We start from the raw sequence: 56854 nt of genomic DNA on the forward strand, positions 1-56854 counted from the left end.
TATGCCGGAATCTCTCCCACAGAAACCACCGAAGAGCCATATAAAAATAGGGCAGAGTCGCTTGCGCAAGTCCGCCCCTAAAACCGTGAAGGTTTTGCTATCTGTAGGCTATTCTACCAACCCGAGCGATTCTGTCAACCTGCGAAGGAACTCGAGCGCGGAGCGAGCTGCGGCGTCGGGCCCCTTGTCGGGCAGCGCCTCGGTTTCGCCGTCGGCCCTGGCGAACATCTCGGCGAGCTCGGATGCGGCGCGCGAGCGCGAGGAGCCCTCGGGTACCAAGCCGGAGTGCGCCACGAGCACGGTCGCGACCTCCTGCATGGCCGTATTCCCCATCCACTTCCTCCTGGTCGCCTTGGGAATCCCCACGGCGGCGACCCTTCGGGAGACGCCGCTGGACGCCGAGCCCCGGGCGGCGCCCCTCTCGGCGAAGCAGTTGATCAGGCACGAGCCGTGCGCGGCGCAGTTGCGGACGGACTTCACGCGCTTGAGGTCGTAGTGGGAGGCCTCGAGGCGCCTGTCGCCCCATCGCCTGGCGCAGAAGCGCACGAAGTCGATGAGGGTGCCGAACGAGGTGAGCTCAAGGAAGGCCCAGGCAGGCATGTCGCCGGAGTACTTCGCGTAGAGGCTCGAGCTGTAGGGGCTGCGGCCGCTCATCTTGAGCTCGCGCAGGCGGTACTCCCTGTTTGCAGTGGTAAGCGATGCCATGTAGTCGGCCACGATGGCGTAGCCGTCCTCTCCACGGTCCTCCATCTCGCGAAGCAGTGTCACCTTCTGGAAATGCTCGATGTCGAGCGTCATGCCGAGCAGGGCGTGGCGCAGCTCCTGGTCGAGCGCCGCGAGCAGGCGCAGCTGGCCGAAGTCGAGGTCTACGTAGCGGCCGTCGCGCGGGCCTCCCTCGTATTTCGAGAAGAGTTTGCGGTAGGATGCGAGCTTGAAGAAGTTGCACTTGTCGCGCAGGTAGTCCGCGGCCTCTTCCTCGGAACACAGTTCGAAGGCTACGCCCTTCTGCTTGAGGTGCTCTATCTGCTGCTCGATCGTGAGGATCGGCTTCCTATCGTGGGGTTCGGCCATGCTCGGTCTCCTGTCATTGATTTGAGAATCCTATTCTACCAGCATGTTTGCCCTGAATCCTGAAGGCCCGTTCGCCAACTCATAAGCAAGCCACCTGAGACTACTCACTTTGTTCACGAATGGCGAAGACCTGCGACCTGGGGTTTTGCAAATGGCGCGCAAGCCACCCGCGTTAATTCACTTGCGGTTGAAGCTGGCGGCTTGCACGCTAAAGGTCGGTTGAGTTTCAAAACGGGCGTTTTCGGCGAAATCGAGCCTCCAAAGGCGGTCCGCCGCGCCCTTTGGGACAAAAACAAAAACTCAAAACACTGAGTTTGAAAAAAGTTTTTGGAGTTGTCCCAACTTTTGTCCCCGAAGCCGACGAAACAAGACATGGTGTTATTTGGCGGCATTCGGTTCGAGACGACACCGAAAACTGGGTGCAACTAGAATGACGGGACGACAAATACAGAGCCATCGAGTGGGAATAGAAAATACCTTAGTTATGGGGGTATAAATTGGATTTCCTTTAGGATGCACCCCCATAACTATATGAATTGACCTGCTGACTCCAATGAAGATTGGTGGGTAACTGCCAGGGGTGGCGGCCCAGCGAGTGTTGTTTTGCGAGCTATGCGCATTGAAAGCGACCTTTCGTGGTATAAACTACTTGCCGGAAGCCGCGGCTTTCAGAGTACGGCTTACGTGTACGTTTAACCTCCGTGGGCGACGGGGTGCCGCAAGGCGTAGAATATCGCCCACCTGTAGGGGCCTGCAGCGATGCGGGCCCCGCTTCGTATGAAGGGGGCGTAACCGATGAAGATCGTATCCATCTCCCAGGACTTCTTCGACCTCGTCGAGGGCGACCGCGAGCTCATGCTTAAGCACAATCTCCCCTGCATCGTGGTGGTGAGGCTGCGTTTCCGCGGGAAGCGCAGGGACTTCGCCGTGCCGCTGCGTTCCAACATCGCCCCCAACGTGCCCAAAGACCAGTACTTTGCGTTGCCACCCCGCCCCACGACGCGCCCCGGCTGCCGCCACGGCATCCACTACATCAAGATGTTCCCCATAACCAAGTCCTACCAGCGTCGCTTCAGGACCGAGGGCTCGGCCTACTACGAGACGCTCCAGCGCATCATCGACGGCAACACCAAGCGCATTGTCTCCGAGTGCCAGGCGTACCTCGACCGCTACGAGCGCGAAGGAAGGCCCCGCTTCGCCGTCGACATCGACCGCATCGTGGGCCTGCTGGAGGGCGAGAAGTAGGGCACCTCGGCTCAATCCCGAGCCATGCGGAACCGCTTCACATTTTTGAACGCCGCGCGCCCCAAATACCCGAGAAACAGGCCATGAGGTGCGGCGGCGCACTCGTGCCTGCGCGCAGCCATCTCCATCAGCGTCTACGGTGCGCTACAACATCGCGGGCAAACCGCCTGACAAGCCGAGCTTTCTGATCGTTCCGTCTATGAGCTACGTTGCCGTGCGGGGCAAGGGCGATCCCAATGCCGAAGGCGGCGCGTAGCAGAACGCGTTGCCGATGCCCTATGGCGTCGCCTATACCATCAAGATGTCGAAAAACGGCCCGCGAGAGATCGAAGGCTATTTCGACTTCGTCGTGCCTCCGCTCGAGGGCTTCTGGTGGCAAGACCACACCGATGGCGGGATCGATTACGCGCGGAAGGACGACTTCAACCTCATCTCATGCATCCGCCTGCCCGATTTCGTCACTCGCGAGGACTTCGACTGGGCCGTCTCGGAAGCCGCTGCCAAGAAGAAGCTGGACTTCTCGTCGGTCGAGCTGCTGAGGGTCGACGAGGGTCTTTGCATTCAGCGCATGCATACCGGGCCTTACAACGACGAACCGGCGACCATAGACGCCATGCGCACATTTGCAGCGGAACGGGGCTACGCCCCCGACTTCTCCGAAGCCTGTCTGCATCACGAGATTTACCTCTCCGACCCGCGCAAGTGCGCGCCGGAGAAGCTCAAGACCGTGATCCGTCATCCCATAAAGTTGATTTAGCGAAGCGAGTGACGCCGATCGCTTCGGCTTTTGGGCGCTCGCCGTGGCGTGGGCGGCAGCGGGACGTGCCCTGCGACCGGTGGCGGAGGCCGAGGCGCGGGAGCGCGCGTTCGTTTGCACCGCCTCGCACGACCTCGTCACCCCGCTCATGGCGGTGACCGCGAACTACGACGTGCTTGAAGCGGAGGCATCCGATCAGACCGGCCTTGCGTCCTGGGTCGCCAACATCCGTGCAGCGGCGGACGAGATGGCGACTCGCATTGCTGACATGCTCATGCACATGGGCGGCGACTAGCCAGGGCGAGCCCTGCAACGGGCATTATTATCCGGGAAGCGTTTGATTGCGAGACACGCCGGTGTGAGGGCCTGAGTCGTCAGGCCCCGCACAGGGGGACCGCGATGGTGGCCACCGCGCCGCCCGAGGGGCTGTTGGCGAGCGAGACGGAACCCCCATGGGCGCTCGCGGCCTCGGAGGCGGCGTGGAGGCCAGATGCACTCCAATGTCAGGGAGATGAAGACCGTGGCGAGGACGCTCAGGAAGGAGCGGGAGGGCATCCTGAACTGGTGGAAGAGGGGCTCCACAAACTCGTTCCTGGAAGGGCTGAACCCCGTCGTCCAGTCGGTCCGCAGCGCTGCAAGGGGCTTCAGGAGCATCGCCTATTTCAGGACGATAATCTTCCTCCGGCTGGGCCGCCTGGACTTCACGGCCCAGAAGAAGCTGACATGCGCTACCCACTAGAAACGTCGAAGAGCCCATTTTTGGCCTTCGGTGGCAAATACGAGCGCTTGCCATAAAAATGAGCGACGTCTCTACCTGCAGCTTGCCAAAATCGACCTCCGATGGCAATGGTAAAAGTGTCATCGGAGGCCTGTTTTGGCGTTGGTTTTTGCCACTGGAGGTCGATTTTGGTTTTTAGGCGCCATCGGAGGCCGTTTTTGGCGCGGAGCCGGGCTTCTGCCTGTGTACGTGCGCGGGCACTGCGGGCTTTATCGCCTCCAGGAGCGGGCGATTTCCTGGTAGCGGCGCGCAGCGAGGCTGCCACGTTGCCAGATCAGGCGAAAGTCGTGCTCGACAAAGAAGTCGCTTGGGGTGATGTCGCGCAGCTCGCCCTGATCGAGCTCGCGCTCAACCGCTGCGCGGTACAAAAACGTAATGCCAGTCCCCGCCCGGACGCACAGCTTGATGGCGGGGATGCTGGCGACCTCGAACGTGCCTGCGAAGTCGTCAAGATCGAGGTCGCGCGCGGCGAGGTGCTTCTCTAGGATCTCGCGCGTGCCCGACCCCGCTTCGCGTAGGATGAGCCTGCGGTCGAGTAGGCTGGCCATGGATACCGGCTTATAGGACGCGTCGAACTCATCTGCGCTCCCAACAGCTACATAGCGCTCGCGCGATACCGGGGCGGAGTCGAAGAGGGCCCTGTTAAAGGATCCTTCTACCAAGGCGAAATCAATAGTACCGGCCTCCAGGCCTTCCACAAGCTCCTGCGTGTTGCCAACGCTCATCTGCACCATCTCGTCGGGATGTTTTGCCATATGGCGGGCGAGTACGCGGGGAATCCAATAGTCGCAGATGGTGCGCGTGCAGCCAAAACGCAGGGGAGCCTTGGCGGGCTGCTCCAGCGTTAGGGCTTTCGCTTGCGCCTTGAGCCTCGTCTCATCGTTCTCCATTGTTTCGAGCGCTCGAAACAGCATCGCCCCCGCTTGCGTGAGCTCGCCGCGCCGGCCGCCCTTGTGGAAGAGGGCGCACCCGTAATGCGCCTCGAGCTGCCGGATATGCTGCGATACGGCGGGCTGGGGGATATGGAGCTCCGCTGCCGCCTGCGTGAAGCTGCCCAGCCTGCAGACCGTCAAGAACGTATGGGTGCGGTAATCCAGCACGTTGACTCCTATGCTCAAGAATCATCTATAACATCGTCCATATATAACAAATACTTATAGAGTGATAACCAATAGGGTGAAAAGAATTATAAGCCAAGGTAGTACTATCGCTATGCATTCAATCTTGGCTGTTTGCCGAGAGAGATTTGGGTTTATGTCGTAGGCGGCGGAGCGGTTCCGCGCATGCAGGGACGGCGCGTATAGAGAGGAAGAAGATATGGCGGAAAGAACGTGGGACAAGGTTCAAGATAGCTGGAGGGGCGTGGCGCTATGCCTGCTTATCGCTCTGCCGGCATGGTTTTTGGGCAAGCGCTTCGACGTGATCGGCGGGCCGGTCTTCGCCATCCTCATCGGTATGGTGCTGGCGCTGTTTATTAAGGACGACGCGGCGTTGCCGTTTGCGCCCGGTATCAAGTTCACCTCTAAGAAGATCTTGCAGTACGCGGTTATCCTGTTGGGCTTTGGCCTCAACCTTTCCCAGATCGCGCGCGTGGGCGCCCGTTCGCTGCCCATTATCGTGGCGACTATCACCACGTCGCTGGTGATTTCTTTCGCCCTGCATCGCGCCCTCAAGATCCCCACCAAGATTTCCACTCTGGTGGGCGTGGGGTCGTCAATCTGCGGCGGCTCGGCAATCGCGGCGACCGCTCCGGTTATCGATGCGGACGATGAGGAGATCGCGCAGGCCATCAGCGTCATCTTCTTGTTCAACATCATCGCCGCGCTTATTTTCCCGGCTCTTGGCGGCATGCTTGGCCTTTCAAACGAGGGCTTTGGCCTGTTTGCCGGCACCGCCGTCAACGACACCTCGTCCGTAACCGCCGCCGCTGCCGCGTGGGACGGCATACACCCTGGCGCCAATACGTTGGACGAGGCGACCATTGTGAAGCTCACCCGCACGCTCGCCATCATCCCCATCACGCTGGCGCTGGCATTTTGGCAGGTTCACAAGGCCAAGCGCGCCGCCGCGAACGGCGAGGGCGGCGAAGCTGCGGGCACGTTCGATATCAAGAAGATCTTCCCCTTCTTTATCCTCTTCTTTGTGCTTGCCAGCGTGATCACCACGGTCTTCGCGCTACCTGCGGGCGTGACCGCGCCCATAAAGGAGCTCTCCAAGTTCTTCATTGTTATGGCTATGGCGGCGATTGGTTTCAACACCAATATAGTCAAGCTGGTTAAGACGGGCGGCAAACCCATCTTTATGGGTCTGTGCTGCTGGATCGGCATCGCTCTGGTGAGCCTGGGCATGCAGCATCTGCTTGGCATTTGGTAGGCTATTGTCTTTAAAAGGAAAAAAAGCATCGCGCGTTCTGCGCCTCGAAATCTCAGAAGGGGTTTCGAGGCGTTTTTTAGGGCGGCGGATTAGCATTCTGAGTGCAACGGCATGGGGCCTGCTCACGAGCGTGGCGCACTCCCGGGGGCTACGATGTTGGCTGTCTAGGTCAACGTCGGAGCGAGGGGACATGCGCCGCTACAGGCATCTTAGCGCCGAGGAGCGCGACAGGATAGCGGAGATGCACGCGAGGCATGAGGGGGGTCTCGGCTATCGCCGCTGCGATAGGCAGGAACAAGTCCACGGTGAGCAGGGAGATCGCCAGGAACGGCCGGAACGGGCGCTACGGGGCCATCGCCGCCCAGTCGCGCTCCGACGCCCGCCGCAAGGCCTGCAGGCCCCGCAAGAGGCTCTCCGACCCGGCCCTCGCGGCCGAGGTGCGCAGGCGCATCGTCGACGACCGCCGGTCGCCCGAGCAGATAGACGGCAGGTCCCGCCTCGAGCGCGGCGGGCGCTGCGTCGTGAGCTTCTCCACCATCTACCGTGCCGTGAACGCCGGCGAGCCCGCCTATTCCGAAGGGGGCATACGGGCGGTATCCGCCCGCTATGATTCTCGTAGTTCATCTTGACCACGGGTTCATTTTAAGTAAGCAGTGCAGCTATGAGCTGAGGATAAAGCGCCACAGTGTGCCCCGCGCTCTCGACTTCTCGGTAGAAACGTGAGCCTTTGGTCAATGCATCTCAAGATTGAGCGATGGTTCCGCTTTTGATTTGGTGGCATGACGGAGTGCGACGGCATGGCATTGTCGCATCGCTGTGCTGTCGCAGCGCCAGACGTCTTCGTGGCCGCCGTTCAGCCCTCGTCGAGCTCCTTCAGCCGGAAGAGGCAGCGGTCCAGAAACCCGCTCCTGGCTTGCGCGGCAAGGAGTCCGTCGCAGAAGCGGTCGCCACGAACGCACCACGTGATGCATGCACGTATCAGGTCAATGTCCCCATGGTCGATGTCGCAGCTGTCTATGCCTTCCGAGGTGTCGATGCCATGGCGTTCAAGCGTCTCGAAGTAGCTGGTGTCCGCGAACCCGTCCAGTTCATAGAAATCGTCGACGAAATCCTCGAGTCCGAGCGTCCCGCCCCCAAGCTCGACATTCATGTTTCTGTCCTCCAGCTTGCCAGCGTGCTTGGTTAGTCTTTCGAACATGTTCGCTCCTTAGCTCAAAAGTCCGTTGTCGCCCAGGTAGTCCACGAAGGCATCGATGATCTGAGCCGTGCGAGTCGCGATGTCTATTTCGGTGAAGTCTCCCATGACTTGTGTCAGGCGCTTGAGTTCCGCGATCTTTGTTCCGGCTTTGCGCTTGCCATTGCCGTCGGTGTATCCCTCATAGTACTTGCGTTTATCGCAGAATCTGTAGTCGGCCGCGCGGATGTTTACACGCTTCTCGAGCAGCGCCTTGTTACCCAGCGCCTCCAGGTTGGATTGGTCGACGAGCGGGTCTACCTCGTTGCGCTTCTTGGCATAGATGTGCTCAATTTCGAGCGTAGTGTCTAGGTCCATGAGTGGTTGATCTGGGTCTGCGTACGCCCACCAAGTGAGCATGGACTTCGTTACAGGCCTGCCGTTGGTGAACACGTAGGTTCGGAATCGCTCAGCAATATTTGCGCGATTGAAGTGGTGGTTGGGAAACTCCACCGGGCGGTGCTCCACGATGTTGATCATCTCGGGATACACTGGCGAACGCAGCGCATTTACGCCGGGACGCTCAATGGCGTAGGCGAGAACGAATGCCGTGATCTTGTTTAGAAAGCCGTAGAGTGCCTCGTCATCGAGGACACTTTTGCTGTCGCGGTTGGCAAGGAACCAGACGCTTAGCAGATAGGTCCACATGCCGTTGGGGGCGTAGTTCAGCACGAAGAGCCTGCGGAGCACGCGCTCGCTGAACCCTTCCTGCGCGTCGACGCGTTTCCAGAAGCCGAGCAGCGCCTCGAGATCGTCGAGCGTGGCGTCCTCCTTGAGCATGGCGTAGCCATCGGCACCGAAGAAGTCGCGCAACGATGCGGTGGTCGTGTCGCGGATGCCTTTCTTCGCGCGGCGGTAGTACATATAGCGCGTAAATAGCTCATCGGTTGGTGTACCGCGCATGGGCCGGAAGATAGCGTTCGCTCCCTCCTCGAGCGCCTTCCAGCGACGGATGAACTCGTCCTTGCGCCCCGTGTCGGAATAATGCTTGTAGAACTGGCTTTTGAAGATGTCGGCATCCGAGAGAGGCAGCCCTCGGTCGTTTAGAGTCGAGAAGATGCGTAGCGCGGTGTCCTGCGACTCCGCTTCAATGGGTAACAGTATCACATTGTTGATGACGCGTGTGGCCATGTAGACGGTGTAGGTGGGCCACTCGCTCACCAGTTGTTCAATTTTCCTCTGGAAGAAAGCGAAGTTGCGGGCATAAGCGCTCTTCCAGCCATCGCCTACGTTGCCCTCTCGTAAAATCTCGAGGAATTCATTCTTGTCGTTGTCCGATGCAACCTCGGAGTCGATCTTGAGGCGCTCCATGTCGGGCTCGTCGAACTCGTCGGTTTTCCATACACAACGGGCGATTGCCTCGCGCATCTTCACAGACTGCTTATCCTTCATGTTGGTGAACTTGTCGTAGAACGCGCGGAGCAGCAGCATGATGGTGGTGAGGCGCTGCTGGCCGTCAATGATCTCAAGTTGGCCAGAGAGGTTCTTAAAGGTGACGATGGGCCCTAGAAAGTATTCGTCGTTTTCGCTGTCGAAACGCTCGTAGTCATCGCCTGGAAAAGCGAACGAGAACAGGTCATCCCACAGCGTTGCGCATTCATCCTCGCCCCAGGCGTAGGGCCTCTGGTAGTCGGGGATGAGGAAGTCTGATCGCTTATCGGTGAGAAGATCGCGAATCGATCGCTGGTCGATGTTGAGCTTGGACATGAGCTGTACCTTCCGCGCAGGAACAATCAAGATGACACGGATTATATCGCCGAAGTCGTCATTCGCTCCATTGCTGAGAGTTATTGAATCTAGCAACCTCTGGCCAACCCTTACGGTTTCATGTCGTGATCCATATCGGCGCTGATCAATGCCCGTGATGCTTCTGCTTGCACCTTCTTTGGAGGGCACGAACGAGAGATGCGGTCTACAGACGACTGAATAGCTCCATTCGTTTTGGTTACAAGAAAACATGCTGCGCGCCTGCGGCATGAAGGAGAGGGAATCCTATGAAAATCGTTGTATTGAGCGGCAGCCCGCGCAAGGGCGCCAATACCGACACCATGGTTGAGGCGTTTGCCGAGACCGCGCGTGAGGGCGACAATGCGGTCGAGGTCGTCCGCGTTGCCAGCAAGAAGATCGCCGGCTGCTTGGGATGCCAATACTGCTTCGCCCATGAGGGCGTCTGCGTGCAGAAGGATGACATGGCCAACGTGATCGAGTCGCTGAAAGACACCGACATGGTTGTCTTCGCTTCGCCTATCTACTGGTTTGATATCACTGCACAGGAGAAGGCTGTCATCGACCGCCTGTACGCCTTCGGTGCTACGGGCTTCCCGTTCACCAAGACGGCCCTTTTGCTCGATAGCCACAGCGAGGGCGTCTATGATGCGGCTATCGCTATGTACAAGTCAGCCTGCGCGTACTGCAAGTGGGAGGACCAGGGCATTGTCACCATTAGCGGCATGACCGAGCGCGACAGCATGGCCTCCTCGCCCAAGCTGGAAAAGGTGCGAGAGCTCGCTCGCAAGCTCGCCTAAGGGCTCGAAGAGCGCATGGCAATCAACACTAGTGGAAATGCTTGCTGTCCTTACCAAGAGGAATGCTGATTGCCATGCGTTGAAGTCCTTGCGGACAATCTTGGCGCGCTAGGAGGCCTTCTCGCTCAGGAACTCCTTGAACGCGGGGATGTCGAAGCCGACGAGGCCACGTCCACGTTCCCCGATAACGCCGTCCTCGAGGAGGCGGCGTTTGTATTGACTTGCATAGTTGCTGGCGACGCCCATACGCTTGGCAATTTCTGAGACCCTGCTGGGGCCAGAATCGGGCAGAAGACTGTGAGTGAAAATCGGGAGTAGCGCTCCCGATTTTGACCAATTAACGTTTGTACGAGATAATAGACTCCATAACGGGAGGCGATTGTATGTACATCGAGCGCGAAATTGAACAGACGATAGATTCGATGCTGGGACAGGGAAAAGTTGTCTTGGTGACCGGAGCGCGCCAAGTTGGGAAGACGACGGTTCTCAAGCAACATCTAGGCGACCGATTCGACTATGTTTCGATGGAGAACCCGCGGGATTATCTTCTTGCAAAAGAGGACGCCGCCCTGTTTTTCGAGTCTCATGATCTGCCGATCATCATTGATGAGATTCAGCGAGTGCCTGAGCTTTTTTCTCCGGTGAAGTGGGTTGTCGATCAATCAGAGGAGAAGGGACGAATCGTCCTCACGGGATCCCAGACATATCACCTTATGAAAGGGGTGAGCGAATCCTTGGCGGGGAGGATTAGAATTCTGGAGATGCCCTCTTTAAGCTTGCGCGAACTCGTTGGTGGTCCCCAGGGCCCTCGTCCGTATATCCCCAAAAAGGTTTCCTTGGCCTCTAAGATGTCTTCGGGAAATATTTGGAACATCATCCATAGGGGTTCGATGCCCGAACTGCAAGACCCAACTATCGATTGGGACTCCTATTATTCCGACTACGTTGCCGCATATCTCGAACGCGATGTTCGCGATCTTGTAAACGTAAAGGATGAGGCGAAGTTCTACAGCTTTATGGTCGCGTGCGCAGCGAGAACGGGGCAACTGTTAAATGCCACCGATATTGGAAACACCGTTGACGTCGACCGTAAGACGGTGAAGGCTTGGCTCTCGGTTTTGCAGGCGTCGAACATCGTTCGGATTGTCGAGCCCTTTTGGCCTAATGTCGATAAGCGTCTGACCAAGACCCCTAAGATATTCTTTATGGATACAGGTCTTGTTTGTCATCTAACGAGGTGGATAACGCCGGAGCAATTGCGCAATGGGGCCGCGGCGGGGCATATATTTGAGACGTTCGTTGTCTCGGAAATTTTGAAGAGCTTTATGAACACGGGGAAGAGCCTTCGCGACGTATGGTTCTATCGAGACCAAAAGAAGCGCGAAATTGATTTGCTCATCCAAGAGGGCCATATTCTCCATCCCGTCGAGGTGAAGATGTCGGCCACGGTGGGCAAAGATGCGGTGAAGAATTTTTCCTGTCTCGAGGGCCTGACCGGCTATGAAATTGGGTTTGGACACGTTGTCTGCCAAACCCCGGATCCATACCTTATTACCAAGGATGTCCAAGCGATTCCTGTGTGGGGCATATGATATACGTTGCAACGAGCGGGGCACGGAGCGCGATGTTGCTGCGTTCCGGGCCCCACCGTTTTAAGAGCTTATGGCGGTTCTGCCGTTGTTTTAGTCAAACAGGCTCGGCATGTCGTTTTCCTTCATGAGGGCACCGGCAGAAGGCAGGCTCTGCGCAGTGAACTTTTCGGCCGAGACACCGGCACCAAGAATCTCTTCGGTCGTGCCGATGGTGGTGACCGAGCGGCCCTTCTTGGCCGTGAAAGCCTGGACGCCCTGCGTGTTGGTGGTCGTCTTGGTCTTAAGCAGCGACGTGTTGAAGTTCATCAAACGATAGTCGCTCGAGACCAGCGCGATGTCGCGGTCTTCCTTGAGTACCTGCGCATACAGCAGCTTGCTGCCGCCGTAGATGGCGTTTTTGAGGCGCTTTCGGTTAGTCTTGGTGACGTATCCGGCAAGTGCGACGCGCACCACGCGGCCGTTTTCAAAGACGAACAGCGCGTCGGCCTTGTAGTCCTCGGGGTCGATGACCCAGATGACACTCTCGTCGGGTTCCATCTCAAGATCGGTCGGCAGGTACGAGCCCAGCTGGGCCGACTTGGTGTCCTCAAACGCCGCAACCTTGCACTTGTACACCTGGCTCTTGTTGGTAAAGACCAGTAGCTCGTGCGTATTGGAGGACGGGAACTCGATAAAGGGTTTGTCGCCGTCCTTGTACTTGAGTGTGGTCGCCTTCTTGAGCACGCGGTCCGTCATCTTCTTAAGGTAGCCATCGCGCGAGAGCATGATAGTGACCGGGTACTCCTCGACCTCGGGCTCCAAGCTTACTTCGATAACCTCATGGGGCTCGATCCTGCCCGTGCGGCGCGGCATCACGTACTTCTTGTTGACCGCGGCCAGCTCGTCGCTGATGACCTTCTTGATGTTCTCCTCGCTGGAGAGGATCTCCTCGAGCTCGGTAATCTCGCCCTCGAGTTTTGCGATGTCCTTGGTGCGGTTGAGGATGTACTCCTCGTTGATGTTGCGGAGCTTAAGCTCGGCAACAAACTCGGCCTGGGTCTCGTCGATGTCGAAACCCTTCATAAGGTTGGGCACGACCTCGGCCTCAAGCTTGGTGCCGCGAATGATGGCGATGGCCTTGTCGATGTCGAGCAGGATCGCCTCGAGGCCGTGCAGCAGGTGCAGGCGCTCGGACTTTTTGCCCAGGTCAAAGTTAATGCGGCGACGCGTGGACTGAATACGCCATTTGACCCACTCGTGCAGAATCTGGCGCACGCCCATAACGCGGGGATAGCCGTCGACGAGCACGTTGAAGTTGCACGAGAACGAATCCTGCAGCGTGGTCGAGCGATAAAGCTTCGCCATGAGCTTGTCGGGGTCGACACCGCGCTTAAGGTCGATTGCGATGCGCAGGCCCGAAAGGTCGGTCTCGTCGCGGATGTCGGCGATCTCTTTGACTTTGCCCTCTTTGGAGAGCTTGACGATGCGCTCGATGATGACATCGGTCTTGGTGGTGTAGGGGATCTCGTAGACCTCGATGATGCGCTCTTCGGGAATCCAGCGCCAGCGGGAGCGAATCTGGAAGCTGCCAAGGCCGGTCTCGACGATCTTCTCCATCTCCTCGCGGCGGTAGATGATCTCGCCGCCGGTCGAGAAGTCGGGCATGGGCATGTACTCGAGCAGGTCGCAGTCGGGATCCTGCAGGTAGTGCATCGTGGCAGTGCAGACCTCGTTGAGGTTGAAGCCGCAGATGTCGGACGCCATGGCGACGCCGATGCCCTTGTTGGCCGAGACGAGGATATTGGGGAACGTGGTGGGCAGCAGGCGCGGCTCCTTCATGGCACCGTCGTAGCTGTCAACGAAGTCGACCGGGTCCTTGTCGATGTCCTTGAAGATTTCGGCACTGATGGGGGAGAGCTTGGCCTCGGTATAACGCGAGGCGGCGTAGCTCAGGTCGCCCGAATAGTACTTGCCAAAGTTGCCCTTTGACTCCACGAAGGGGGCAAGAAGCGCTTCGTTGCCGGTGGCCAGGCGCACCATCGTCTCGTAGATCGCGGCGTCGCCGTGCGGGTTGAGCTTCATGGTCTGGCCCACGATGTTGGCGCTCTTCTGGCGCTCGCCCTTGAGCAGACCCATCTTGTACATGGTGTAGAGCAGCTTGCGGTGCGAGGGCTTAAAGCCGTCGATTTCGGGGAATGCACGCGAGACGTTGACGCTCATGGCGTAGGGCATGTAGTTGACCTCGAGCGTCTGCGTGATCGGCTGGTCGGTGACCTCGGAGTGCAGGCCGATGACGTTCTCGGCGTTGACCTGCTTTTTCTTTGGCTGGTTCTTCGTCTTCTTCTTTGCCACGATTTCCTCTTGAACTTCTTATGGGCCGTCGTTATTGATTTGCTGCTACTGCAGATCTAGCTGGTCCAGGTATTCCTTGCCGTGCTCGGAGATATGGCGCTTACGGCCCGCCTCGTCGTTGCCCAGCAACAGGTTGAACATGGTTTCCATCTTGGTGACGTCCTCGGACTCCACCTTGATCAGGCGGCGCGTTTCGGGGTTCATGGTGGTGAGCCACATCATGTCCGGATCGTTTTCACCAAGACCCTTGGAGCGGTTGATGGAACACTTCTGGTCGCCAATCTCTTTGAGGATGCCGTTTTTCTCGAGTTCGGTGTAGGCAAAGTAGGTTTTCTCTTTGCAGTTGATCTCGTAGAGCGGCGACTCGGCGATATACACGTACCCCTCGTCGATAAGCGTGGGCACCAGGCGGTAGAGCATGGTGAGCACGAGTGTGCGGATGTGATAACCGTCGACGTCGGCATCCGTACAGATGATGACCTTGTTCCAGTTGAGGTTGTCCAAGTCGAAGGCACCAAGGTTCTTGATGCGCTTGTCCTTGATCTCCACGCCGCAGCCCAGCACGCGCATGAGGTCCATGATGATGTCGGACTTAAAGATGCGCGGATAATCCTCCTTCAGGCAGTTGAGGATCTTGCCTCGGACGGGCATAACGCCCTGGAACTCGGCATCGCGCGACGTGCGGATGGCGCCTGCTGCCGAGTCGCCCTCTACGATGTAGATCTCGCGACGGTTCTTGTCCTTGGAACGGCAGTCGATGAACTTCTGCACGCGGTTGGCCATGTCGGTCTTCTGCTGCAGATTGGTCTTAATGCTCTGACGCGTCTTCTCGGCGTTCTCGCGCGAGCGCTTGTTGATGAGTACCTGCTCCATGATCTTGTTGGCGGCGTCTTTGTTCTCGATCAAGTAGGTCGAGAGGCGCTCCTTAAAGAATGCCGTCATGGCCTGCTGGATAAAGCGGTTATTGATGGCCTTCTTGGTCTGGTTTTCGTAGGACGTCTGAGTGGAGAAGCAGTTGGTCACCAGTACCAGACAGTCCTGAACGTCTTGCCACTTAATGCCGCTCTCGTTTTTGTTGTACTTGCCTTGGCCCTTAATGTAGGCATCGATGGCGCTGGTCAGAGCACTGCGCGCGGCCTTCTCGGGCGAGCCGCCGTTCTCGAGCCATGATGAGTTGTGGTAGTACTCCTGCATCATGAAAGTGCGCGAGAAGCACATGCAAGCAGTGATTTTTACGTTGTAATCGGGCAGGTCCTCGCGATCGCGACCGCGACGATCGGCCTCAATAAAGAAGGGCTCGGTAAGGTAGTCGGTACCGACCTTCTCAAGCACGTAGTCCTCGATGCCCTTGGGATAGCAAAAATCCTCTTCGGAAAACTCGCCATCGTCACCCTCAATACGCAGGCGGAAGGTCACGTTGGCGTTGACCACGGCCTGGCGGCGCATGGTCTCGCGATACCAGTCGTGGGGAATGCTGATCGAGGTAAAGACCTCAAGATCGGGGCGCCACTTGATAGTGGTGCCGGTGCGGTTCTCGTCGCTGGGCTCAATCTCGAGTGCCTTCTTCTTGGCGCCGACAACCTTGCCCTTCTTAAAGTGCAGGGAGTACTTGTTGCCGTCGCGCCAGACGGTGACGTCCATGTACTCGGAGGCGTACTGGGTCGCGCACGAGCCCAGGCCGTTGGTGCCGAGCGAGAAGTCGTAGTCGCCGCCCTGGTTGTTGTTGTACTTGCCGCCGGCGTAGAGCTCGCAAAAGACGAGCTCCCAGTTAAAGCGCTTCTCGGAGGGGTTCCAGTCGAGCGGGCAGCCACGGCCGTTGTCCTCTACCTGAATAGAGCCATCGCGAAAAGCGGTGAGGGTGATGAGCTTGCCGTAGCCCTGGCGCGCCTCGTCAACGGCGTTGGACAGGATCTCGAAGGCGGCATGCGCACAACCGTCGAGTCCGTCCGAGCCAAAGATGACGGCGGGGCGCAGGCGTACGCGCTCCTCGTCCTTGAGCTGGCGGATACTGTCGTTACCATAGTTTGCGGTGTTTTTTGCCATACTCGCTCTCTCGGTGCTCCTTTGCTGCGTTTAAGTCATATAGATAGTCAAAGTAGCATAGCCCAGCCCACAGACGATTCCACCCAACACGAAATCCATCGAACAATCGTTCGTGGTATATTGATTGATGTTACTTTATTGGGAGAAATAGCTGAATGAAATCAAGAGTTATTTGATTTCATTTAGTAGGATAAGACATATATTAAACGAAAACGAATCAAGAGAGCTTTTATTTAATAGAACGGTGAAGATATGAAGATTATCGAACGTCCTCAATATATGGAAGCGCTTCTTGGCGCTAAGGGAACGCCGGACATCAAGGTTATTGCCGGCATTCGTAGGTGCGGCAAATCTGTTCTACTGGAAGCTCTTGCTGATCGCTTTCGTGAGGCCGACCCCGATGCCAATATTATCCGCATCAATTTCAATCTCCTCGAATTCGAGGAACTAACGGATTATCGAGCATTGCATCGCTACGTTGAGGAAGGCTATTGCGAGGGCCTCGATAACATTGTGATGATCGATGAGGTGCAAACCTGCGTTGGGTTCGAAAAAGCGGTCAATAGCCTTCATGCATCGGGAAAATACGATATCTACGTTACTGGCTCCAACGCTTTCTTGCTTTCGAGTGATTTGGCGACGCTTTTTCGCGGGCGGACATATGAGGTTGAAGTATTTCCGTTTTCCTTGCTTGAGTTTTCGACATATCACGAAATTCATAACCCGGACGAAGCGCTTGACCGATATTTGAGAGAGGGCGGAATGCCTGGCTCATATTTGTATCCTAGCGAGCGAGCTCGCTATCGATATATTGCGAACGTGCTAGATGTCTTGGTTTTGCGTGATGTGGAAGAAAAGCATGGGGTTCGTAACAAGGTGCAGCTAGAACGTGCATGCGATTTCCTAATGGACAATATCGGTAACATATCTTCTGTTAGCGGGATTGTGGCTGCGCTGGATGCTGCCGGAACACGCGTTTCCGTGGCAACGCTCGCCCAGTACCTCGGATATTTATGCCAGGCCTTTGCGTTCTATCGAGTGCGCCGCTATGACGTAGGCGGTAAAAAGTACCTCACTTCGGGTGATAAATACTATTTATCGGATCATGCAATCAGATACGCAAAACTGGGCACTAAAAAGCTCGACTTCGGGCACGTATATGAAAATATGGTCGCCATAGAGCTCCTAAGACGCGGTTGGGAAATCTATGTCGGGGTGCTTTATAAGAAGGAAATCGACTTCGTGGCAATTCGTCGCGATGAGCGAGTGTATATCCAAGTTAGCGATGACATTTCGCGTCAGGAGACTTTTGAACGCGAAGTGGCACCCCTGCTTGCGATACGTGATGCGTATCCCAAAATGGTCATTGCGCGAACAAAGCACGAGGCTGTTGATTATGAGGGGATTAAGGTGGTCGACATCGCCCGATGGCTGATGGGGGAGGGGCCGGATGTCGAATAGCGGACAGTGATAGTTTACGCTCGCGTTTACTCGGACAAAACCGAGTCGGTTTTGTCCGAGTAAGTTTGAATAGCGAATCGAAATTGTTATGTCCACATGGCGATGGCGGACATGGTTTCCATAATGACAGATATAGTTGACATCTTGTGAAGGATGCAATATATTTCTGTCATGTTGCAACGGATATCTGTCCACATTTACGAAAGGAACTCCATGCCGGGCAAAAAGAACCTACGCATGAAGGCGGCACGCGCGGCGGCTGGCCTTTCGCAAGCTGACTTAGCCCAAGCCGTGGGCGTTGCGCGCCAAACCATCGGCCTTATCGAGGCGGGCGGCTACAACCCCACGCTCAATTTGTGCGTGGCAATCTGTAAGGCGCTGCGCGTTACGTTGAACGACTTGTTTTGGGAAGACGAAACCGACGCCGACCCTAATACTCTTTAGGAGTTCACTATGAAATATGAAGATCTGAAAATCGTGCAAAAGTGGCGTGAATATGCCGGCCCAAAGGATGAACGCCTGGAGGCTGAGAACGCGAAGATCTACAAGATTGGTTTCGTGCTGCTTTCGTTTGGCATGTTGATGATCTTTTTCTACCAGGTTATAGCTCGACAGGTTGCGTGGGTTCACAGCGACGCCAGTGAAATGCCGCATGGCTTTGCAACGCCATTCGAGGCAGCCATGTATTTTTGGCTCGTTCTCGTGATGTTGATTTGCGCAGGGCTGCAAACGCGGAAGGGCTATGTCGATACCAATCGTTTTGGGCAAACCGAGCATCTTCCTGTTGGATATTTCCTGCTTGTCAGCGGTCTTAGCGGCGCCGCGTTCGCGCTTGTTATTGCCGCAATGCGCTGTGTCGCTGAGGCGCAGATCGTACCGCTCGAAAGCGTCTTTTGGTTGGCGAACCTGGACACGGGCGTGTTCTGCGGTGCGACGATTTTCGCGGCCACGTTTGCTGTCCTGTGCGCAACGTTTTTCACGGCGAAAAGACGCCGTGCCAAGCTCGAGGCAGAACTCGACACCTCAGACGACATTTAATGCGTAATGGGCCGGCTCTGGGTATCCAGAACCGGCCCATTTTGATGTTCGATGAGCCGAGTCGGCGTCTCTCACAATAGTAACTAGGAGCTAGCGAGGCCTATCCGAATTGACCTTATGAGCGGCGTCGGTTTCGAGCGCCGTGCGGCGGGCGCTGTAGGCGACGAGGCCGGCGCCTGCCGCGGCGAGTGCTGCAGCGGCTGCCGTAAGGGGAGCGTTGACATCGCCCGTGCCCGCAAGCGCGCCCACTTTTCCGGAGCGCTTGTTATTGCCGTGGTCCTTGCCACTGCCGGAGCTGCTTCCGCCGGAGCCGCCGCCCTCGTCAGTACCGCCGCCACTCGAGCCACCATCGCCGTCTGCTGTCATCGGGGCGTCGTGAAGCCCTGTCGTATTCGCGCTGTCGCATACGCCGACCTGAACTTCTGAGCGCTCGCATGCCGCGTCGGGCACATGAAGCTCGTGCAGTACGGCGCCCAGCGTCGAGTTTGCGCCCGGTCGAATTTCCTCGAACGTTACGGGATCGAGTGCCACCAGGTCACGCGCCTTCGCATACAGCGTGACGCGTTTGCCCACCTCGTCGCCCCAGCTCTCCGGGATGGCAAAGCTCATGCGGAATTGTGCCGTGCAGCCCGGTGCCAGCACGGCGTTTCCATTGTCGGCAACCAGCGGGTGCGTTGCAAAACGTGTGCCCAGCGTCTCGAGCGCGTACTTCACGTGTGCCATGTCGTTGGCCGAAGCGTCCTCGGCAAGCTCCGGATCGTAGATCGATGCCGTGCGTGCGTTCGCTCCGAATCCGATGGATGCGCTGGAGAACGGCTGGTTGGAACCCTCTCGGTACAGATCGATCGTTCCGGCGGTCAGCAAGGTGTTGCCGTCGTTTCGCACCGTGACCATGAAGGATTCGCCTGCCGCTCCGGGCACCACCGCGCCCGAGGTAGCGACCGCGCCCGTCGGAGTGGCACACGCCACCAAGGGCACTTCGATGCCGTGCAGCTCTGCCTCGCTCTTCTCCACGCTCACAATGTGCGTGGCGAGCGCGGAGAGCATACCACCCGACGTCAAAAATGTCGTTATCTGATCGACGGGATGGTCCAGTTCGCACATCACGAACGGCTCCGTGAACAGATCGCCTGCCAAGGTGCTGGCGAAGATGCGGAAGTGCTTGCCCATCACTGCTACCGGGTTGCCTTCTTCGTCGTAGGTTTGTCCCACCTTGCCATCGGTATTCTCTACATAGAGCACGCACCTGCCGTTGTTGCTCACGCTAAACGATGCCGGGCCACAGCCTGCGGCGCCCACGGGCTGCGTTGCAAATGCCGATGCGCCTCGCGTCCAAGTAATATGCTGCAGTTGCTCGTTGACGGTTGCCAAAAAGCCCGAATGTTGTGGCCACGGCACCGCACAGGATACCGTGGCGTCTGGTGACATAACGTCCCAGGCAGCAATGGACTGGCCGATCACGGCGTATGATGCGCAGCCGCAACCGTCTGCGGTCTCGTACGCAACGGGCACCACCATTTTGCCGTTGATATTTTCGGGTGCGCCCAGCTCGATGCTCGACGGTGCCTGCGGAAAGCGGAGAACCTGACGGAACGTGAGGCTGTCGCCCGACAGATCCGACCACAGGGTAAAGCACTCGAGCGCGACTTCTGCCTCGGTGCCCAACGCCTTCTCGGCGGTGGCTCCGCGGCGATGGAGATAGGCGCCCGACAGACGTCCGTCGACAAGCGTCTTGCCTACTGTGATACGCGGACATTGCAGGCAATGGTAGCCGTCCTCCTGCAGGCGGCCGCGCGAGATGCTGCGCCACGACGTGTGCGATACCACGCGAACCTCGCTATTGCTTATGCGCAGGCGCACAACGGACAGTATGCCGGATGTGCTAGCCGTGTCGAACCGGGTTGCGTCGCCTTCGGGGCGCTCGCCCGAGACCAGTAACACGTAGGCGTCCGTGTGCCCCGCGCCATCGGTGTATTCAACCATGTCGAAGTCGTAATCGAACGTGTCTCTGCGCTCCACGTCGGCCTCGCCAAAGCCAAGAGGGAAGTCGACCGGCATGGGAGCGGACCATGCGCCGTTTGCCTTCGTGTGCACTACCAGTCGCGAACGGCCATTCTCGCCGTAGCGCACCGAGGCGATACGGAACAGATATTCCGTGCCGGCGATCTCCGCAAACTTCATGCGGGCTTCGCTGAGCACGCCAGTAAACAGCACGTTGTCGCTCGAGGGCTTTATGCCGCCTCTCTCGTCCTCCGACACGCCGGCAGAATTGGCGTTCGAGTCCGCAACGGCGTTCGTCGCCTGGCCGATGTAGGTGTACTCATACATCGGTGCGGCATTTTCGTCATCCCCCATCAGGGCATGGACGAAATGTTCGACCTGTCCTGCGTCGTTGCTCTCTGCATCCGCCTCGAGCTCAATGCGTGTGACCGCTTGCTCCCAATCGCGTACGATCGGTACGACGTTTACGGCGGTGGCTGCAACTTCGGAGCATGCGAGCAGCTCGGCATTGGTGACGATGGTGGCCGACGCGATAAACTGCGCTACGCTGCCCGACTCGGCATTGCCGGTCGCGCCAAAGCAGGCATCCAGCGTATAAGGCGTGTCTCCGCTCAGTGCCAACTCAGAGTGCTGGAGCACATATTGGTCGCCGTTGTTCACCGACATATCCCACGAATCGGCGAGTGTGGGCCACGACCCCGACCAGGCCTTGGTGGTCCACTTGAACATGATGAACTGGAGTATCACGTCGACATCGACGTCTGCACCCACGCGCAGCCGCGGAAGCTGGTGGCCGTCCGCCTTCTCGTACCCAATGAACAGTGTGAGGGATGCGGCACCGCGCACGGCGGACGAAGCGACGCCTGCAACGCCGGCTCCAAAGGTGACGGCAAGCCCGATCTGGATGGTGAATGATCCCGACGTATTGGAATAGTCGAGCGAAATGTTTTTGAAGAACGCCGCACCGCTGCCGTGTGTGTGGGCGCCTACCGCGAGCGCTAGCTTTGCCAACACCCAAGGATTGACGTTTAGGAAAAACGGCACCGGGCCCAAGGTAAACTGCTCGGTCCAATTGAGGTCGGTTTTTACTTGGAAGAGAGCCTTAATATTGCCGTACGCCGGATCGTTGTTGTTGCCCCAAGTTTTGCCAACCCAGTCGTAGGCGAGCGATCCGTACACCTGTGTTGCGATATCCATCGTGAATAGCAGCGTGTAATGGTGGCGAAGGAGCTTAGTGTTTCTTGGGTCGGTGCCCGAACCGGCACTCATGCTCTTGTACTGATTCCACTTCCCCTCCATCTCGTCGAGGTAGCGGTTTGCCTGCTTGGCGCCCGACTCGCGCGGCGACTTCTTCCAGTATTCCGGATCCGGATTGCCCGAATCGTTCATGTAGCCGACCGGTTTGTATCCGCCGCCAAACAGTACGTACCCGGCAAACGAGAAATCGAAGAGAATCGGAAACGTGGGCATCCAGCAGGTGAACTTGTTGCCGCCGATGCCGGGGAACGCCGCGGGGAAATCAAACGGAGTGATCTCTTGATCCATGGTGGTGGGAATGATGGTGGTCGAGCCCGATTCCGCCTTGGAAGCTGGTGCGGTGGCAACGCCCATGGGGGAGGAGAGCGTGTAGGTTTTGCCCTGATAGTCGAGCACAAAGCGCAGCTTGCATCCTTCTTCCAGAAGGCCCGACGCCGCATCGAGGAACTTGTCTTCGAGCGTGAACGTTGCCAGATTATCCGAACCCGACGCGCTGGCCTTGATCTGACCGATCTGCGTGACGGTTTCGGGCGAACTGCCCGCGGCAGGCGTCACTTTGTTGATGCGCAGCGTTGCCTGTCCACCCTGTGGCAGATGTGCCTGCACGGTAAAGGCGTGCGTATCGGGCTGCTCGTTTGCCGTGTCGTCCTTCGGCAATGCCATGAACGTGGCTTCAGCGTATTGGATGTCCCATTCGTCGAATGTGAGCTGGCGGAAGTACGGCTCGCCGTCGGAAAGCGGACGCGTGGGCGCGGTTATGGCGGTGCCGCCCTGGATACGCGCAAGGGGAATCTCGACATCGCGGTAGCCCGCCATGCTAATGGAGATGCCGCCGTTAAAGTCGTACGCGTCGAGAAGCGTTGCCTCGTCCACGTAGCCTTCCGAAAGCGGCGCGACCTCAAAGATGGCCGTGCCCTCATCGTCGGTCGTGGCGGAGAGCTGCTTGCCCGCGGCATAACGCGACGCGAGCGTGACCTGCGCTCCCTTGACGGGCATATTCTTGTTGGCGACGTCGACCACGACCACACCAAACATGGTGCGCGAGAGAACGAGCACCCTGAAGGGATCTTCTTCATCGGCATAGGCTTCGGCGGGCGCGAACGGCAGTATGAAGGCGTTTGAGGTGCCCGGCACGCGCGGCAACATCATGCTCGCCAGCGAGGACGCTCCGGCAACAAGTAACGAACGGCGATCAAGCATCTTGGGCTCCCATCCCGCAGGTATCGGTGGAAATAATCCAATTTTGCGAGAAGGTGCCCCGTGGCGGTAGTGCCGTTCAAGGGTCAAAATGTCCAATTTAGGCGAGCGAAGTGCCGGGCTCCGGATCGCGTTCGATGCGCTTGGCAGCCCGGTCGCTAACGCAACATATGAGCGACCAGCTCGGCGCGCGTGCCGATGCCAAGCTTTGCATATACGCCGGATAGGCGGTTTTTAACAGTGCCCGGCGACACGCCCATATGGCGTGCGATTTCGGCGTTGGTCCACCCACGGCAGGCGAGCATGGCCATGGTGAACTCCGTGGTCGTTAGATCGTCGGCCACGTCCTCGCCCGAATCGGGGTTGTGGATGCGCCGCCAGCCGTAGCTGAATCGATACGTAATCTCGATGATGCGTGCGAAATCGTCAGGGTATTGCGATTTTAGGCATGCCTCGATGAGTCCTTGCAAAAGGCCATGGTGTTCGCCGATGAGCTCGATAAGGCCGTCGGGACGCGCAATGTCCCAAGCGGCTCCGAAGTGTGCCTTTGCGGCGTCGACGTCTTTGAGGCTCATGTATGCCATGGAAGCTGCCAGGTGCAGGAACAGTTCCGAGATCGGATAGCTTTCCTGTTTCATGATCAGGGCGTTTTCCGCCATGCCCAGACTGCGGCCGTATTCGCCGCGCAGATACAAGGCGTGCGCCATCACGTAGCTGGCGAACAGGCGCAGGCCTTCGGGCAGATGCGCCGCAAGCGGATGAAACTCTTCGGCAGAATACGGGGAAGGCAAGTGCAACAGGACACTCGCGGCCGAGGCGAACAGGATATGCGTGGCGTGAGCGGCGGGCGATTCCTCGTCAGTTGGCGTATCGAGGATGCCCGTAAGGCAACGACGGGCATCGGCGATACGGTTGAGCGACAGACTGGCATATCCGCAGATAAAGCATGCGGAATAGCGCAGCGCGGGATCGGTGGCGTCAAGATAGGGGCGCGCCGTCTTGGCAGCGAGGGTGGCCTGTCCGCGAAAGTACAGCGCTTCTGCCGTGGCAATGGCGCGCGAGTCGGGGCCGGAAATGCCTGCAACCGCAGCGTCAATCTGCCCCGGCACAAAGGCAGTGCACATCAACGGCATGGGAATGCGCGGGTAGCCATCGCAGTCCATCTTCCATCTCCCAACAGCTGGCAACAATGCAGCAATTGTACTCCTGTTGCTCGGGACCGGAATTTGTGGGTATCGCCTACGATTATGCCGAACGTATAAAGGAAGAGTCTATTGGCGATGCTCCCAAGGTGGCTACTGAAGCCTAGCTGACCTCGACATTAGGAAAAACTGCCGCCCCTGCAAAAAGCTCCGTCGCAGCGATGGGAAACGAACCTCTCTGCATATAATGAGGTCATATGACAGCGCGTTTGCATATGCGCGGCGCGTTCCATCGACCCGAAAAGGAGCCCTGCATGGATCCCAACAAGCGTCCCGACGATATGGTGCGTATCACCACTCCCGAACTTGCTCAGGCGTTCATCGGCGAGCAGGTCACCGCAATCCGCGAGCAGATCGGTGACAAGAAGGTTCTGCTGGCCCTTTCCGGCGGCGTTGACAGCTCGGTCGTCGCGGCGCTCCTGATCAAGGCCATCGGCAAGCAGCTCATCTGCGTGCATGTGAACCATGGTCTCATGCGCAAGGGCGAGAGCGAGCAGGTCGTCGACGTGTTCAAGAACCAGATGGACGCCAACCTGGTCTATGTGGACGCTACCGACCGCTTCCTCGATAAGCTCGTCGACGTCGACGAGCCCGAGGCTAAGCGCAAGATCATCGGCGCCGAGTTTATCCGCGTGTTCGAGGAGGAGGCCCGCAAGGTCGGTGACGAGGTCAGTTTCCTCGCCCAGGGCACCATCTACCCCGACATTCTGGAGTCCCAGGACGGCGTGAAGGCTCACCACAACGTGGGCGGTCTACCCGAGGACCTGCAGTTTGAGCTCTGCGAGCCCGTCAAGCTGCCGTACAAGGACGAGGTGCGCGTCGTGGGCCGCGAGCTCGGCCTGCCCGAGAACATGGTTGAGCGTCAGCCGTTCCCCGGTCCTGGCCTGGGCGTCCGCTGCCTTGGCGCCATTACCCGCGATCGTCTTGAGGCGCTGCGCGAAGCCGACGCCATCGTGCGCGAGGAGATCGACAAGGCAGGTCTGACCATCTGGCAGTATTTTGCCGTCGTGCCCGACTTCCGCGCCACCGGCGTGCGTGAGGGTAAACGCGCCTACGACTGGCCCTGCATCATCCGCTGCATCAACACCGTTGACGTCATGACCGCCGAGGTGCCCGAACTCGACTGGGCGCTGCTCAAGCGTATTACCGCCCGCGTGACCGCCGAGGTTCCCGGTATCTGCCGTGTGTGCTACGACCTCACGCCGAAGCCCGTCGGCACGGTCGAGTGGGAGTAAGCTAACTCAGCTGGTAGGCGACGAGAACTAGCAGATGTGACAAAGGGACGGTCCCTTTGTCACATCTTCGATGTTATGTGCGGGATGGTACACCACACGGCGTGCCATCCCGTTCGTTATTATAATGAGCCGGGTGCGCGAGCGGGAAGAATCACGAGCATGGTCGTTCCGCGCTCCGAGCTTTCTTCGACCTCGATGGAGCCGCCGTGAAGCGCGGCGATCTCCCAGACCAGCGCAAGCCCCAGCCCCACACCGCCATATGCTCTGCTGCGCGATCTGTCGACACGAAAGAAGGGCTGAAAGATGCTCGTCTGGTATTGCTTGGGAATGCCCGGCCCTTGGTCACGCACGCGAAGCAGCACGCGGTCGCCTTCGGCACGGGCGCCGATTTGCACGGTTGAGCTGGGCGCACTGTAGCGAATGGCGTTTTCGGCCAAGTTGAACAGCAGCCGATAGATTAGCGTATCGCTGCCGATCGTTTGCGCGTCGCCCTCACTTGTAAGCGTGATGTCTTTTTGCTCGGCAAGGGGCGCCAGGTCCGTGAGTACTTCTTCGATCATCGGCGCCAGGTCAATCGCATCGTTGCAAGGGACACTGCGCAGCTCGCTCATCTCGAGCAGGGTCTTTGTCATGTGCGTCATTCGCTCGGTCTGCTCCTGCAGCAGCCGGAGCAGGCTCGCTGTATCGGCATCGGCGTCGGGGTGCTCAGCGCAAAACGCTCAACCTGGGCTTGCATGAGCGCGAGCGGCGTGCGCAGCTCGTGCGCCGCATTGCCCGTAAACTGTCTTTGTGCGGAAAATCCCTCGTCAAGGCGGGCAATCATGTCGTTAAACGACGCGCTGCAGCGCCTGAGTTCAGAGGGCACGTCCTCGCTGATTTTTGTGTCGGCGAGGTTGTCGGGCCGCACGCTCTCGACTTGCGTCGCAAAGGAGCGCAACGGCCGCAGCGCATGTCCGCTTACAAAGTAGGCCAGCACGCCGCCGAGCAGCGTCACCGCCGCGGTTATGCACCAGCTCGTCGCGCTAAACGATGCTTGGGCGTCGCTCACGACGATGGCCAACTCATCGTCGAGCTCTTTGTTTGTCGGGTCAAATGAGCTGGGTGATGCGGCCTCCACCTCGCTATGCGCCGATACCTTCTCACCAATCGAGTCCATGTAGCGCATGCCGGAGTAGCCAACCAGGCAATTCATAAGTACGCAGGTCGAACATATCAATAAGGCCGTCATCAACGTGATGCGCCACTGCAGCGACAGCCGCTTCATTTGCCGTCCTCCATAACGTAGCCTTCGCCGATTCGGTTGCGGATGGGGTCGTGCCCCAACGCACCGCGCAGCTTTTTGCGCAGCGACGAGATATGCACGCGGGTCGCGTTGCTAAAGCTGTTGACGCTGCTGTCCCATACATGCTCGATAAGCTCTTCCTGGCTCACCGGCCGCCCCTGGTTAAGCATCAGGTATTCCAAGATGCCGGTCTCCTTGCGCGTGAGGGATAGGGTCTCGCCGCCCACGGAGGCGAGGCGCGCCTTGGTGTCAAAGCTCAACAATCCACAGGCTAGAACAACGTCGTTTTGCGTAAAGCGCCTGAGCGTGAGACTGCGTATGCGTGCCGCCAGCTCGTCAAGATGGAACGGCTTGGTGAGGTAGTCGTTGGCGCCCGCATCGAGCCCCGCTACCTTGTCGGAGACCTCGCCACGTGCCGAGAGCACAAGCACCTTGGTCTCACAATCAGTTGTCCTGAGTTGCCTGAGCACGGTCATGCCGTCGACATGGGGGAGATTGAGGTCGAGCACGACAAGATCAAAGGTCTCGACATCGAGCAGATCGAGGGCCTGCTGCCCGTCGTAGCAGCAGTCGACGCTATAGGCCAAGTTGCGCAGGCTGCGCGCGATCGCATCGCACAGCGCCCGCTCGTCCTCGACGACCAAGATGCGCATAACGTTCTCCCTGCATAGTCATCCGCGCTTAACACGGATTTTATAGTCGGTATGGTCCAATGGGTCGCGAAACGAAAGGAGTGGTCAGATTGTTCAAAGCGATTAAGCCTGTGGCGCAGGTGGCTTTGCTGATCGTTGGGGTGGCCATGGTTGGCTTTGGAATTATGCGCGGCGAGGCAGATGCCGTGCTGGCCAAGGCAATCAGGCTGTGCTTGGAGTGTATCGGAATTGGATAAAAGAAAAACACTGCATCACATCTTTTAGCGCGATTTCGTGGATTGATTCAAGCGGCGGCGACGCTTGCGACCAATATTCACCTGCCTAACTTTGCCAAGGGAGGCATCTACCAGGGGGCGGGCAAAGCCGTCTGCGTGTCGGGGCTCAACTGCTACTCGTGTCCGGCGGCCTCGGGTGCGTGCCCCATCGGGTCGTTTCAGTCGGTGGTGGGCTCGTCTAAGTTCAGCTTTTCGTATTTCGTCACCGGAACGCTCACTCTGATCGGCGTGCTGCTGGGACGTTTTGTATGCGGCTTTTTGTGCCCGTTTGGATGGCTACAAGAGCTTTTGCATAAGATTCCCAGCAAAAAGCTCTCCACGAAAAAGCTCAAGCCGCTCACGTACATCAAGTATGCCGTGCTGCTGTTTGCCGTGGTGCTGCTGCCCGTCTTGGTGGTTAACGATGTGGGTATGGGCGACCCGTTCTTTTGCAAGTACATCTGCCCGCAAGGTGTGCTCGAGGGCGCGATTCCGCTGTCCATCATGAACGTGGGAATCCGCTCCGCGCTGGGAAAGCTCTTTTCCTGGAAGCTCGCGATCCTCATTGTGGTTGCGGTGCTGAGCGTGCTGTTCTATCGCCCCTTCTGCAAATGGATTTGCCCCCTCGGCGCATTTTATGCGCTCATGAACAAGGTGTCGTTACTGGGGATCCAGGTTGACCAGGGCAAGTGCGTTTCGTGCGGCAAGTGCGCCAGGGTGTGCCAGATGGACGTGGATGTTACGCGTACACCCGACCATGCCGAGTGCATTCGTTGCGGCAAATGCGTGGGCGCGTGCCCCGTCGATGCCATTAGCTTTCGCTACGGGCTGGGTGTGACGGGCGATAAGCCCGCGCAGCCCACGCAAGCCTGCGAAAACAAATAGGTACCTATATAAGCTTCGATATAAACGGAGGAACCATGAAACTGTCAAAAATTGCGGCTCTGTTGATTCTGCCCGTGCTGGCGCTGACGCTCGCGGCGTGCTCTGCCCCCAAGGGCGACGCGAAGGATGCCACGAGCGGCGATGCGCAGATTGCCGAGCTTGTGGCGCAAAAGCCGTCGAGCGCCGAGGAGGCGGCCGAGCTGTACCAGCAGCTGCTGCAAAAGGAAAACGAGATCTTTGCGAGCGATAATGCCCTATGGGAAAAGGTGTTCCTTGCGGCCAACAAAGACACTCCCATGATTGAGGACGGCAAGAACTACGGCGACTTCTTGCTCGATACCATCGAGGGCGCCAAGGACCAGTTTACGGCTGACGAGCTCAAGACGCTTAAGGCCGGCGCGCAGCAGGTCAAGGAGATCGAGGACAAGCTCATGGCGCTGGAGAAGGAGTTCCCCGGATGTGGCAGCACGCCCGGCGAGGGGAAGAGCGTCGATGCTTCGACCGCAGGCATGACCAACGGCGAGAGCGAGGAGACGAAGTTCCCCAGCTTTAAGGGCAAGGACTTGGACGGGAACGATGTAAACAGTGACGAGCTGTTCTCCAAGAACAAGGTCACCGTCATGAACTTCTGGTTTACCACCTGCAAACCGTGCGTGGGAGAGCTGGGCGATCTGGAGAAGCTCAACAAGGAGCTTGCCGAGAAGGGCGGCCAGGTCGTGGGCGTTAATTCCTTTACGCTCGACGGCAACAAAGACGAGGTGGCCGATGCCAAGGACGTGCTTTCCAAGAAGGGCGTGACGTATAAAAACATATGGTTTAAGTCGGATAGCGAGGCCGGAAAGTTCACCTCCAACCTCTACTCGTTCCCGACCACCTATGTGATCGACCAGAACTGCAACATCGTGGGAGAACCGATCATGGGCGGTATCAACTCCGCTGAGCAGCGCGAGGCGCTCAACAAGCTAATCGAGCAGGCGCTCGCGAAGAGCGAACAGTAAGTCCGTGGGACAGACAACTGAAGGGGAGTCGCTGGAAACAGCGACTCTTTTTTCTGCTTCGGGGTAGCATCATGGGTATACGTCGAAAGGGGGCGGCTATGGTCGGCAGCATGGTCGAGCGGTTGCCGTTTTGGGGACAACTTACATCCGATGAGCAGACGCTCGTGGCAGAGCGCTCGTCGCTGCGATCCTTTGATGCCGGGCAGATAATCGGTAGCAGCGGAAATTCTTGCACTGGCATTGTTTTTATTATCGAAGGTGACATTCGCGTGAGCCTGCTTTCCGAGGAAGGCAAGGAGGTCACGCTGTTTAGGGTTGGCTGCGGAGAGTGCTGTGTCACCACGGCCTCGTGCGTTATCGAGCAGATTTCATTTGACACCATGGTGGTTACAGCACGCAGGTCATCGCTTTTGGTGGTGCCTGCGAGCGTGTGTGCCCAGCTCGCCCGCGATAATGTCTACGTTAAGGCCTTTATGCTCCAGGTTGAGGTGAAGCGCTACTCTCAGGTGGTATGCGTGCTGCAGCAGATGCTCTTTAAGCGCCTCGATCAGCGCGTCGCCAGCTACGTGCTCGAGCATTGCCGAGCTGCGGGCACAGCAGAAGTTGCCGTAACGCAAGACGAGCTTGCACGCGACATCAACTCTGCGCGCGAAGCGGTGACGCGCGCTCTGCGACGTCTTGCGCAGGACGGGCTCATCGAGATTAGGCGCGGACGGATTATCGTGCGTGATGTAGATGGGTTAGCACGGTTGGTCTAGACCTACCGCGCAGCTGCATCTGCCGTCGGCAACATATTTTCCGTTTGGTGACTTGGTCACAGAACGCGACCGCAGTGCCTTGGCATACTTGCCCAAAGCAACCAGCAAAGGAGTGCGCTATGGGATTGTTTGATTTGTTTGCAGGACCGGACATTAATGTGGGCGTCCAGGAATGGAAGGCTTCTAAGGGGGCGGTGCTGCTCGACGTGAGGAGTGCTGACGAGCATGGACAGGGCCACATTCCGGGCAGCGTCAACGTTCCGCTCAATCGTATCAACCAGGTGCTTGAGCTGTATCCAGACAAGGGCACGCAGCTTTTCGTGTATTGCCTGAGCGGTGCGCGAAGCAACCAAGCTGTGAGTTTTCTTAAGCGTTCTGGGTATGGCAGTGTCAAGAATATCGGCGGCATAAGCGGCTACACGGGAAAGGTGGTGCGTTGGCTATGAAGGTGGTTATCGTTGGAGGCGTCGCGGGCGGCGCATCGGCGGCGGCACGTTTGCGCAGACTCGACGAGCAGGCCCAAATTGTCATCTTTGAGCGCACGGGTTTTGTATCGTATGCCAACTGTGGACTTCCGTACTACATTGGCGGCGTGATAGAAGAAGAGAGCGCATTGACGCTGCAGTCTCCCAAGGGCTTTTGGGATCGCTTTCGCATTGCGGTCAAGACGAGTCACGAGGTGTTTGCCATCCATCCCGATTCGCATACGGTCGAGGTTCGCAATATGCTGACGGGCGAGGAATTTGTCGAGACGTATGACAAGCTCATCCTGTCGCCGGGTGCAAAGCCGATCCGCCCTGCGTTGCCGGGCATCGACTCGGATAAAATCTTTAGCCTACGCACCGTTGAGGACACGCTGCGTATTCACAGCTATGTTCGAGAGCGGCGACCGAGCAGTGCCGTCGTGATCGGCGGCGGCTTCATTGGCGTCGAGACGGCGGAGAATCTGTGTGAGCTGGGGCTCCAGGTGACCCTTCTGCAGCGTCCCGTCCAGCTTATGAACAACCTGGATTACGACATGGCGACCCTTTTGCATACCGAGGTGCGTGAGCACGGTATCGATCTGCGCCTCAAGGCCGATGTGACAGGTTTTGAGGAAGTTGATGGCCGCGTTGTCACCCATGTTGCGGGCGATGACCCTATCGGAGCCGATATGGTGCTGCTTGCCATTGGCGTGGCACCTGAGAGCCATCTGGCGCAAGAGGCGGGGCTCGAACTGGGCATCAAGGGGGCTATTGTGGTCAACGACCGCATGGAGACCTCTGCTGCCGACGTGTATGCCGTGGGCGATGCCGTGCAGGTCACGCATCAGGTGACCGGCGAGGACGCGGTCATTTCGCTCGCCGGCCCCGCCAACAAGCAGGGGCGTGTCGTCGCCGATGTCATAGCTGGCATGGACAGCTGCTACCTCGGATCGTTGGGCTCATCGGTTATCAAGGTATTCGACTTGACGGCGGCAAGCACGGGACTATCCGAAAAGGCAGCACACGCGGCGGGAATTGACTGCGATAGCGTGGTCCTGTCGCCCGGTTCGCATGCGGGTTATTATCCGGGTGCAACGCCCATGACCATGAAGGTTGTCTTCGAGAAGCAGGGATTGCGCCTGCTGGGTGCGCAAATCGTGGGCATCGATGGTGTGGACAAGCGTATCGACGTCCTGGCGACTGCCATCCAGGCAGGCATGCGCGGCGATAGGCTTAAGGATTTGGACCTAGCATACGCGCCGCCGTATTCATCGGCGAAGGATCCCGTCAATATGGCGGGCTTTATGATCGAGAACCTCAATCGCGGCATACTGGCGCAGTGGCATTGGGAGGATGAGCCCAACTTGCCACGCGATGGCAGCGTGCAGCTGCTCGATGTTCGTACGGAAGGGGAGTATGAGCGCGGGCATATCGATGGTTTCGTAAACATTCCCGTCGATGATCTGCGCAATCGCCTGGGCGAGCTCGACCGGGCCAAGCCGGTTTACGTGATTTGCCAGAGCGGCATTCGCAGCTACATTGCTTGCCGCATTTTGGCGCAGCATGGCTTTGAGTGCTTTAACTTCTCGGGCGGCTATCGCTTCTTTGCAGCCGTGACTGAGGCTCGCCGCGGCAGCGCTAACGTTATGCCGTGCGGGCTCGAAAAGTAGCGCGCATTGGAATGTGACAAAGTGACAGCCTCTTTGTCGCATCGGGGATGTTATACGCGGGATGGTGCGCCATGCGGCGTGCTGTCCCGTTCGTTTTTTGGCGCGGTTCGTTACATTTCTCACTGGTATCGGCCAAAAATGAGGATAGAGTAGGACAAACGCGCCGAACGTGAACGGCGGGGGAGCGGGCGAGCGCGCCCGCGCGAGAGAGGTTGCCGTCCATGCTGGATCTCAGAGATATTTGCAAAAGGTACGTTACGCAGTCGTTTACGCAGGTAGCGCTCGACAGCGTAAGCCTGTCTTTTCGCGATAACGAGTTTGTAGCCATCCTGGGTCCCTCGGGCTCGGGTAAAACTACGATGCTCAACGTCATCGGCGGACTCGACCATTTCGATTCCGGCGACCTGCTGATCGACGGTATTTCGACCAAGGATTTTTACGATCGCGATTGGGATGCCTACCGCAACAACCGCATCGGCTTTGTGTTCCAAAGCTATAACCTCATTCCGCATCAGACCATTTTGGAAAACGTGGAGCTGGCGCTCACGCTCACGGGTGTGGGGCATGCCGAGCGCCGCCAGCGTGCGCGCGAGGCGTTGGAGAAAGTTGGCCTGGGCGAGCACGTTAACAAACGCCCGAGCCAGCTATCGGGCGGACAGATGCAGCGCGTGGCCATCGCCCGCGCCCTGATCAACGACCCCGAGATCGTGCTGGCAGACGAGCCGACCGGCGCCCTAGACTCAACGACATCCGTGCAGGTCATGGATTTGCTCAAGGACGTGGCGCGCGACCGTCTGGTCATTATGGTCACGCACAATCCCGAGCTGGCGTACAAGTACGCTACGCGCATCGTCAACCTGGCGGACGGCAAGATCACCGACGATTCCGACCCCTTCGATGTTGCCAAGGCCGCGCGCCGCGAGGCCAAGCCTACGCGCAAAACCTCGATGAGGTTTGTGACGGCGCTGGGGCTTTCTGCCCGAAACCTTATGACCAAAAAGGGCCGTACGGCCATGACGGCCTTTGCGGGCTCGATTGGCATTATCGGCATTGCGGCGATCCTGGCACTCTCCAATGGCGTAAACGGCTACATCAAAAAGGTTGAGGAGGACACGCTCTCGAGCTACCCACTCACCATTTCCAAGCAGGATTACGACCTGTCGTCCATGATGGGCGGAGAGGGGGCCACGGATGACGGTTCGTCTGAAAGCGTGGATTCGTCCGACGACAGTGCCGGCGGCGAGGCTAAGGGAACCGATAAGATTCCTGTGGTCACGGCCGTAAAGGATATGTTTGCGAGCGTTAAGTCCAATGACATGACGAGCTTTAAGGCATGGCTCGATGCCGGTGGCGACGGCATCGATAAAGAGGTCAACGCCATTCAGTACGGCTACGGTGTATCGCCGGTTGTCTATCGTGCCGGCAAGGGCGATGAGAAGCCTGTCCGGCTGGTGCCCAACGCCATGACCGAGGCCATGAGCGGAGGCGCGAGCTCGGCGGCAACGGTGAGCATGGATTCCATGGGAACCTCGGTCTTTAACGAGATGATTGACGACCAGAGCCTGCTCGACAGCCAGTACGATGTCGTTGTCGGCCATTGGCCCACGTCCGCCAACGAGGCCGTGATGGTGCTTTCGAGCCGCGGCACGGTGGGCGACTATACGCTCTATAGCATCGGTGCGCTGGATATCGATGAGCTCAATGACCTGGTCAACAGCGCCATGACGGCCGACGGCAAGGTCGAGACGCCCGAGACCGGCACCGACTTTACCTACGACGATGCGCTGTCCACGACATTTAAGGTGTTGTCGCCGGCCGATGCCTATCGCAAAAACGAAGAGACCGGCATGTGGACTGACATGTCTGGCGATGCCGACTTTATGGCGTCCAAGGTTGCTGACGGTATCGACGTGCGCATTGTGGGCGTGGTGCGACCCAACGAGACGGCTAACGCGAGTGCATTGTCCCCGGGCATTGCCTACACGCATGCGCTGACTCGCCAGCTTATGGAGCGCGCTGCCGATTCGCAGATCGTGCAGGAGCAGCTTGCCCGCCCCGAGACGGATGTCTTTACGGGCAAAACCTTTGATGAGCTGCAAGGCGAGGCCAAGCAAGGCGTTGATCTGGGCAGCATGTTCAGCGTGGACGAGGCGGCGCTAAAGAGCGCGTTCTCGTTCGATGCGTCTGCGCTTTCGGGTGCTGCCAGCGGTATGGACCTTTCTGGTATCGACTTGTCCGGTCTGGACATTGACCTTTCGGGCGTTGGGAAGGACGTCGACTTCAGCGACATCATGGCCAAAGCGCCGGCTCCAGATTTCTCGGGTATCTTTGAGGGCCTGGAACTCACGCCTGAGCAAATGCAGCAGGTGGGAACGCTTGTCAACCAGCTGTTTGAGGGCTTTATGCAGTCGGATCAGTTTAAGGCGCTGTCACCCGAAGATCTTAAAGACGCGTCAAAGCTTGCTGCCGCATTCTCGACGTATCTTGAGCATGATGCCGTCGCCCAGCAATACCTGGCTCAGCTCAAGGCCCTCGGCGGCGATGCCCTGGCCGAGCGCCTGCAGCAGGCGATGGCCGACTATGTGCAAAAGCAGCTGGCTCCGTATCTGCAGCAGGCTATGGACCAGTTGACCAAGACAATCAGCGAACAGATCGCGATGACGGTATCGGCCCAGCTCAAGATGGGTGCGGCGGGACTTATGGACCAAATGGCGACGCAGATGTCTTCGAGTTTTGCCAACTTGGCGAGCGCCATGCGCGTGGATGCGGGTGCCTTCGCTCGCGCCATCCACTTCAACATGGACGCCGAGGACCTGAGCTCGCTCATGATGAGCTATGCCAAGGCGTCAAAGCTCACCTACGATAACAATCTGAGCACGTTGGGCTATGCGGACGAGGCGGACCCCATCTCGGTCAAGATTTTCCCGCGTGACTTTGAGGCCAAGGAGCGCGTACTCGATCACATCGATGCGTACAACAAACAGGTCAAAGCTGCTGGCCACGATGAGCAGGCGATCTCGTACACCGACTACATGGGCATCATCATGGGTTCGGTGACCGACATCGTGAACACCATCAGCTTGGTGCTCATCGCATTCGTGAGTATCAGTTTGGTGGTGAGCTCCATCATGATCGGCATCATCACCTACATCAGCGTGCTGGAGCGCAAAAAGGAGATTGGCATCCTGCGCGCGATTGGCGCGTCGAAGCGCAACGTGGCCAACGTGTTCAACGCCGAGACCTTTATCGAAGGCCTCATTGCCGGCGTCTTTGCCGTTGTCGTCGTAGTGGCCGTGAGCTTTCCGGTTAATGCCTGGGCGCTTGCTGCCAAGCAGGTTCCCAATCTGATGAGCCTGCCCGTTCAAGACGCGCTGATGCTCATCGCAATTTCGGTGCTACTGACGGTTGTTGCCGGTCTGCTGCCGGCCCGCAGTGCATCCAAGAAAGACCCCGTGGAAGCCCTACGCTCCGAATAATGTGACAAAGGGGCTGTCCCTTTGTCACATTGATTTGAGAATGGATGTTGATGTATTTATCGCTGGCCCCTATGGAGGGGATTACCGGGCATGTGTTCCGTCGCGTGCATGCGGAGTGCTTCGGCGCGCTCGATTGTTATTACACGCCGTTTTTGCCGCCGCCGCGGGCGGGCAATCGCTTTGGCGGCAAGGCGTTTAAAGAGATCGACCCTGCTAATAACCAGGGACTTAACGTGGTGCCCCAGCTGATGTCCAAGAATGCGGACGAGTTTGTGTGGGCGGCACAGGTGCTTGCCGATATGGGCTACCGCGAGGTCAACCTCAACCTTGGTTGCCCCTCGGGTACGGTTGTCGCCAAAGGAAAGGGTTCGGGCTTTCTGCGCAACCTGGATGAGCTCGAGGTGTTCTTGAGCGACGTGTGCGAACGCTCGCCCTTGCCGGTGTCGGTCAAGACCAGACTGGGGCTCGAATGCGATGACGAGTACGAGCGCGTGCTCGACCTCTATTGCCGAATGCCGCTGGCGGAGTTGATCGTGCATCCGCGCGTGCAAAAGGACCGTTATACGGGCTCACCGCGCAAAGAGTTTTACGGCGAGACGCTGGAACGGGCGCCGTTCCCCGTTGCCTATAACGGCGACATCTTTGATCTTGAGGACATGGATGCGCTGGTGAAGGCCTATCCCGGAACACGTCACGTAATGTTGGGGCGCGGCTTGCTTGCGAATCCCGCGCTGGCTCGCATGGTTAAGGGCGACCCTGCCGCTACCGCCGCTGAGCTGCAACGCTTCCATGACATGCTGTTTGCGGCCTATGCGGACGAGATCGGGGGCAACGCGGTCTTCCGCATGAAGGAGTGGTGGTTCTACGCCAAATGCGCCTTCGCCGATCCCGCGACCGTTCACAAGCTCGTACGCAAGACCAAAAAGGTCGATGAATACCGTGCCGCCGTCGAGCGTGTCTTTCGCGAGCAGCAGCTTGCGCCCATCGCCCGCTTTTGTGGCTAAATGATCCCTTGGGGACGGAGAAGAACGGACCGCCTGTGCTGGGCCCATGCAAAAAGCTGTACGCCAGCATCCAAAGATGTCGAAAAATGTCGACTTTGGATGCTGGCGTACATGTTTGGGTCGTATGGGCTTGGACGTCGGGGCGAGCCGACTGCAATTGCGTGCTAGAGCAGATTCTTCTGTACCCACGCGATAATGTCGCCCGACTCGTAGAGCGGTGCGCCGTCAATGAACAGGCAGGGAACCTGGCGCTTGCCGCCGACGGCGATAAGCGTCTGCTCGGCATCGGAATCGGTCGAGATATTGCACTCGGGGATGGTCAAGCCGTTATCGGCCAGGAAGCGCTTGACCTTTATGCAATACGGGCAGCCGGTCATAACGTACAGCTCGAGCTCGTGATCAGTAGCCATGGGTCTCCAATCGGTTGAGGTTTCGATTGAGATACCCAAAGCCGCCGTGGTCTATGCGCGAGCCAGGGACGACTCGATGGCCTGAACCAAAAACGCCGTGGCGCCTGCGCCGCAGGGCTTGTCGTAGTAGTCAACAAAGCGCTGATCGGCAAGGTAGCCGTGGGCGAGGCCTAGGTATGCGTTGTCTTGGGGCTCGTGTCCCCAGTTAAGGCCAATCCATCGGCGGTGCATTGCGACAAGCTTGCGGGCTTCGTTACTCTTTGGGTCGCCGTCGTCCATGGCAATCGAGAGCTGGCCCAGAATCGCGCGCTCGAGTTCTTTCATGTCGTTCCAGGTTTCGGGGTCCATATCCAACAGCGCTTCGTTTGCGGTGTCGATCGCCTCGTCGCCATAGCGCGCTCGCGCTTCGGCACCGTAGCGCTCCTCGTTTTCGTGCACGGTGCGCCAGCGCTCCAGTTGCGGCAGCACGGCACCCATGAGCGAGACGGCTTCGTCGAGCGACATGCCGGTGTTTTGTGCCAGCCGCGGGGCACAATCCTCGATCATTGCCTCCATCGTGGTCTCATAGGTGTACTTACCGCGGTCGTAGCACCACTTGCAGTAATGGTCGGTCGCGGCGCCCGCGGCATCGGTGCCGCAGTCGTCGGGTGTGAGCACCATGCCGCAGCTCTGGCAATAGTGCTCGGGCATTTCGAGCAGGTGGGACAGCGGCTCTCCGGTTACGGCGGCAATGAGCTTCATCATGTCGATGCCCGGGGTGACTTCGCCGCGCTCCCAACGGCTCACGGCTTGGCGCGTGACGTAGAGCTTGGCGGCGAGCTGCTCTTGAGTGAGATTGTTGGCGCGGCGGACGGCGATGAGTTTTTCTGCAAAGGCCATAACGGCTCCTTTCTGCTGTTTGTTGGGTTAAGCATACGCGGCGGCCGACGCCCTTCCAAGCAACCGTTGGTTGCATGCAGATGGCGATGACAGGCAATCGTGGCCCGTTGCCCTCGCCTGTGCCGTACAATGACCGACATGGAACCTATTGCACACATACATACCGACCTGCCGCAGAAGTTCGGCATCCCGCGCAACAGCTTTTTGGCGCCCCATCTTGAGGGGCGCATTGTCTTTGAGCCGGAATATGCTTCCAGCGCGTCAGTTGAGGGTCTGGACTCCTTCTCTCACCTGTGGCTGCTCTGGCGCTTTGAAAACGGAACGCCCGGCGGCACGGCCGAAGACATCGCCGTCGATGTCAAGACGCAGGACAGGTCCGGCACCAACGCCAAGTGGTCGAAGACCGTGCGTCCGCCGCGCTTAGGTGGAGCCGAGCGCGTGGGCGTATTTGCCACGCGCAGCCCGTTTCGCCCCAATCCCATCGGTCTTACCTGCGTCAAGCTCGATCATGTCGAGCTTACCGACGACGGTCCCATCGTCCATGTGCTGGGAGCGGACCTGCGCGACGGCACGCCCATCTACGATATCAAGCCCTACATTCCGTTTGCGGACTGCCACCCGGATGCGACCGGCGGCTGGATTGAGGATGCGCCGTGGCAAGAGCTCGATGTTGACTTTCCACAAGCGCTGCAGGAGATGGTCCCGTCCACAAAGCTCCCCGGCTTGGTCGAGGTCCTTCGCCAAGATCCGCGCCGCGCGGGTAGCAAACACGAGCCAAACCGCGTCTACCATCTGGCCTACGCCGGGCTCGACATATCCTTTACGGTTGATGGAACCAGGTTGACGGTAATCGCCATCAACGACGCGCGGGACTAGCCGGCCATTCGCCGGTGCCCGCCAAATTCAACGCCAAACCCCGTGCCAAAATCGCCCACGCTGGTGGACAATAACTCCTACCAAAACAATCCGCTTTGCACGGGAGCTCAGCATGAAATACGACTTTACTTCACTTATCGACCGTCACGGCATGGACGCCATCGCCGTTGACTCCTGGGGCGAGATCCCCGGCATGGCTCCGAACGCGCCCGACGAGGGCTTCGACCGCATCCCCATGTGGGTGGCGGACATGAACTTTGCCACGGTGCCCACGGTCCAGGAGCACATCATTCAGCGCGCCCAGCATCCCATGTTTGGCTATTTCGATCCGCGCGACGAGTACTTCGACCGCATCATCGAATGGCAGAGCCGCCGTAATGTCGTCGAGGGCCTGCTCCCGGAGCATATCGGCTACGAAAACGGCGTGCTGGGCGGCGTCGTGTCGACCCTGCGCGCGTATGTCCAGCCGGGCGATGCGGTGCTGGTCCACAGCCCTACCTACATCGGCTTTACCAAGTCTATCGAAGCCGCGGGCTATCGCATTGTCCACAGCCCGCTTAAGCTCGACGACCAGGGCGTGTGGCGCATGGACTTTGAGGACATGGAGCGCAAGCTCGTCCAAAACCATATCCATGCCGCGGTGTTCTGCTCGCCGCATAACCCCTGCGGCCGCGTATGGGAGCGCGATGAGATTGAGCGCGCCATGGACATCTATCGCCGGCACGATTGCGTGGTGATCTCGGACGAGATCTGGTCCGACATCATCATGCCCGGCCACAAGCATATCCCGACGCAGTCGGTGAGCGAGGATGCCCGCATGCGCACGGTCGCCCTATATGCGCCGAGCAAGACGTTTAACCTGGCGGGCCTGGTCGGCAGCTACCACATCATCTATAACGAGACGCTGCGCGATCGCGTGTGCGCCGTGTCCAATAAGACCCACTACAACGAGATGAATGTCCTTTCGATGCATGCGCTTATCGGCGCCTACCAGCCGCAGGGCTACGAGTGGCTCGATGAGCTCAACGAGGTCATCGAGGGCAACATTGACTACTTCTGCGATTACGTGGACGAGCATTTTGAGGGCGTGTCCTATTCGCGCCCGCAGGGCACCTATATGGTGTTCCTAGACTGCACGGAGTGGTGCCGCGAGCATGGCCGCGATATTCAGTGGCTGCTCGATGAGGGCGCGCGTGTGGGCGTGGGCTATCAGGACGGCCGTCCGTTCCACGGGCCTTGCCACATTCGCGTGAATCTAGCACTGCCGCTTTCGCGTGTAAGGGAAGCGTGCGACCGCCTGGACCGCTACGTTTTTGGGGTATAGGGGGCAAGCGATTCGGCCGCCGCGGTCTGCGCCCACGCCGTTAGCGTGCGTGGGCGCATAGGGCACAGAGGGCTGCGAGCACGTTTTCCGCGTTTGCTACTTTTCCTGAATCTGCTTGCCGCAAAGGTGCTCAACCGTAATTTCATACAGCTGGACGCCCCCTATGCTTTGTTTGATCTCCTCTTCGGCCTCCTCGGCGGAAGGGTAGTATTTGAGGGCGAGCTGGCGGATTGTATCTTCGACAAATGCCGGGTCATCGTTCACGAGGCGACAGCGGCCAAAAACCACGGTGCTCTGAACATAGGGTGCCCAGTCGTCATCCTTATACCAATCGTTGCCATAGACGGTAAAGCAGACTTTGTCGTTTCGTTTGAGTGCGTCGACCTTGTGTCCTGCCTTGGCACCATGAAAATAAATTTTGTCGTGCTCGGTGTCAAAGAAGTAGTTGACGGGAATGGCATAGGGATAGCCATCGTCGCCGTTGACGGCAAAAACGCCGCGCTTGCAATCGGCGAGCAGCTCTCGCGCCTGTTTATCGGTGATGGCGCGCTTTTTTCTGCGAAGAGGCCTAAACATTGTGGACTTCCTTTCTTTTTGCGTGCTGCGGGCACGGCGGTGGGCGGTATGTCTATATCAAGATACTCGTTCGGGCCGTGAGACCTGTGGGGATGTCCTATTTGTCGCAGATTGAAACGTATGCCGTTTTGCCACGGGGACGGTCCTTCATAACCCGCCGTTTAGAAGCGTCCCCGACGACTGGTTCCGTTTGCGGGGAAGGCGTGGGACAATACCGAGCGAATGTGATTGGGCGTCTGGGAAAAGGGGTCGCGATGAACAAGTTGAGGACGCTTGCCGACGTGTTGCGACAGGCTGGCTTTGCACGCATCACGGGCCTGTTTCTTATCTTTTACCTGCTGTGCTCGACGGCTGTCTGGCTGTCCGAGCCCACGACCCTCACGTTTGGCGATGGTCTCTGGTTTAGCTTTGAGACGGTCTCGACCATCGGCTTTGGCGATATCCCGGCCGAAACGCCGGTCGCCCGCGCTATTACCGTCGTCCTGAGCGTCATCAGCATCTTCTACATCGCCATGCTCACGGGTGTGGCGGTGAACTACTGCAATACACTCATTAAACTGCGCCAAAAGGACACCATGGCGCGCTTTATGGATGATCTTGAGCATTTGGAAGAGCTCGACCGCGACGAGCTCGCTGACCTGTCGCGCCGCGTGCGCGAATATCGCCGATGCCAACGCTAGAACGGGCGCCGTGCGTCACGACGAGGGGGACTGAATATGAATATCACCGTGTATCTGGGCGCCAGCGTCGGCAATGACCCGGCGTTTCTGCCTGCGGTGCAAGAGCTGGGCAACTGGATTGGCTCCAACGGGCACGCGCTGGTATACGGCGGGTCCAAATCGGGCCTGATGGGCGCGCTTGCCGATAGCGTGCTCGATGCTGGCGGGCATGTGACGGGCGTTGAGCCGAGCTTTTTTATCGAGGCAGAGTTTCAACACGAAGGTATTGACGACCTTATCGTGACGAGCGATATGGCTGAGCGCAAAGCCAAGATGATTGAGCTTGGCGATGCCTTCATTGCCTTTCCCGGCGGGACGGGCACGCTCGAGGAGATTGCCGAGGTCATGTCTGCGGTATCGTTGGGACACCTGAGTGCTCCGTGCATCCTGTATAACCTGGACGGTTACTACAGCGGCCTCAAGGCGCTGCTCGGGCATATGATCGATAAGGGCTTATCGAGTCCGCAGCGCCAGCAAGGCATCTACTTTGCCGACGATTTGCGCGAGATTGCCTCGATTATTGGGAGTTGAGGTTCGCATCCGTAGTGCCCTGGCACTCAATGGTGTCGTTTGGGGCGCAGATGGTTAGCTCGTCTGGACAACGCTCGCCCTACAATAAGGCGTATCTATGTTGACTTTGACCAACGGGAGGTCCCGATGGATAACCTGGCAAAACCCAAAAACCGTGCGCTGTTTTTAGTGAGCGTGGCTGTGACCGGTGCGTTTGCGGGCGCCGCGGTTTGGCTGTTCTTCTTTGCGATGGAGCATGGCATCGACTATCTATGGACCGAGATTCCGCAAATGCTGGGCGTCGCTTCGCCCGAGCTCGCGAGCGGTCCGTTCGGTTTTTTACCGTACCCGTTTTTCGTCTGCCTGCTGGGCGGCCTGCTGATCGGTCTGTACGAAAAGATGACGGGCACCAAGACCGATGACCTCAACCAGGTGATGGCCAAGGTAAAGCGCGACGGCCGCTACCCGTACGACAACCTCGGCAAGCTATCTCTTGCGGCATTGCTGCCGTTGCTGTTTGGCGGAAGCATTGGACCGGAGGCTGGCCTGACCGGTGTCATTGCGGGTCTGTGCAGCTGGGTCGGCGACCGCATGCGTTGCTTTGGCGCCGAGTTTAGGCAACTCACGCTGCTGGGTACCCAGGCTGCCCTGACGGCGCTCTTTACCGCGCCTGTCTTTGGCTTTGTGGCTCCGCTCGCCGGCAGCGCCGACGGCCAGGGCGCCGACGACGATGAGGACTCAGCGTCCGACGAGATCACCATCAAGATGCCCAAGGCGCAAAAGACCGTGGTCTACGGCATTGCGATTGCCGGCGGCTTGGGCACCTATCTGTTGCTTGGCCAGCTTATGGGCGGCGGTATGGGTATGCCGAGGTTCGAGGCCGCTCGGGTGGGCAACCTCGAGCTCGCCTGGCTTATTCCCCTGGCGCTCATCGGCACGGCCTGTGGCTGGCTGTACTTTGTTTCGGAGCACGCGAGCGAGGCATTGGCCCACGCCATAGGGGAGCGCCCTGTCATCAAGGCCATGCTGGCCGGTTTGGCGCTCGCCATTTGCGGCACGGTCCTGCCCTACACCATGTTTGCCGGCGAGACGCAGGCCGACGTGCTCATGGAGACCTATATGACCATTCCCGCTGGCGTACTCATTGCAACCGGTCTTGTCAAGGCCATGCTGACGCCCGCCCTTATCAACATGGGCTGGCGCGGCGGCCACTTCTTCCCGGTTATCTTCTCGGGCGTAAGCCTGGGCTACGGCCTTGCTGTCCTCACCGGCGCCGATCCGGTCTTTTGCGTCGCCGTCTGCACGGCATCGACGATGGGTGCGGTCATGCGTCAGCCGGTCATGGTCGTGGGCCTGCTGCTCATGTGCTTCCCACTCAAGGGTATCGTCTGCATGATCATCGCCGCCGTTATTGCCGCTGGCATTCCGCTGCCCAAGCCGCTGCGCAAGTAGCACGATAGCGCGCAGTCAGTACAAACATCTCAAGTCCGGTGCGGGCGCTGTGTCACGGATTTGCGGGTGGACTGGATTTCGTTCGGTATCGGCGCTACTTCCAAATTGCAAGCGCGGCGGTGCCCAGTACGATGAGGGCGAGACCGATGGCGCTGCGTCGTGAGAGTTTTTCGTTGAATGCCAGACGCGCAAATAGTACCGATACGACAATCGATAGTTTGTCGATCTGCACCGCGACGCTCACCTGGCCTGCAGCGATGGCGTAGTAATAGAGCAGCCACGATGCTCCGGTTGCGATGCCCGATGTTACGAGAAATGTGAGTTCGCGCCGGTCAACGTGCGCGACCTGCTCCAGTTTTCCCTTGGCTGCCACGATTGCCCATGCCATAACCAGTACCACGCAGGTGCGGATTGCCGTGGCCAGGTTTGACTCGACGCCTTCGATGCCGATCTTGGCGAGGATGGAGGTGAGTGCCGCGAACACGGCGGCGCCGAGGGCGTAAGCGAGCCAGGTCCGGTCTTGCTGCTGCTCGGGTCCGGCGGACTGCTTCTTCTCGATCATTAAAAACGTGCCGAGGGTGATGACAGCGGTTCCCACGAGCTTAACCGCAAGGTTGCTCGTCTCACCAAAAAGCGCGATGGCGACCAGCGCGGCGAGCACGGTGCTCATCTTGTCGACCGGTACGACCTTATTGACGTCTCCGATGCTCAACGCCTTAAAGTAACAGATCCACGAAGCACCTGTAGCGAGTCCCGAGAGGACGAGAAAGAGCCAGGATCTGGGTTCGATACTGCCAATGGTCCCAATGGATCTAGAAATGCCCGCCATTGCCCAGGCGAAAACGAGCACCACGCAGGTGCGAATGGCCGTCGCGATATCGGAGTCGGTCTGCTTGATACCGCATTTGGCCAAGATGGATGTGATGCCGGCAAAGAATGCTGACGCAAATGCTGCGACGACCCACGACACGGGTGCGATGCCTCCTTGGATAATGGGTTTATCCTGCGAGTTTTATGGACATAAGGATACCGCCCCACCATGAAGGTTTGATATGGCCGCGGCGAGACGGGGCCATGTTCCGGGGAGCCATTTGGTTAGGGCTCGAATTGAAGGTGAATGTTTTTCCGAGAAGTGAACGGCATGCCGTGAAGGGTGGTAACGACGTTGTTACTGCTTCGTCTTATCTAGTAAATGAGGTGGGGTGCCGCCCAAGTCCTTTAGCTGTCGATTACAGGTCGCGTACTCGATAAACCTTGGTGCTGACGGTGCAGCTGATTGCGCATAGCGCGAGGGCCAGGACGGCAATTCCTGCGCACAGGCAGCCGAGGACGGCGGAATCGGGATTTGCCCCGGCAATCGACATGAGCCAGTTGCTGATGGGGTTGGAGGAGCTCAGCGTGGCCATAGCAAGGCAACCGAGCAAGGCAAACAGACCAACGGACAGGCGCAGCGCCTCCATGTGTCCAAAACGAAAGAACAGCGGCTGCGCCAAAAACACCATCATGAGGGAGATGAGCATCGAGGCTGCCGAGGCAATTGCGATCTCAAATACGACCTGTCCCGTCGGGAAAATGCCTGCATTATTGAAGAGTGGGATGGTGACGATGTTCAACAGCGCGGCCGCACATGCCATGATGGCCGAGAAAGCAACGATACACAGGTAACGTGCGCAGACGATGTCTTTGCGCGAGAAGGGCAGCGTTGCCCGATAGCGCTCCCATCCGTTTTGATTGTCGAAGCCGGCTAGCGAGTTCATGATCATGATGGGCGACATGGCGCTGACTGCGCAGGCGCCAGCACTCATGCCGGAATCACCATCCGATGCGTTGGCGAGGGTCATCACGATGAATATAAATAAGCCGACACCCGCGATGCTCGGGATAAGCGTGCGAACGATGGCGAGCTCGGACATAAAGGCGCGTTTCATTTCGAAGCCCCTTTCAGCATGAGGCGAAGGTAGTCATCAATGGTTGCCCGATCGCAGGGAATCTCGGGGAAAGCCTCGAGCGTATCACGGCGGTTGGGCACGAGCACGTCCACGCTATAGGCGTGGCGGGCAGCACGGGCGCCTTCGACGCAAGCCATGAGCTCTGCGGCCTGTGCTTGCGTGCAGTGGGCGATTCCGGCGCGGTCGGTAATGTCCTCGCGTGGCAGGTCAAATGCAATCGAACCGTTATCGATGCAGATGACGCGATCGGCGGCGCTATCGAGGTCGGACGTAATGTGGCTCGAGAGCAGTACGCTGCGCTGGCCGTCGGAAACAAAGGCGAGCAGCTCATCGAGCAGCTCCTCGCGCGCCATGGGATCGAGGCCCGCGGTGGCTTCGTCCAAAACGAGCAGCCTGGCATTGTGGCTGAGCGCACAGGCGAGCTGCAGCTTCATACCCATGCCGCGGGAGAGGTCTTTGACCTTGGCTTTGGGATCAAGGCCAAATCGTTCGATAAATCTGGCGAATGTTTCGCGACTCCATGTGGGGTGCGCCGGGCCTACGAGCGTCTCGATCTGGCCCACTTTGAGCGTGGAAGGGAAAGGACACGTGTCCAGGACAAGACCGATGCGGGAGCGCAGATGGCGCTGTGTCTCGCCGGGCGCATCGGTGCCGCAGTGCTGCCCAAACAGGTGCACCTCGCCGGCATCGAGCTTTATGAGTCCGAGCGCGGCGCGAATGGTCGTTGTTTTGCCGGCACCGTTTGCGCCCACAAAGCCGACGATCTGGCCGGGCTCCACGGTGAGTGTGACATCGCGTAGGGAAAAGCGGTCGCATACGCGGCGTGAGACGCCTTTGAGTTCTAGCAAGTTTTGCATGGTATAGCCTTTCTTGCAGATGGCTACTGCATGGTTTCGGGGGCTACAAGGTCGAGCATCTCGTGCAATTTGTCGCGCGTGACGCCTAGGGTTTCGGCCTGCGTAGCGGCCTGCGCGAGCAACTCTTCGATATGGCAAAGCTGGTTTTCGCGCAAGAGTTCCTGGTTGCCCTCGGCGACAAAGCAGCCCTTGCCCTGCACGGTGCAGATATAGCCGAGCTGCTCCAGGTCGGCATAGGCACGCTTGGTGGTAATGACGCTCACGCCGAGGTCGCTCGCGAGCGCACGAATGCTGGGGAGTTTGGCTCCCGTAGCGAGTGCGCCCGAAAGGATCTGAGCTTTGACCTGCGAGGAGATCTGCTCGTAGATGGGCTTGTCGCTCGAATTGGATAGGATGATGTCCACAGCGGCTCCTTAGCTGTTGGGCTACACGTGTATATAACCGGTAAGCACAGTATATATACACTATGCACAGTTATGCAAGAGGAAATATGGGCTCGTCTGTCCCCTCGTTTGTTTGTCTCGATCTGTAACATCTGGAGTCGATTTTGGCAGCTGGATGTTACAGGTTGAGACAGACCCGACCTTCCTGCCCGTTTATCTCAATCTGTAACACTAGGGCCCGTTTTTGGTGACTAGATGTTACAGATTGAGACATTGGTTGCCCGTCTGCTTGTTTATCTCGATCTGTAACATCTGGAGTCGATTTTGATGGCTAGATGTTACAGATCGAGACAGTCCTTGAGGCAGCTGTTCGATGCACAGCGAGCTTGGCTGATGAATTTGTCCTGATAGGTGCCCTGTGGCGGGATTTCGCGGCTACAATAGTACGGGTTCAACGACGAAATGCACTCAATGCAAGAAAGGATCCGCATGGCAAGCCTGTCGGATGAAATCTCGTCGCGCCGTACATTCGCGATCATCAGCCACCCGGACGCCGGTAAGACCACGCTTACCGAGAAGCTGCTGCTCTATACCGGCAGCATCCAGACTGCCGGCTCGGTCAAGGGCAAGAGTTCGGCCAAGCATGCCGTCTCGGACTGGATGGACATCGAGAAGGAGCGCGGTATTTCCGTTACCTCCTCGGTACTGCAGTTCACCTACAACGGCGCCTGCGTCAACATCCTCGATACTCCCGGCCACCAGGACTTCTCGGAGGATACCTACCGTACCCTTATGGCCGCCGACGCCGCGGTCATGGTCATCGACGGCGCCAAGGGCGTCGAGGCCCAGACCAAAAAGCTCTTTAAGGTCTGTACGCTGCGCCACATTCCCATCTTTACCTTTGTGAACAAGCTCGACCACGAGGCCCGCGATCCGTTTGAGCTCATGGAAGAGATCGAGAACGTCCTGGGCATCAATACGTACCCCATGAACTGGCCAATCGGCAGCGGCCGTAACTTCCGTGGCGTGTTCGACCGCCAGACCCGTCGCGTCATCGCCTTTGAGGGCGACGGTCACGCCAACGCCACCAAGAAGGTCGCCGAGGTCGAGGCCGAGCTGGGCGACCCCGCCATGGATGAGCTTATTGGCGAGGAGAACCACAAGAACCTGATGGACGACATCGAGCTGCTCGATGGCGCCGGCGACGAGCTCGACCTGGATGCCGTGGCCTGCGGCAAGCTGAGCCCGGCGTTCTTTGGCTCGGCGCTCACCAACTTTGGTGTGGAGCCCTTCCTCAAGGAGTTCTTGCGCCTGGCCCCGACGCCGCGCGCCTATACCGATACGCTCACCAGCGAGCCGGTCGATCCGTGCCGCGACGACTTTAGCGGCTTTGTGTTTAAGATCCAGGCCAACATGGACAAGAACCACCGCGACCGTATCGCCTTTGTGCGCATTTGCTCGGGCAAGTTCGAGCGCGGCATGGATGCCTTCCACGTGCAGGGCAACCGTAAGCTCAAGCTTGCCACGGGCACGTCGATGATGGCCGATGACCGCGCCATCGTGGACGAGGCGTACGCGGGCGATATCGTAGGCCTGTTCGATCCGGGTATCTTTAGCATCGGCGACACCGTGTGCTCTGGCAAGCGCCACGTACAGTATCCGCAGATCCCGACGTTTGCCCCCGAGATGTTCGCCCGCATCACGCAGGTGGACACGCTCAAGCGCAAGCAGTTCGTGAAGGGCATGGAGGAGCTTGCCCAGGAGGGCGCCATCCAGATCTTCCGCGAGCTGGGTGCCGGCATGGAGAGCGTCATCGTGGGCGTGGTCGGCGTACTGCAGTTTGAGGTACTCGAGCGCCGCCTCAAGGCCGAATACCGTGTTGAGGTTCGTCGCCAGCCGCTGCCCTATACGGACATTCGCTGGATCCAGAACGACCCCGACACCATCGATATCCCGGGCCTTTCGCTCACGCGCGATACGCTGCGCGTCGAGGACATGCGCGGCGGCAAGCTGTTACTGTTCACGAGCCCGTGGAACGTGGACTGGGCAACCGACCACAACCCCGACCTTGTCCTGTCGGAGTTTGGCAACGTAACGTTTTAGTGCGCCGGCGCGGTGGTCCTGTGGGGCTGCCGCGCCGCTTGCTTGCCTGCCGCCGTGTGAGCGGCTATCATACCCACCGTCGCCTCAAGACCGTGGCGGCCGAGCAGTTCGGGTCCGATATCCTGCTCGTTAAACCTAAAACCAAAGGAGTACATAATGATCAAGAAGGTCATGGAGGACTACAAGGTCCTGTTGCGGAGCATTCCCGCGGCAACGGTTTCGCTGTTTTTCGTGAGCGTTATCATGATGAACTTGCTGGCCAACAAAGAGCTTATCAGCCTGCCGTATCTGGCGCTCGACTGCGGCTTTGTGGTGAGCTGGGTTTCGTTTTTGTGCCAGGACATGATCTGCAAGCGCTTTGGCGCCAAGGCATCCATCAAAATCTCTATCCTCGCGTTGGCGGTCAACCTGGCCGTAAGCCTGTGCTTTTGGGCATGCTCGCTCACGCCCGGCATGTGGGGCGCCTACTATGACACGGGCATGATCGAGGTCAACACTGCCCTTAACGCCACCATCGGCGGCACCTGGTACGTGGTGCTGGGCTCTTCGCTGGCAATGCTCGTCTCTGCCGTGGTTAACTCCACGCTCAACCAGTCGCTCGGCCGTATGCTCAAAAAGAATAATTTTGCGAGCTTTGCCTTCCGCTCCTATGTGTCTACGGGTGTCGGCCAGTTTATCGACAACCTAGTCTTTGCCATTGTGGTGAGCCACACGTTCTTTGGTTGGACCTGGGTGCAGGTTCTTATGTGCTCGCTGACTGGCGCTGTTGCCGAGCTGCTGTGCGAGGTCTTCCTGAGCCCCGTGGGCTACAAGGTCGTGCGCAGCTGGGAGCGCGAGAATGTGGGCGCCGAGTACCTCAAGCGCCATGCAACCGCCTAAGGAGCAAGCATGCGGGTTTTGATCACGGGTGCTTCGGGTGGTATCGGAGCCGCGTGCGTGCAGCGCTTTTTGGACGAGGGCCACGAGGTCGTGGGCTTTGATCTGCTGCCGGCGGCGATCGAACACGAGCGCTACCGCCATCTGATCGTTGATGTCCGCGAGCCTGACTCGTTTCCAGGCGACCTTGAGCCACAGGTAATCGTGAACGTTGCCGGTGTGCAGGATTCGGCCGACGATATTGCCGTCAACTTGCGTGGCACCATCAACGTGACCGAGCGCTATGCCTTTGTGGGGGAGGGGCTTGCCGCCAAGCCGACACCGGCTATCAAATCCGTGGTCAATGTGGGGTCGGCGAGCGGGCATACGGGATCGGAGTTTCCCGACTATGCCGCCAGCAAGGGCGGCGTTATCGCCTACACCAAGAACCTTGCAAACCGCCTGGCGCCGCAGGCCATCGCCAACAGTGTGGACCCGGGTGGCGTGATCACGCCGCTCAACCGTTGCGTGATGGAAGACGAACACCTGTGGAGCCAGATTATGGAACTCACGCCGCTTAAGCGCTGGGCCACCGCCCAAGAGATTGCCGAATGGATCTACTTTGTGGGCGTAACCAACCGGTTTATGACCGGGCAGAGCCTGCTGATCGATGGCGGCGAGGCCGGCCGCACGCAATTTATTTGGCCCGAATAGGAAACGCGCCCGATGGAAAGCTGTCGGGCGCGTTTTTGATGTATCGATTTTTAGCCGAGGCTAGTCCAGTTAACGGGGGTCGAGCCGTGCTGTTCGAGTAACCGATTGGCAGCGGAGAAGGGACGCGACCCCATAAAAGCGGGGAGTTCTGCCGTGGCACGGTTGGCCGAAAGCGGCGAGGGGTGCGTAGAGGCCAGGCAGAACTTGTCGGTTGCCTTGCCCGCGCCGGTCGTGGCGAGCTTGCCTTCGACCATCTGCTGGGCAAAGCGGCCCCATGCCAAAAAGACTACCGGCTGGGGCAGCTGGCAGCAGCGTTCGATAATGTAGTCGGTCAGGGTACTCCAGCCCAGCTTGGCGTGCGAGTTCGCGGCATGCTCGCGCACGGTGAGCGTGGTGTTGAGGAGCAGGACGCCCTGCTGTGCCCATGGGGTTAGGTCTCCCGTGGCGGGAATGGGGCAACCCAGATCGGCTTTGAGTTCCTTATAGATGTTGCGCAGGCTCGGCGGCAACTTGGTTTGCGTCGCGGGGACCGAGAACGACAACCCCATTGCCTGGTTAGGTCCGTGATAAGGGTCTTGACCCAATATGACAACCTTGACCTGGTCGGCCGGCGTGTAGGCGAGGGCATTGAGGATGTCGTCTTGCGCCGGGTAGATGGTCTGCTCGGCACGCAAAAGGGCGATGCGCTCGAGCAGCTGGTTCGTAGTGTCACGGACCGGCTGCGGCGCATCGCCCAACCAAGTTGCTATGTTGCGGTCGCGAGTTACAGCGTCCATGGAACTCCTTTATGGCAGATGCTATGTTGGCACCTATTGTAAAGGCGTCCAGAGACCTTTATGCCGCGGCTGCATGAGGAGTGGGGTCTACGAGACGTGCTCGGGCGCTCCTGCCATACGAGTATGCCCATGTGCGCGAAGGTGCGGAAGCTCGACGGTTGCCACCATGACGCCGGTGAGGATGAGCGCTGCGCCAAAGAAGGCGATGGGGCTCAGGACCTCGCCGACCAGGAAGAACGAGAAGACGGCGGAGCAGACCGGCTCGAGCGAGAAGGCGAAGCCGGTGGTCTCGGCGGGTACGTGGGGCTGCACGAGCGTCTGGGTGATAAAGCCGTAGGCAGAGCAGATGAGTGCGAGCGCAACGACAACGACGATCTCGTTCGGCGTGCTGGGAAGCGTAAAGCCGCCAAAGGTGCATGCGGCGATGCCCGAGAACAAGCCACCGAAGCCCAGCTGCCAAACGCCCAGAGCCAGCGGATCGACTTCTTCGACAAAGCGCTTGGCTACGATAATGTGGCCGGCATAGATAAAGGCCGAGAGCAGCATGACCATCGCGCCGGGGTTCAGGCTGGTAAAGTCGGCGCCCGAGAGCAAAAGCATGCCGCAGGTGACGATGGCAGTGCCGATGAGCACCTTGCGCTCGGGGGCGCGACGCAGCAGAGCCGCGTTGGCAAACGGCACGATCACGACCGTCAGGCTCTGCAAAAAGCCGGCGGTGGAGGCGGAGGTGAGACTGGAACCCAAGCACATGCAGGTAAGCTCGGTTGCCATGATGGCGCCGATAATGGCGGAACGAATCATCACGTCGCGATTGATGCGCAGCGCGTGCTTGTGGAAGAGCAGCAGACAAGCTGCAAAGGCGATGATGCAGCGCAGCGCAACGATACTCGTGGCGTTCATGCTATCCATGCCGATCTTCATGAGGGGGTACGAAAAGCCCCATGCGACGGGAACGGAAAATGAGAGCGCGATTGCTTTTTTGCGATCCATGGGACTCCTTTTGTTACAAAACGGTTTCGTAAAAAGGATTCTGCTCCCAGATGAGGATGTAGTAAAGCGAATGTATCTTCAGTATGATTAAGAAATGCTAATGTTGACAGGAAAAACGCTAGCAAAACGTTTTACGGCTACATCGATGTGGAGGCACGATGGCATCGCGGTATCAGATTGTATGTATGGTGGTCGATTGCGGCAGTCTTAAGGGTGCGGCTGACGAGCTGGGCTATACGCAAAGCGCGGTGAGCCAGGCAGTCAAGGCGCTCGAGCGCGAGCTGGGCACCACGATTATCGAGCGCGGCAAGCAGGGCGTCTCGCTTACGCGCGACGGCAAACAGTATCTGCCGTATCTGCGCCAGATCGTAACGGCCGAGGCCGAGCTTGAGGGTAAGCGTCAGGAGTTGTTGGGGCTTTCGTCGACCGACATTCGCATTGCGACGTTTACCAACGTGAGTCGTACCGTGCTGCCGCGTGTGATCCGCGACTTTGGGGCCCTGCACCCGGGCGTGCACTTTACCCTCAAGCAGGGCGATTACACGCGCAACGCCCAGTGGGTGCACGATGGCGTAGTTGACTTTTGCTTTACGGCGCGCGGATTTACCGCTGGGCTCGAGAAGCGCGTGGTCTATCACGACGAGTTGGTGGCACTGCTGCCGGCCGCGCATCCGCTGACGGCAAAGGAAAAGGTGACACTCGCCGACCTGGCATCCGAGCCGTTTGTGCTGCTAGATGAGGGCGAACAGAGCCTGGTACTCGATGCATTCGCGGCGCATGGGCTGTCGCCGCACGTGACGAGTGAGGTGACCGACGACTACACCATCATGGCGATGGTGGAGGAGGGCCTGGGCGTGAGCATGCTCTACCGTCGTACGGTCGAGGGCATGCAAGCCGATATTCATGTGCGGCCCATCGTACATGCCCCCTCGCGTGACGTGGTGGCCGCCTGGCGCAGCTGGGACACCATGCCCATCGCCACGAGGCGCTTTATCGACTATATGAGCTCGCATATTGTCAATTAATGACCGGTGTGGCGTTGAGTGCGGTGTTTAGCGGGCTGTCGCTTTGGCTTGGGTGGCGCGATAGGTGCGTGCCGGGTGGCAAAGTAGTACCGCCACGACCATAAAGAACGCCGTGGTGCCCAGGCTGATGGGGTAGACCATCATGATGTTCGCAAAGGTGCGGAAGTGCGGGAACACGCAGAACACCCAATAGAAGCGGATACCGCAGACGCAGATCATGGTGATGAGGGCGGGCATGAGCGAGATGCCAAAGCCGCGCAGATAACCGGACATGTTCTCGTAGAACATGCTAAAGGCGTACGCCGGGAAGATCGAGCACACGCGGATATAACCGATCGAGACGATGTTGGGGTCACTGTTGAACAGTGCCAGGATCTCGCGCCCCAGACCGACGATGACGATAATCGTGGTGAGCGCAACGATGCCGCCTTCGACCAGGCAGACCTTGAGCGTCTTGGTGCAGCGGTCAATCTGGCGTGCGCCGTGGTTTTGTCCCACAAAGGTGGTGCAAGCCTGGCTAAAGCTGTTGAGCAGGTTGTAGCACACATACTCCAGGCTCATGGCGGCGCTGGATGCCGCCATGACCTCGGTGCCCAAGCTGTTGATGGCGGACTGGATGATGATGTTGGCAACGGCAAAGACGGCGCTCTGAATACCGGCGGGCAAGCCGATCTTAACGATGCGCTTGAGGGCGACGGGGTCTAAGCCTAAGTCGCGCGGGGTGACGCGGACGACGGAGTCGGTCTTGAGCAGGCGGATAAAGAGCGTAGCGGCGCTGACGGTGTAGGCGATGGCGGTGGCGATGGCGACGCCCGCGACGCCCCAGTGGAGTACGGGGACAAAGATGAGGTCCAGGCCAATGTTGAGGACGGTGGACACGGCAAGCGCCTGCAGCGGCATACGGGTGATGCCGACGGAGCGGAAGATCGCGGCCTCAAAGTTGTAGAGCAAGATCGAGGGCATGCTGAGCAAAAAGACGCGCAGGTAGAGCGAAGCGAGCGGCATGGTTTCGGCAGGAACGTTGAGCGCGGCGAGCATGGGCTCGGCAAAGATCTCGCCCAGCGCGATGACGACAAAGCCCACGAGCGCCATTAAAACCGAGGTATGGACGGCACGTTTGACCATGTTCTGATCGTTGCGGCCGATAGCGTTGGCGATGACCACATTTGAGCCAAGCGACATGCCGATAAACAGGTTGAGCATAAGACTGGTAAGCGGAACATTGGAGCCGACCGCTGCCATGGCAAGGGTTCCCTGGTCGCCCGAGAAGTTGCCGATGATGACCGTGGCGATGAGGTTCGATAGCTGTTCCAAGATGCTCGTGGCGGCCACGGGGAAGGCGAACAGGGGAATATTGCGCCACAGCGAGCCGGTGGTCATGTCAATGTGCTTAGATGCGGTGTCTGCCATACGCTCTCAATCTCTAACATGCTCATTCGTGCTTATTTGCGCAGACGATGATACTCCTAATCGACTAGTCGGCACTTAGGGACGTTCCTTTTCTGCCGGCAGTTGGGGACACTCCTTCAGACTAGTCATTGGGGACGTTCTTAAATGACTAGTCGAACAAGAACGTCCCCAATGACGAGGCGGGGGAGGCGTGCGACAATGGTGGGCGTTGTGTTGTTCGCGCTAAGGAGTTGCCATGTTGTTGTGTCCCGTTTGCCATGAGCCGTTGGTGGACGACGAGCGCGGTGCTGCATGCGCGGGCGGACACCGGTTTGACCGTGCGCGCGAGGGCTATCTATATTTGCTGCGCTCGTCCAAGAGCGGCGACTCCATGGGCGATCCCAAGTCGCAGGCGCGCAGTCGTCGCGACTTTCTTAACCGCGGTTACTACGCGCCGTTGCGCGATGCGATGGTCGAGCTGGTGCGCAAGCAGGTGTCTGGACGTGCAACGTCTGCGAATGGCCCCATGACGCTGCTCGATATTTGCTGCGGCGAGGGCTACTACACCAGTGCCATGGGTGCGGTGCCGGGCGTGGATGTTTACGGTTTCGACCTGGGCAAAGAGATGGTGCGCCTGGCCGCCAAGCGCGGCGATGCGACCTATTTTGTGGCCAACATGAAGGATATCCCCGTGGCCGATGGCGCCTTCGATATGGTGACCGAGCTCTTTGCTCCCTTTAACGAGCGCGAGTTTGCTCGCGTGCTGGTGCCCGAGGGCTCGCTCTACACCGTGGTGCCGGGTGCCCATCACCTGTTTGGGCTCAAGGAGGTGCTCTACGACAGGCCATACCTCAATGACGAGAAGCTGCCGAAGACTACCGAACTCGAGTTGGTCGGAACGCAGCGGGTGTCTGCGAACATTACGCTCCAGACCCAGGCCGACATCGAGGCGGTGTTCCAGATGACGCCGTACTACTACCGCACGCGCCCCGCCGACAAAGCACGCCTGGCAAACCTCGATACCCTTCAGACCGACATCGACTTCATCATCGCCGAGTACCGCCACAGCTAACCTACAAAAAAGGGACAGGTTTATTTTGGCGGGTTTTATCTAGGCAAACGTAAAGGGCCGACCGCGTTGCTGCGCGATCGGCCCTTTTTAGTTGCTTGGCTGCAGAGGTTATGAGAAGCGAGCGCTTACAGACGGTCCTTGTTTTCGGCATTAACGGCGCGCGCCTGCTGAATAAAGAACAGGTCGTAGACCACGATGACAAAGGCGCCGATATTGACGGCGCTGCCGCCGAGCGCGGGAAGGGTAAGCACAGCCTGGACGAGCGTAGCGACCGCGGCAACGATACCGAGCTTAAACGCGCCATCCACCTGCGAAGGCTTGTTGGCACCCTTGATGCCCGCAACACCTGCGGCAAGATCGACAACGCCCTTGATAATCACAACGACAGCAGCGAGTATGGCGTTCGATCCGTAGATGGATTCAAATTTGCCGGTCGCGATGCCGGCGATTCCGATGACGAGGCTGGCGATGCCCAAAACAAAATAGATGAGGGCAAGGATTTTGAGTGTCTTGCGCGCGGCGCTCATAGGTAGTCCTTTCGATTCGGGCGCTGCCAGTCTGGCGCGTCCCATAAGCTGCACATATCGTGAAGCACATTGTAGTTCAACGTGACGGCGTGTGTGCTAGAAAGCGCTTCTCGCCTGTGCAGAGCAATCTTTCAAAAAGGAAAGCTGGACGTAAGCCAAATCGATGGCAGCACATGTGTGGCGCTGCGATGATGAGGTCGTGACAAGGAGTTGGTCTAAGGAGGAGCCATGATGTACGGAACAGGGCAAGTGCGCGAGCCGCGGTCGTTGGGAAGGCGCATGAGTGATTCTGTGATCGCTGCCGTATGCACGGGATTGATGGCGGTGCTTTGCATTGGGATGCTGTGGGCCATGTCGCATGTGGGACAATAGCGGACGGTTGAGTGCCGACAGGGGCGGCGCTCACGTATTCATTTTGCTTGTAAAGGAGTGCCCATGGGCGTCGTCGATCCCTTTTCTGTTGCTCGGGCCGCGGGGCTTGAGCTGACCGGGAAGCCCGAGGGCCTCACGCTCACCGACGGCGCGATGGAGCTGCGTGCCGATTTTGCCCGCATGCTTCCACGGCTCAAGCAGGGCCGTCTGCAGCAAGAGCTGCTGGTGAAGGCTGCGCGCACAAAAGGCATCGAGCAGCCATGGGCGATTGACGCCACGGCAGGCTTTGGCGAGGATTCGCTGCTGCTGGCC

53 protein-coding genes and 2 pseudogenes (1 of these 55 cut by a window edge) are annotated in these 56854 nt (G+C 58.6%); 31 read left to right on the forward strand and 24 right to left on the reverse strand.

Annotated elements, in window-relative coordinates:
* Positions 1-108: 108 nt before the first annotated feature.
* Entirely contained in the window at positions 109-1071 is a 963-nt protein-coding gene (locus DW732_RS05955) for an Abi family protein (protein WP_075844146.1), read from the reverse strand.
* 795 nt (positions 1072-1866) lie between these two features.
* Here DW732_RS05955 and DW732_RS05960 point away from each other — a divergent pair.
* The 4 genes and pseudogenes from DW732_RS05960 (at position 1867) to DW732_RS05975 (ending at position 3812) form a co-directional block, all read left to right on the forward strand.
* Entirely contained in the window at positions 1867-2316 is a 450-nt protein-coding gene (locus DW732_RS05960; RefSeq protein ID WP_117734610.1) for a hypothetical protein, read from the forward strand.
* A gap of 139 nt (positions 2317-2455) precedes the next feature.
* Positions 2456-3073: pseudogene (locus DW732_RS05965) on the forward strand (GyrI-like domain-containing protein).
* Positions 3074-3221: 148 nt separating this feature from the next.
* Positions 3222-3368 carry a hypothetical protein gene (locus DW732_RS05970; protein WP_158567365.1) on the forward strand — a complete coding sequence of 49 codons (147 nt, stop codon included), beginning with the start codon at positions 3222-3224 and terminating at the stop codon, positions 3366-3368.
* Positions 3369-3563: 195 nt separating this feature from the next.
* The gene (locus DW732_RS05975) at positions 3564-3812 is read left to right on the forward strand and encodes a transposase (protein ID WP_117794380.1); all 249 of its coding nucleotides are present in this window, start codon (positions 3564-3566) and stop codon (positions 3810-3812) included.
* A gap of 248 nt (positions 3813-4060) precedes the next feature.
* Here the strand turns inward: DW732_RS05975 and DW732_RS05980 are convergent, their stop codons facing one another.
* Positions 4061-4951 carry a LysR family transcriptional regulator gene (locus DW732_RS05980; RefSeq protein WP_118099051.1) on the reverse strand — a complete coding sequence of 297 codons (891 nt, stop codon included), beginning with the start codon at positions 4949-4951 and terminating at the stop codon, positions 4061-4063.
* Positions 4952-5168: 217 nt separating this feature from the next.
* Here DW732_RS05980 and DW732_RS05985 point away from each other — a divergent pair, with 217 nt between their 5' ends.
* Together DW732_RS05985 and DW732_RS05990 are read left to right on the forward strand one after the other, a co-directional pair.
* Positions 5169-6224, forward strand: coding sequence for a YeiH family protein (locus DW732_RS05985; RefSeq protein ID WP_117734607.1), 1056 nt, complete (start codon positions 5169-5171; stop codon positions 6222-6224).
* A gap of 305 nt (positions 6225-6529) precedes the next feature.
* Positions 6530-6853 (forward strand): hypothetical protein, encoded by a 324-nt coding sequence (locus DW732_RS05990; RefSeq protein ID WP_233539379.1) that lies wholly within the window; start codon positions 6530-6532, stop codon positions 6851-6853.
* 224 nt (positions 6854-7077) lie between these two features.
* Here DW732_RS05990 and DW732_RS05995 read toward each other — a convergent pair whose 3' ends face one another.
* Both DW732_RS05995 and DW732_RS06000 read right to left on the reverse strand, forming a co-directional pair.
* Positions 7078-7422 (reverse strand): DUF6508 domain-containing protein, encoded by a 345-nt coding sequence (locus DW732_RS05995; protein WP_117734605.1) that lies wholly within the window; start codon positions 7420-7422, stop codon positions 7078-7080.
* 9 nt (positions 7423-7431) lie between these two features.
* A complete protein-coding gene (locus DW732_RS06000) occupies positions 7432-9165 on the reverse strand; it encodes a DUF262 domain-containing protein (RefSeq protein ID WP_117734604.1) in 1734 nt (577 codons plus the stop codon).
* Between the two features lie 287 nt (positions 9166-9452).
* Here DW732_RS06000 and DW732_RS06005 point away from each other — a divergent pair, with 287 nt between their 5' ends.
* Positions 9453-9983: a flavodoxin family protein gene (locus DW732_RS06005; protein WP_117734603.1), complete on the forward strand. Its 531-nt coding sequence runs from the start codon at positions 9453-9455 to the stop codon at positions 9981-9983.
* A 108-nt stretch (positions 9984-10091) separates the two neighbouring features.
* Here DW732_RS06005 and DW732_RS06010 read toward each other — a convergent pair whose 3' ends face one another.
* Positions 10092-10229: a hypothetical protein gene (locus DW732_RS06010; protein WP_199569762.1), complete on the reverse strand. Its 138-nt coding sequence runs from the start codon at positions 10227-10229 to the stop codon at positions 10092-10094.
* 137 nt (positions 10230-10366) lie between these two features.
* Here DW732_RS06010 and DW732_RS06015 point away from each other — a divergent pair, with 137 nt between their 5' ends.
* Positions 10367-11575, forward strand: coding sequence for an ATP-binding protein (locus tag DW732_RS06015; protein WP_117734602.1), 1209 nt, complete (start codon positions 10367-10369; stop codon positions 11573-11575).
* Positions 11576-11665: 90 nt separating this feature from the next.
* On the opposite strand, the gene DW732_RS06020 is transcribed toward DW732_RS06015, so the two are convergent.
* Positions 11666-13906 (reverse strand): DNA gyrase subunit A, encoded by a 2241-nt coding sequence (locus DW732_RS06020; protein ID WP_118099053.1) that lies wholly within the window; start codon positions 13904-13906, stop codon positions 11666-11668.
* A gap of 45 nt (positions 13907-13951) precedes the next feature.
* Positions 13952-15949: a type IIA DNA topoisomerase subunit B gene (locus DW732_RS06025; RefSeq protein ID WP_118099054.1), complete on the reverse strand. Its 1998-nt coding sequence runs from the start codon at positions 15947-15949 to the stop codon at positions 13952-13954.
* 252 nt (positions 15950-16201) lie between these two features.
* Here DW732_RS06025 and DW732_RS06030 point away from each other — a divergent pair, with 252 nt between their 5' ends.
* The 3 genes from DW732_RS06030 (at position 16202) to DW732_RS06040 (ending at position 18448) form a co-directional block, all read left to right on the forward strand.
* Positions 16202-17410, forward strand: coding sequence for an ATP-binding protein (locus DW732_RS06030; protein ID WP_118099055.1), 1209 nt, complete (start codon positions 16202-16204; stop codon positions 17408-17410).
* A gap of 213 nt (positions 17411-17623) precedes the next feature.
* Positions 17624-17854 carry a helix-turn-helix transcriptional regulator gene (locus DW732_RS06035; protein ID WP_117734598.1) on the forward strand — a complete coding sequence of 77 codons (231 nt, stop codon included), beginning with the start codon at positions 17624-17626 and terminating at the stop codon, positions 17852-17854.
* A 9-nt stretch (positions 17855-17863) separates the two neighbouring features.
* Positions 17864-18448, forward strand: a complete 585-nt coding sequence (locus DW732_RS06040; protein ID WP_118099056.1) for a hypothetical protein — start codon at positions 17864-17866, stop codon at positions 18446-18448.
* Positions 18449-18538: 90 nt separating this feature from the next.
* Here the strand turns inward: DW732_RS06040 and DW732_RS06045 are convergent, their stop codons facing one another.
* Together DW732_RS06045 and DW732_RS09980 are read right to left on the reverse strand one after the other, a co-directional pair.
* A complete protein-coding gene (locus DW732_RS06045) occupies positions 18539-22906 on the reverse strand; it encodes a hypothetical protein (RefSeq protein ID WP_118099057.1) in 4368 nt (1455 codons plus the stop codon).
* A gap of 155 nt (positions 22907-23061) precedes the next feature.
* Complete coding sequence (locus tag DW732_RS09980; protein WP_199412457.1) at positions 23062-24066, reverse strand: helix-turn-helix transcriptional regulator; 1005 nt, start codon at positions 24064-24066, stop codon at positions 23062-23064.
* A 293-nt stretch (positions 24067-24359) separates the two neighbouring features.
* On the opposite strand from DW732_RS09980, the gene guaA reads away from it, so the two are divergent.
* The gene (guaA, locus tag DW732_RS06055; RefSeq protein WP_118099058.1) at positions 24360-25340 is read left to right on the forward strand and encodes a glutamine-hydrolyzing GMP synthase; all 981 of its coding nucleotides are present in this window, start codon (positions 24360-24362) and stop codon (positions 25338-25340) included.
* 119 nt (positions 25341-25459) lie between these two features.
* Here guaA and DW732_RS10080 read toward each other — a convergent pair whose 3' ends face one another.
* From DW732_RS10080 to DW732_RS06065, 3 genes are read right to left on the reverse strand one after another with little or no spacing between them, the layout of a single operon-like run.
* Complete coding sequence (locus DW732_RS10080; RefSeq protein ID WP_233505217.1) at positions 25460-25981, reverse strand: cell wall metabolism sensor histidine kinase WalK; 522 nt, start codon at positions 25979-25981, stop codon at positions 25460-25462.
* Positions 25978-26604 (reverse strand): hypothetical protein, encoded by a 627-nt coding sequence (locus DW732_RS10085; RefSeq protein ID WP_233539380.1) that lies wholly within the window; start codon positions 26602-26604, stop codon positions 25978-25980. Before DW732_RS10085 ends, DW732_RS10080 begins: the two co-directional genes overlap by 4 nt.
* Positions 26601-27275, reverse strand: a complete 675-nt coding sequence (locus tag DW732_RS06065) for a response regulator transcription factor (protein WP_117563590.1) — start codon at positions 27273-27275, stop codon at positions 26601-26603. Before DW732_RS06065 ends, DW732_RS10085 begins: the two co-directional genes overlap by 4 nt.
* Positions 27276-27364: 89 nt before the next feature.
* Here DW732_RS06065 and DW732_RS06070 point away from each other — a divergent pair, with 89 nt between their 5' ends.
* The 8 genes from DW732_RS06070 (at position 27365) to DW732_RS06105 (ending at position 36784) form a co-directional block, all read left to right on the forward strand.
* Positions 27365-27511, forward strand: a complete 147-nt coding sequence (locus DW732_RS06070; protein WP_197032826.1) for a CD1871A family CXXC motif-containing protein — start codon at positions 27365-27367, stop codon at positions 27509-27511.
* A 45-nt stretch (positions 27512-27556) separates the two neighbouring features.
* Complete coding sequence (locus DW732_RS06075; RefSeq protein ID WP_199412458.1) at positions 27557-28414, forward strand: 4Fe-4S binding protein; 858 nt, start codon at positions 27557-27559, stop codon at positions 28412-28414.
* Positions 28415-28449: 35 nt separating this feature from the next.
* Complete coding sequence (locus DW732_RS06080; protein WP_117798965.1) at positions 28450-29412, forward strand: redoxin domain-containing protein; 963 nt, start codon at positions 28450-28452, stop codon at positions 29410-29412.
* Between the two features lie 98 nt (positions 29413-29510).
* Entirely contained in the window at positions 29511-30170 is a 660-nt protein-coding gene (locus DW732_RS06085) for a Crp/Fnr family transcriptional regulator (RefSeq protein ID WP_158553148.1), read from the forward strand.
* 119 nt (positions 30171-30289) lie between these two features.
* Positions 30290-30616 carry a rhodanese-like domain-containing protein gene (locus DW732_RS06090; protein WP_117798964.1) on the forward strand — a complete coding sequence of 109 codons (327 nt, stop codon included), beginning with the start codon at positions 30290-30292 and terminating at the stop codon, positions 30614-30616.
* Complete coding sequence (locus tag DW732_RS06095) at positions 30613-32304, forward strand: FAD-dependent oxidoreductase (RefSeq protein WP_117743321.1); 1692 nt, start codon at positions 30613-30615, stop codon at positions 32302-32304. Before DW732_RS06090 ends, DW732_RS06095 begins: the two co-directional genes overlap by 4 nt.
* Positions 32305-32525: 221 nt before the next feature.
* The gene (locus tag DW732_RS06100; protein ID WP_118099059.1) at positions 32526-35780 is read left to right on the forward strand and encodes an ABC transporter ATP-binding protein/permease; all 3255 of its coding nucleotides are present in this window, start codon (positions 32526-32528) and stop codon (positions 35778-35780) included.
* A 71-nt stretch (positions 35781-35851) separates the two neighbouring features.
* Positions 35852-36784, forward strand: a complete 933-nt coding sequence (locus DW732_RS06105; protein WP_233539381.1) for a tRNA-dihydrouridine synthase — start codon at positions 35852-35854, stop codon at positions 36782-36784.
* 164 nt (positions 36785-36948) lie between these two features.
* On the opposite strand, the gene DW732_RS06110 is transcribed toward DW732_RS06105, so the two are convergent.
* Positions 36949-37194: a glutaredoxin gene (locus DW732_RS06110; RefSeq protein WP_117798961.1), complete on the reverse strand. Its 246-nt coding sequence runs from the start codon at positions 37192-37194 to the stop codon at positions 36949-36951.
* A 51-nt stretch (positions 37195-37245) separates the two neighbouring features.
* Entirely contained in the window at positions 37246-38073 is an 828-nt protein-coding gene (locus tag DW732_RS06115; RefSeq protein WP_117858857.1) for a TipAS antibiotic-recognition domain-containing protein, read from the reverse strand.
* A gap of 138 nt (positions 38074-38211) precedes the next feature.
* Here DW732_RS06115 and DW732_RS06120 point away from each other — a divergent pair, with 138 nt between their 5' ends.
* Both DW732_RS06120 and DW732_RS06125 read left to right on the forward strand, forming a co-directional pair.
* The gene (locus tag DW732_RS06120) at positions 38212-38949 is read left to right on the forward strand and encodes a tRNA (N6-threonylcarbamoyladenosine(37)-N6)-methyltransferase TrmO (protein WP_233539382.1); all 738 of its coding nucleotides are present in this window, start codon (positions 38212-38214) and stop codon (positions 38947-38949) included.
* A gap of 112 nt (positions 38950-39061) precedes the next feature.
* Complete coding sequence (locus tag DW732_RS06125) at positions 39062-40273, forward strand: MalY/PatB family protein (protein ID WP_118099061.1); 1212 nt, start codon at positions 39062-39064, stop codon at positions 40271-40273.
* A 96-nt stretch (positions 40274-40369) separates the two neighbouring features.
* On the opposite strand, the gene DW732_RS06130 is transcribed toward DW732_RS06125, so the two are convergent.
* Entirely contained in the window at positions 40370-40849 is a 480-nt protein-coding gene (locus tag DW732_RS06130; protein WP_117734579.1) for a pyridoxamine 5'-phosphate oxidase family protein, read from the reverse strand.
* Positions 40850-41103: 254 nt separating this feature from the next.
* On the opposite strand from DW732_RS06130, the gene DW732_RS06135 reads away from it, so the two are divergent.
* The 3 genes from DW732_RS06135 to DW732_RS06145 all read left to right on the forward strand — a co-directional run bounded on the left by DW732_RS06135 (position 41104) and on the right by DW732_RS06145 (position 43530).
* On the forward strand, positions 41104-41529 hold the full coding sequence (locus DW732_RS06135; RefSeq protein ID WP_158567367.1) for a potassium channel family protein: 426 nt from the start codon (positions 41104-41106) through the stop codon (positions 41527-41529).
* Between the two features lie 36 nt (positions 41530-41565).
* On the forward strand, positions 41566-42099 hold the full coding sequence (locus DW732_RS06140; RefSeq protein ID WP_118099063.1) for a TIGR00730 family Rossman fold protein: 534 nt from the start codon (positions 41566-41568) through the stop codon (positions 42097-42099).
* A gap of 126 nt (positions 42100-42225) precedes the next feature.
* Complete coding sequence (locus DW732_RS06145) at positions 42226-43530, forward strand: chloride channel protein (RefSeq protein WP_118099064.1); 1305 nt, start codon at positions 42226-42228, stop codon at positions 43528-43530.
* A gap of 94 nt (positions 43531-43624) precedes the next feature.
* On the opposite strand, the gene DW732_RS10205 is transcribed toward DW732_RS06145, so the two are convergent.
* From DW732_RS10205 to DW732_RS06165, 5 genes and pseudogenes are all read right to left on the reverse strand, one after another.
* The gene (locus DW732_RS10205; protein ID WP_369831506.1) at positions 43625-44092 is read right to left on the reverse strand and encodes an EamA family transporter; all 468 of its coding nucleotides are present in this window, start codon (positions 44090-44092) and stop codon (positions 43625-43627) included.
* Positions 44087-44500, reverse strand: a pseudogene (locus tag DW732_RS10210) (EamA family transporter); the annotation flags it as partial. The pseudogene DW732_RS10210 and the gene DW732_RS10205, both read right to left, overlap by 6 nt.
* 259 nt (positions 44501-44759) lie before the next feature.
* Entirely contained in the window at positions 44760-45458 is a 699-nt protein-coding gene (locus tag DW732_RS06155; RefSeq protein WP_117734574.1) for an ABC-2 transporter permease, read from the reverse strand.
* Complete coding sequence (locus DW732_RS06160) at positions 45455-46336, reverse strand: ABC transporter ATP-binding protein (RefSeq protein WP_118099065.1); 882 nt, start codon at positions 46334-46336, stop codon at positions 45455-45457. Before DW732_RS06160 ends, DW732_RS06155 begins: the two co-directional genes overlap by 4 nt.
* 23 nt (positions 46337-46359) lie before the next feature.
* Entirely contained in the window at positions 46360-46740 is a 381-nt protein-coding gene (locus DW732_RS06165) for a GntR family transcriptional regulator (protein WP_118099066.1), read from the reverse strand.
* 468 nt (positions 46741-47208) lie between these two features.
* Between DW732_RS06165 and DW732_RS06170 the strand changes: the two genes are divergently transcribed.
* From DW732_RS06170 to DW732_RS06180, 3 genes are all read left to right on the forward strand, one after another.
* Positions 47209-48822, forward strand: coding sequence for a peptide chain release factor 3 (locus DW732_RS06170; protein ID WP_117734571.1), 1614 nt, complete (start codon positions 47209-47211; stop codon positions 48820-48822).
* 156 nt (positions 48823-48978) lie between these two features.
* Positions 48979-49701 (forward strand): VUT family protein, encoded by a 723-nt coding sequence (locus DW732_RS06175; RefSeq protein WP_233539383.1) that lies wholly within the window; start codon positions 48979-48981, stop codon positions 49699-49701.
* A 9-nt stretch (positions 49702-49710) separates the two neighbouring features.
* The gene (locus tag DW732_RS06180; protein WP_118099067.1) at positions 49711-50391 is read left to right on the forward strand and encodes an SDR family NAD(P)-dependent oxidoreductase; all 681 of its coding nucleotides are present in this window, start codon (positions 49711-49713) and stop codon (positions 50389-50391) included.
* A 50-nt stretch (positions 50392-50441) separates the two neighbouring features.
* Here DW732_RS06180 and DW732_RS06185 read toward each other — a convergent pair whose 3' ends face one another.
* The gene (locus tag DW732_RS06185; protein ID WP_118099068.1) at positions 50442-51167 is read right to left on the reverse strand and encodes a uracil-DNA glycosylase; all 726 of its coding nucleotides are present in this window, start codon (positions 51165-51167) and stop codon (positions 50442-50444) included.
* 87 nt (positions 51168-51254) lie between these two features.
* Entirely contained in the window at positions 51255-52157 is a 903-nt protein-coding gene (locus tag DW732_RS06190; RefSeq protein WP_118099069.1) for a DMT family transporter, read from the reverse strand.
* A 158-nt stretch (positions 52158-52315) separates the two neighbouring features.
* Here DW732_RS06190 and DW732_RS06195 point away from each other — a divergent pair, with 158 nt between their 5' ends.
* Positions 52316-53182, forward strand: a complete 867-nt coding sequence (locus DW732_RS06195; protein WP_118099070.1) for a LysR family transcriptional regulator — start codon at positions 52316-52318, stop codon at positions 53180-53182.
* 27 nt (positions 53183-53209) lie between these two features.
* On the opposite strand, the gene DW732_RS06200 is transcribed toward DW732_RS06195, so the two are convergent.
* On the reverse strand, positions 53210-54592 hold the full coding sequence (locus tag DW732_RS06200) for an MATE family efflux transporter (protein WP_118099071.1): 1383 nt from the start codon (positions 54590-54592) through the stop codon (positions 53210-53212).
* Between the two features lie 235 nt (positions 54593-54827).
* Between DW732_RS06200 and DW732_RS06205 the strand changes: the two genes are divergently transcribed.
* Positions 54828-55643 carry a putative RNA methyltransferase gene (locus DW732_RS06205; protein ID WP_118099072.1) on the forward strand — a complete coding sequence of 272 codons (816 nt, stop codon included), beginning with the start codon at positions 54828-54830 and terminating at the stop codon, positions 55641-55643.
* Positions 55644-55768: 125 nt separating this feature from the next.
* Here DW732_RS06205 and DW732_RS06210 read toward each other — a convergent pair whose 3' ends face one another.
* A complete protein-coding gene (locus tag DW732_RS06210) occupies positions 55769-56170 on the reverse strand; it encodes a hypothetical protein (protein ID WP_118099073.1) in 402 nt (133 codons plus the stop codon).
* 435 nt (positions 56171-56605) lie between these two features.
* On the opposite strand from DW732_RS06210, the gene DW732_RS06215 reads away from it, so the two are divergent.
* Positions 56606-56854, forward strand: the beginning of a protein-coding gene (locus DW732_RS06215; protein ID WP_117734563.1) for a class I SAM-dependent methyltransferase. It continues 456 nt past the right edge of the window; 249 of the gene's 705 nt are visible here — the first part of the coding sequence; the start codon lies at positions 56606-56608; its stop codon lies off the right edge, out of view.

It is taken from the genome of Collinsella sp. AM28-11LB (assembly GCF_003469895.1).
Taxonomy (GTDB): Bacteria; Actinomycetota; Coriobacteriia; order Coriobacteriales; family Coriobacteriaceae; genus Collinsella.

Coding starts and splice junctions, on each gene's coding strand:
- DW732_RS06090 (WP_117798964.1), top strand. CDS start 30,290: ATGGGATTGTTTGATTTGTTTGCAGGACCGGACATTAATGTGGGCGTC.
- guaA (WP_118099058.1), top strand. CDS start 24,360: ATGGATCCCAACAAGCGTCCCGACGATATGGTGCGTATCACCACTCCC.
- DW732_RS06085 (WP_158553148.1), top strand. CDS start 29,511: ATGGTCGGCAGCATGGTCGAGCGGTTGCCGTTTTGGGGACAACTTACA.
- DW732_RS06105 (WP_233539381.1), top strand. CDS start 35,852: ATGGAGGGGATTACCGGGCATGTGTTCCGTCGCGTGCATGCGGAGTGC.
- DW732_RS06040 (WP_118099056.1), top strand. CDS start 17,864: ATGAAATATGAAGATCTGAAAATCGTGCAAAAGTGGCGTGAATATGCC.
- DW732_RS06200 (WP_118099071.1), bottom strand. CDS start 54,592: ATGGCAGACACCGCATCTAAGCACATTGACATGACCACCGGCTCGCTG.
- DW732_RS05955 (WP_075844146.1), bottom strand. CDS start 1,071: ATGGCCGAACCCCACGATAGGAAGCCGATCCTCACGATCGAGCAGCAG.
- DW732_RS06160 (WP_118099065.1), bottom strand. CDS start 46,336: ATGCAAAACTTGCTAGAACTCAAAGGCGTCTCACGCCGCGTATGCGAC.
- DW732_RS06170 (WP_117734571.1), top strand. CDS start 47,209: ATGGCAAGCCTGTCGGATGAAATCTCGTCGCGCCGTACATTCGCGATC.
- DW732_RS06205 (WP_118099072.1), top strand. CDS start 54,828: ATGTTGTTGTGTCCCGTTTGCCATGAGCCGTTGGTGGACGACGAGCGC.
- DW732_RS06195 (WP_118099070.1), top strand. CDS start 52,316: ATGGCATCGCGGTATCAGATTGTATGTATGGTGGTCGATTGCGGCAGT.
- DW732_RS06120 (WP_233539382.1), top strand. CDS start 38,212: ATGGAACCTATTGCACACATACATACCGACCTGCCGCAGAAGTTCGGC.
- DW732_RS06080 (WP_117798965.1), top strand. CDS start 28,450: ATGAAACTGTCAAAAATTGCGGCTCTGTTGATTCTGCCCGTGCTGGCG.
- DW732_RS06045 (WP_118099057.1), bottom strand. CDS start 22,906: ATGCTTGATCGCCGTTCGTTACTTGTTGCCGGAGCGTCCTCGCTGGCG.
- DW732_RS06185 (WP_118099068.1), bottom strand. CDS start 51,167: ATGGACGCTGTAACTCGCGACCGCAACATAGCAACTTGGTTGGGCGAT.
- DW732_RS06115 (WP_117858857.1), bottom strand. CDS start 38,073: ATGGCCTTTGCAGAAAAACTCATCGCCGTCCGCCGCGCCAACAATCTC.
- DW732_RS06035 (WP_117734598.1), top strand. CDS start 17,624: ATGCCGGGCAAAAAGAACCTACGCATGAAGGCGGCACGCGCGGCGGCT.
- DW732_RS06065 (WP_117563590.1), bottom strand. CDS start 27,275: ATGCGCATCTTGGTCGTCGAGGACGAGCGGGCGCTGTGCGATGCGATC.
- DW732_RS06025 (WP_118099054.1), bottom strand. CDS start 15,949: ATGGCAAAAAACACCGCAAACTATGGTAACGACAGTATCCGCCAGCTC.
- DW732_RS06190 (WP_118099069.1), bottom strand. CDS start 52,157: ATGGATCGCAAAAAAGCAATCGCGCTCTCATTTTCCGTTCCCGTCGCA.
- DW732_RS06030 (WP_118099055.1), top strand. CDS start 16,202: ATGAAGATTATCGAACGTCCTCAATATATGGAAGCGCTTCTTGGCGCT.
- DW732_RS05975 (WP_117794380.1), top strand. CDS start 3,564: ATGCACTCCAATGTCAGGGAGATGAAGACCGTGGCGAGGACGCTCAGG.
- DW732_RS06110 (WP_117798961.1), bottom strand. CDS start 37,194: ATGGCTACTGATCACGAGCTCGAGCTGTACGTTATGACCGGCTGCCCG.
- DW732_RS06135 (WP_158567367.1), top strand. CDS start 41,104: ATGAACAAGTTGAGGACGCTTGCCGACGTGTTGCGACAGGCTGGCTTT.
- DW732_RS06210 (WP_118099073.1), bottom strand. CDS start 56,170: ATGAGCGCCGCGCGCAAGACACTCAAAATCCTTGCCCTCATCTATTTT.
- DW732_RS05985 (WP_117734607.1), top strand. CDS start 5,169: ATGGCGGAAAGAACGTGGGACAAGGTTCAAGATAGCTGGAGGGGCGTG.
- DW732_RS10205 (WP_369831506.1), bottom strand. CDS start 44,092: ATGATCGAGAAGAAGCAGTCCGCCGGACCCGAGCAGCAGCAAGACCGG.
- DW732_RS06175 (WP_233539383.1), top strand. CDS start 48,979: ATGATCAAGAAGGTCATGGAGGACTACAAGGTCCTGTTGCGGAGCATT.
- DW732_RS05995 (WP_117734605.1), bottom strand. CDS start 7,422: ATGTTCGAAAGACTAACCAAGCACGCTGGCAAGCTGGAGGACAGAAAC.
- DW732_RS06095 (WP_117743321.1), top strand. CDS start 30,613: ATGAAGGTGGTTATCGTTGGAGGCGTCGCGGGCGGCGCATCGGCGGCG.
- DW732_RS10085 (WP_233539380.1), bottom strand. CDS start 26,604: ATGAAGCGGCTGTCGCTGCAGTGGCGCATCACGTTGATGACGGCCTTA.
- DW732_RS06100 (WP_118099059.1), top strand. CDS start 32,526: ATGCTGGATCTCAGAGATATTTGCAAAAGGTACGTTACGCAGTCGTTT.
- DW732_RS06155 (WP_117734574.1), bottom strand. CDS start 45,458: ATGAAACGCGCCTTTATGTCCGAGCTCGCCATCGTTCGCACGCTTATC.
- DW732_RS09980 (WP_199412457.1), bottom strand. CDS start 24,066: ATGGACTGCGATGGCTACCCGCGCATTCCCATGCCGTTGATGTGCACT.
- DW732_RS06125 (WP_118099061.1), top strand. CDS start 39,062: ATGAAATACGACTTTACTTCACTTATCGACCGTCACGGCATGGACGCC.
- DW732_RS06140 (WP_118099063.1), top strand. CDS start 41,566: ATGAATATCACCGTGTATCTGGGCGCCAGCGTCGGCAATGACCCGGCG.
- DW732_RS06130 (WP_117734579.1), bottom strand. CDS start 40,849: ATGTTTAGGCCTCTTCGCAGAAAAAAGCGCGCCATCACCGATAAACAG.
- DW732_RS06015 (WP_117734602.1), top strand. CDS start 10,367: ATGTACATCGAGCGCGAAATTGAACAGACGATAGATTCGATGCTGGGA.
- DW732_RS05960 (WP_117734610.1), top strand. CDS start 1,867: ATGAAGATCGTATCCATCTCCCAGGACTTCTTCGACCTCGTCGAGGGC.
- DW732_RS06145 (WP_118099064.1), top strand. CDS start 42,226: ATGGATAACCTGGCAAAACCCAAAAACCGTGCGCTGTTTTTAGTGAGC.
- DW732_RS06180 (WP_118099067.1), top strand. CDS start 49,711: ATGCGGGTTTTGATCACGGGTGCTTCGGGTGGTATCGGAGCCGCGTGC.
- DW732_RS06000 (WP_117734604.1), bottom strand. CDS start 9,165: ATGTCCAAGCTCAACATCGACCAGCGATCGATTCGCGATCTTCTCACC.
- DW732_RS10080 (WP_233505217.1), bottom strand. CDS start 25,981: ATGACGCACATGACAAAGACCCTGCTCGAGATGAGCGAGCTGCGCAGT.
- DW732_RS06005 (WP_117734603.1), top strand. CDS start 9,453: ATGAAAATCGTTGTATTGAGCGGCAGCCCGCGCAAGGGCGCCAATACC.
- DW732_RS05970 (WP_158567365.1), top strand. CDS start 3,222: ATGGCGGTGACCGCGAACTACGACGTGCTTGAAGCGGAGGCATCCGAT.
- DW732_RS06010 (WP_199569762.1), bottom strand. CDS start 10,229: ATGGGCGTCGCCAGCAACTATGCAAGTCAATACAAACGCCGCCTCCTC.